This window comes from Streptomyces sp. WAC04114 (assembly GCF_019733245.1).
In the GTDB taxonomy this organism is placed as follows: domain Bacteria; phylum Actinomycetota; class Actinomycetes; order Streptomycetales; family Streptomycetaceae; genus Streptomyces; species Streptomyces massasporeus_A.
In genome coordinates this window covers 1-57,671 of sequence record NZ_JAIGQA010000012.1, presented here as the reverse complement: position 1 = coordinate 57,671, position 57,671 = coordinate 1, and the positions used below count along the sequence as shown (strand labels likewise).

General features: G+C 70.8%; 45 protein-coding genes, 2 tRNA genes and 1 pseudogene (1 of these 48 running past the window's edge). 6 read left to right on the top strand and 42 right to left on the bottom strand.

The window, feature by feature from the left end; translation table 11 throughout:
• Positions 1 to 441 carry the 5' portion of a hypothetical protein gene (locus tag K4G64_RS06145; RefSeq protein ID WP_221754993.1) on the bottom strand. The gene continues 387 nt to the left of window position 1, outside the view, so the window shows 441 of its 828 coding nt (coding positions 1-441); its start codon is at positions 439 to 441; the stop codon falls past the left edge of the window.
• 197 nt (positions 442 to 638) lie between these two features.
• Positions 639 to 3,518 carry a leucine--tRNA ligase gene (gene leuS / locus K4G64_RS06140; protein ID WP_221754992.1) on the bottom strand — a complete coding sequence of 960 codons (2,880 nt, stop codon included), beginning with the start codon at positions 3,516 to 3,518 and terminating at the stop codon, positions 639 to 641.
• A 468-nt stretch (positions 3,519 to 3,986) separates the two neighbouring features.
• On the opposite strand from leuS, the gene K4G64_RS06135 reads away from it, so the two are divergent.
• Positions 3,987 to 5,255, top strand: coding sequence for a ferric reductase-like transmembrane domain-containing protein (locus K4G64_RS06135; protein WP_221754991.1), 1,269 nt, complete (start codon positions 3,987 to 3,989; stop codon positions 5,253 to 5,255).
• Positions 5,252 to 6,862 (top strand): NADH-quinone oxidoreductase subunit NuoF family protein, encoded by a 1,611-nt coding sequence (locus tag K4G64_RS06130; protein ID WP_221754990.1) that lies wholly within the window; start codon positions 5,252 to 5,254, stop codon positions 6,860 to 6,862. Before K4G64_RS06135 ends, K4G64_RS06130 begins: the two co-directional genes overlap by 4 nt.
• A gap of 129 nt (positions 6,863 to 6,991) precedes the next feature.
• On the opposite strand, the gene K4G64_RS06125 is transcribed toward K4G64_RS06130, so the two are convergent.
• The 10 genes from K4G64_RS06125 to K4G64_RS06080 form a co-directional block, all read right to left on the bottom strand.
• Positions 6,992 to 7,064: transfer RNA gene (locus K4G64_RS06125), tRNA-Ala, on the bottom strand.
• Between the two features lie 97 nt (positions 7,065 to 7,161).
• Positions 7,162 to 7,395, bottom strand: a complete 234-nt coding sequence (locus tag K4G64_RS06120; RefSeq protein WP_006136074.1) for a hypothetical protein — start codon at positions 7,393 to 7,395, stop codon at positions 7,162 to 7,164.
• 3 nt (positions 7,396 to 7,398) lie between these two features.
• Positions 7,399 to 7,572 carry a hypothetical protein gene (locus tag K4G64_RS06115; protein ID WP_221754989.1) on the bottom strand — a complete coding sequence of 58 codons (174 nt, stop codon included), beginning with the start codon at positions 7,570 to 7,572 and terminating at the stop codon, positions 7,399 to 7,401.
• Between the two features lie 200 nt (positions 7,573 to 7,772).
• Positions 7,773 to 7,845: transfer RNA gene (locus K4G64_RS06110), tRNA-Ala, on the bottom strand.
• A gap of 98 nt (positions 7,846 to 7,943) precedes the next feature.
• Positions 7,944 to 8,618, bottom strand: coding sequence for a histidine phosphatase family protein (locus K4G64_RS06105; RefSeq protein ID WP_221755008.1), 675 nt, complete (start codon positions 8,616 to 8,618; stop codon positions 7,944 to 7,946).
• Complete coding sequence (gene rsfS, locus K4G64_RS06100) at positions 8,609 to 9,055, bottom strand: ribosome silencing factor (protein WP_031108827.1); 447 nt, start codon at positions 9,053 to 9,055, stop codon at positions 8,609 to 8,611. Before rsfS ends, K4G64_RS06105 begins: the two co-directional genes overlap by 10 nt.
• A 104-nt stretch (positions 9,056 to 9,159) precedes the next feature.
• Positions 9,160 to 10,878, bottom strand: coding sequence for an LCP family protein (locus K4G64_RS06095; RefSeq protein ID WP_221754988.1), 1,719 nt, complete (start codon positions 10,876 to 10,878; stop codon positions 9,160 to 9,162).
• Between the two features lie 16 nt (positions 10,879 to 10,894).
• Complete coding sequence (gene nadD, locus K4G64_RS06090) at positions 10,895 to 11,638, bottom strand: nicotinate-nucleotide adenylyltransferase (RefSeq protein WP_221754987.1); 744 nt, start codon at positions 11,636 to 11,638, stop codon at positions 10,895 to 10,897.
• Between the two features lie 85 nt (positions 11,639 to 11,723).
• The gene (locus K4G64_RS06085; RefSeq protein ID WP_003990192.1) at positions 11,724 to 11,888 is read right to left on the bottom strand and encodes a hypothetical protein; all 165 of its coding nucleotides are present in this window, start codon (positions 11,886 to 11,888) and stop codon (positions 11,724 to 11,726) included.
• Positions 11,889 to 12,076: 188 nt separating this feature from the next.
• Positions 12,077 to 12,235 (bottom strand): hypothetical protein, encoded by a 159-nt coding sequence (locus tag K4G64_RS06080; protein WP_221754986.1) that lies wholly within the window; start codon positions 12,233 to 12,235, stop codon positions 12,077 to 12,079.
• Positions 12,236 to 12,357: 122 nt separating this feature from the next.
• Between K4G64_RS06080 and K4G64_RS06075 the strand changes: the two genes are divergently transcribed.
• A complete protein-coding gene (locus K4G64_RS06075; protein WP_221754985.1) occupies positions 12,358 to 13,479 on the top strand; it encodes a M48 family metallopeptidase in 1,122 nt (373 codons plus the stop codon).
• A gap of 78 nt (positions 13,480 to 13,557) precedes the next feature.
• Here the strand turns inward: K4G64_RS06075 and K4G64_RS06070 are convergent, their stop codons facing one another.
• The 5 genes from K4G64_RS06070 to proB form a co-directional block, all read right to left on the bottom strand.
• Positions 13,558 to 14,634: a hypothetical protein gene (locus K4G64_RS06070; protein WP_221754984.1), complete on the bottom strand. Its 1,077-nt coding sequence runs from the start codon at positions 14,632 to 14,634 to the stop codon at positions 13,558 to 13,560.
• An 89-nt stretch (positions 14,635 to 14,723) separates the two neighbouring features.
• On the bottom strand, positions 14,724 to 15,326 hold the full coding sequence (locus tag K4G64_RS06065) for a hypothetical protein (protein ID WP_221754983.1): 603 nt from the start codon (positions 15,324 to 15,326) through the stop codon (positions 14,724 to 14,726).
• 165 nt (positions 15,327 to 15,491) lie between these two features.
• A complete protein-coding gene (locus tag K4G64_RS06060) occupies positions 15,492 to 16,778 on the bottom strand; it encodes a glutamate-5-semialdehyde dehydrogenase (protein WP_221754982.1) in 1,287 nt (428 codons plus the stop codon).
• Between the two features lie 72 nt (positions 16,779 to 16,850).
• Positions 16,851 to 17,318 (bottom strand): hypothetical protein, encoded by a 468-nt coding sequence (locus tag K4G64_RS06055; protein WP_221754981.1) that lies wholly within the window; start codon positions 17,316 to 17,318, stop codon positions 16,851 to 16,853.
• A gap of 123 nt (positions 17,319 to 17,441) precedes the next feature.
• Entirely contained in the window at positions 17,442 to 18,602 is a 1,161-nt protein-coding gene (proB, locus tag K4G64_RS06050; protein ID WP_221755007.1) for a glutamate 5-kinase, read from the bottom strand.
• A gap of 507 nt (positions 18,603 to 19,109) precedes the next feature.
• On the opposite strand from proB, the gene K4G64_RS06045 reads away from it, so the two are divergent.
• Positions 19,110 to 21,143: a hypothetical protein gene (locus K4G64_RS06045; RefSeq protein WP_221754980.1), complete on the top strand. Its 2,034-nt coding sequence runs from the start codon at positions 19,110 to 19,112 to the stop codon at positions 21,141 to 21,143.
• 93 nt (positions 21,144 to 21,236) lie between these two features.
• Here K4G64_RS06045 and K4G64_RS06040 read toward each other — a convergent pair whose 3' ends face one another.
• The 13 genes from K4G64_RS06040 to K4G64_RS05980 all read right to left on the bottom strand — a co-directional run bounded on the left by K4G64_RS06040 (position 21,237) and on the right by K4G64_RS05980 (position 40,136).
• Positions 21,237 to 22,394 (bottom strand): glycosyltransferase family A protein, encoded by a 1,158-nt coding sequence (locus tag K4G64_RS06040; RefSeq protein WP_260460080.1) that lies wholly within the window; start codon positions 22,392 to 22,394, stop codon positions 21,237 to 21,239.
• 250 nt (positions 22,395 to 22,644) lie between these two features.
• Positions 22,645 to 24,759, bottom strand: a complete 2,115-nt coding sequence (locus K4G64_RS06035; protein WP_308122252.1) for a hypothetical protein — start codon at positions 24,757 to 24,759, stop codon at positions 22,645 to 22,647.
• Between the two features lie 176 nt (positions 24,760 to 24,935).
• Positions 24,936 to 26,432, bottom strand: coding sequence for a bifunctional cytidylyltransferase/SDR family oxidoreductase (locus K4G64_RS06030; protein ID WP_221754979.1), 1,497 nt, complete (start codon positions 26,430 to 26,432; stop codon positions 24,936 to 24,938).
• Between the two features lie 577 nt (positions 26,433 to 27,009).
• On the bottom strand, positions 27,010 to 28,560 hold the full coding sequence (locus K4G64_RS06025) for an alkaline phosphatase (RefSeq protein WP_221754978.1): 1,551 nt from the start codon (positions 28,558 to 28,560) through the stop codon (positions 27,010 to 27,012).
• Between the two features lie 179 nt (positions 28,561 to 28,739).
• The gene (locus tag K4G64_RS40965) at positions 28,740 to 30,230 is read right to left on the bottom strand and encodes an FG-GAP-like repeat-containing protein (RefSeq protein ID WP_221754977.1); all 1,491 of its coding nucleotides are present in this window, start codon (positions 30,228 to 30,230) and stop codon (positions 28,740 to 28,742) included.
• 132 nt (positions 30,231 to 30,362) lie between these two features.
• The gene (gene obgE / locus K4G64_RS06015) at positions 30,363 to 31,799 is read right to left on the bottom strand and encodes a GTPase ObgE (RefSeq protein ID WP_221754976.1); all 1,437 of its coding nucleotides are present in this window, start codon (positions 31,797 to 31,799) and stop codon (positions 30,363 to 30,365) included.
• A gap of 124 nt (positions 31,800 to 31,923) precedes the next feature.
• Positions 31,924 to 32,178 carry a 50S ribosomal protein L27 gene (gene rpmA, locus K4G64_RS06010; protein WP_031107501.1) on the bottom strand — a complete coding sequence of 85 codons (255 nt, stop codon included), beginning with the start codon at positions 32,176 to 32,178 and terminating at the stop codon, positions 31,924 to 31,926.
• Positions 32,179 to 32,192: 14 nt separating this feature from the next.
• A complete protein-coding gene (rplU, locus tag K4G64_RS06005; RefSeq protein ID WP_030836278.1) occupies positions 32,193 to 32,513 on the bottom strand; it encodes a 50S ribosomal protein L21 in 321 nt (106 codons plus the stop codon).
• Positions 32,514 to 32,742: 229 nt separating this feature from the next.
• Complete coding sequence (locus K4G64_RS06000; RefSeq protein ID WP_221754975.1) at positions 32,743 to 36,894, bottom strand: Rne/Rng family ribonuclease; 4,152 nt, start codon at positions 36,892 to 36,894, stop codon at positions 32,743 to 32,745.
• Between the two features lie 260 nt (positions 36,895 to 37,154).
• The gene (locus K4G64_RS05995) at positions 37,155 to 37,937 is read right to left on the bottom strand and encodes a TIGR03936 family radical SAM-associated protein (RefSeq protein ID WP_221754974.1); all 783 of its coding nucleotides are present in this window, start codon (positions 37,935 to 37,937) and stop codon (positions 37,155 to 37,157) included.
• A 48-nt stretch (positions 37,938 to 37,985) separates the two neighbouring features.
• On the bottom strand, positions 37,986 to 39,191 hold the full coding sequence (locus K4G64_RS05990; RefSeq protein ID WP_221754973.1) for a hypothetical protein: 1,206 nt from the start codon (positions 39,189 to 39,191) through the stop codon (positions 37,986 to 37,988).
• A 217-nt stretch (positions 39,192 to 39,408) separates the two neighbouring features.
• Positions 39,409 to 39,639: a helix-turn-helix transcriptional regulator gene (locus K4G64_RS05985; RefSeq protein WP_221754972.1), complete on the bottom strand. Its 231-nt coding sequence runs from the start codon at positions 39,637 to 39,639 to the stop codon at positions 39,409 to 39,411.
• Entirely contained in the window at positions 39,639 to 40,136 is a 498-nt protein-coding gene (locus K4G64_RS05980; protein ID WP_221754971.1) for a DUF2975 domain-containing protein, read from the bottom strand. The genes K4G64_RS05985 and K4G64_RS05980 overlap by 1 nt, the downstream gene beginning before the upstream one ends.
• 224 nt (positions 40,137 to 40,360) lie before the next feature.
• On the opposite strand from K4G64_RS05980, the pseudogene K4G64_RS05975 reads away from it, so the two are divergent.
• Positions 40,361 to 41,021: pseudogene (locus tag K4G64_RS05975) on the top strand (GAF and ANTAR domain-containing protein).
• Between the two features lie 155 nt (positions 41,022 to 41,176).
• Here K4G64_RS05975 and K4G64_RS05970 read toward each other — a convergent pair.
• From K4G64_RS05970 to K4G64_RS05915, 12 genes are all read right to left on the bottom strand, one after another.
• Entirely contained in the window at positions 41,177 to 43,141 is a 1,965-nt protein-coding gene (locus K4G64_RS05970; RefSeq protein ID WP_221754970.1) for a TIGR03960 family B12-binding radical SAM protein, read from the bottom strand.
• An 87-nt stretch (positions 43,142 to 43,228) separates the two neighbouring features.
• The gene (locus K4G64_RS05965; RefSeq protein ID WP_221754969.1) at positions 43,229 to 44,734 is read right to left on the bottom strand and encodes a CYTH and CHAD domain-containing protein; all 1,506 of its coding nucleotides are present in this window, start codon (positions 44,732 to 44,734) and stop codon (positions 43,229 to 43,231) included.
• Between the two features lie 66 nt (positions 44,735 to 44,800).
• Entirely contained in the window at positions 44,801 to 45,409 is a 609-nt protein-coding gene (locus K4G64_RS05960) for a hypothetical protein (protein ID WP_221754968.1), read from the bottom strand.
• A gap of 21 nt (positions 45,410 to 45,430) precedes the next feature.
• The gene (rodA, locus tag K4G64_RS05955) at positions 45,431 to 46,633 is read right to left on the bottom strand and encodes a rod shape-determining protein RodA (RefSeq protein WP_221754967.1); all 1,203 of its coding nucleotides are present in this window, start codon (positions 46,631 to 46,633) and stop codon (positions 45,431 to 45,433) included.
• Positions 46,630 to 48,876, bottom strand: a complete 2,247-nt coding sequence (gene mrdA, locus K4G64_RS05950) for a penicillin-binding protein 2 (RefSeq protein WP_221754966.1) — start codon at positions 48,874 to 48,876, stop codon at positions 46,630 to 46,632. Before mrdA ends, rodA begins: the two co-directional genes overlap by 4 nt.
• Positions 48,877 to 49,024: 148 nt before the next feature.
• Entirely contained in the window at positions 49,025 to 49,699 is a 675-nt protein-coding gene (mreD, locus tag K4G64_RS05945; protein WP_030836251.1) for a rod shape-determining protein MreD, read from the bottom strand.
• Between the two features lie 13 nt (positions 49,700 to 49,712).
• On the bottom strand, positions 49,713 to 50,660 hold the full coding sequence (gene mreC, locus K4G64_RS05940) for a rod shape-determining protein MreC (RefSeq protein ID WP_221754965.1): 948 nt from the start codon (positions 50,658 to 50,660) through the stop codon (positions 49,713 to 49,715).
• A gap of 144 nt (positions 50,661 to 50,804) precedes the next feature.
• Complete coding sequence (locus tag K4G64_RS05935; protein WP_004001297.1) at positions 50,805 to 51,824, bottom strand: rod shape-determining protein; 1,020 nt, start codon at positions 51,822 to 51,824, stop codon at positions 50,805 to 50,807.
• Positions 51,825 to 52,099: 275 nt separating this feature from the next.
• Positions 52,100 to 52,513, bottom strand: coding sequence for a nucleoside-diphosphate kinase (gene ndk / locus K4G64_RS05930; RefSeq protein WP_030836243.1), 414 nt, complete (start codon positions 52,511 to 52,513; stop codon positions 52,100 to 52,102).
• A gap of 65 nt (positions 52,514 to 52,578) precedes the next feature.
• Entirely contained in the window at positions 52,579 to 52,935 is a 357-nt protein-coding gene (locus K4G64_RS05925) for a DUF4233 domain-containing protein (RefSeq protein ID WP_221754964.1), read from the bottom strand.
• A 5-nt stretch (positions 52,936 to 52,940) separates the two neighbouring features.
• A complete protein-coding gene (locus tag K4G64_RS05920) occupies positions 52,941 to 54,464 on the bottom strand; it encodes a folylpolyglutamate synthase/dihydrofolate synthase family protein (RefSeq protein ID WP_221754963.1) in 1,524 nt (507 codons plus the stop codon).
• Between the two features lie 203 nt (positions 54,465 to 54,667).
• Positions 54,668 to 57,292, bottom strand: coding sequence for a valine--tRNA ligase (locus tag K4G64_RS05915; protein ID WP_221754962.1), 2,625 nt, complete (start codon positions 57,290 to 57,292; stop codon positions 54,668 to 54,670).
• A 138-nt stretch (positions 57,293 to 57,430) separates the two neighbouring features.
• Here K4G64_RS05915 and K4G64_RS05910 point away from each other — a divergent pair.
• A partial coding sequence (locus K4G64_RS05910; RefSeq protein WP_221754961.1) for a hypothetical protein occupies positions 57,431 to 57,671 on the top strand: 241 nt, incomplete at its 3' end.

The window sequence follows — 57,671 nt, the reverse complement described above, 5'->3', positions numbered from 1 at the left end:
GCGCAGCGAATCCGCCGAGTGCGTGATCTGTTCGGTGCGCTCGCGCAGCCCGGGCAGCCGCTCGCGGAGCGCGGTGCGGTCCGGCTCGGACTCCAGGCGCCTCAGCTCGCCGTCCAGCTCGTGCCCGTGCGCACTGAGCCGCTCGAAGAGGCCGAGGGACTCCTTCAGGGACTCGTCCTCGGCGACGGCCGCCTGCAGCGCGTCCTGCGTGGCCCGCATCGAGGTGCGCAGCTTCAGCCGGAGCTGGGCGAGTTCGCCCGCGGCGCCGGGCTGGGCGAAGGACTTGGCGCGCAGTGTGTGGTCCTCGACCGTGCGGCGGGCCTGGGTGATGCCGCGGTCCACGCCGCGCTTGGCGGCGCCGACCACCTTCACCGTGGCGTACGCCCCGAGCCCGAGAATGAGCACGAAGAGCAGGGCGAAGACTGCGATCACTGCTTCCACAAGGGCTCCTCCTCAGGACGTCGCGGCGCCTTGCGTCGCTCTTCAACGGTAAACGCAACGGGCAGGTCCGGAGTTCCAGAAAAACCCCGAACCTGCCCGTAGGGGACCACCCCGAGAGGGATCCGGCCCCCGAGCGGAACCGAGAACGGTCCAGCCCATGGGCGGCCCACCCCCGAGAGCGGCCGTACGCCCGGCGGCTACGCCGGAACGATGTTCACCAGCTTCGGCGCGCGCACGATCACCTTCCGGATCCCGGCACCGCCCAGCGCGGCCACGACCTTCTCGTCGGCCAGCGCGACCTTCTCCAGCTCGTCGTCGGAGATCGACGGCGAGACCTCCAGCCGCGCCTTGACCTTGCCCTTGACCTGCACGACACAGGTCACGGTCTCGTCGACGACGTACGCCGGGTCGGCCACCGGGAAGTCCTGGTGGACCACCGAGTCGGTGTGGCCCAGCTTGCGCCACAGCTCCTCGGCGATGTGCGGGGCCAGCGGCGCGGCCATCAGCACCAGGGCCTCGGCGACCGGCCGGGTCACGGCCCCGCCCACCTTGGTCAGGTGGTTGTTCAGCTCGGTGACCTTGGCGATGGCGGTGTTGAACCGCATGCCCTCCAGATCGCCGCGGACCCCGTCGATCGCCTTGTGCAGGGCGCGCAGCGTCTCTTCGTCGGTCTCGGCGTCGACGACGGTCGGTTCGCCGGTCGCCTCGTCGACGATGTTGCGCCACAGCCGCTGCAGCAGCCGGAACTGCCCCACCACCGCGCGCGTGTCCCACGGCCGGGAGACGTCCAGCGGGCCCATCGCCATCTCGTACAGGCGCAGTGTGTCGGCCCCGTACTCGGCGCAGATCTCGTCCGGAGTGACCGCGTTCTTCAGGGACTTGCCCATCTTGCCCAGCAGCCGGGAGACCTTCTCGCCCTGGTAGTAGTACGCGCCGTCGCGCTCCTCCACCTCGGCGGCCGGCACCGCGATGCCGCGGCTGTCGCGGTAGACGTAGGCCTGGATCATGCCCTGGTTGAACAGCTTGTGGAACGGCTCGGCGGACGAGATGTGTCCCAGGTCGTACAGGACCTTGGACCAGAACCGCGCGTACAGCAGGTGCAGCACGGCGTGCTCGGCGCCGCCGACGTACAGGTCGACGCCGCCGTGCGGCTGTCCCTCGCGCGGGCCCATCCAGTACTGCTCGATCTCCGGGTCGACCAGCTTCTCGGAGTTGTGCGGGTCCAGGTAGCGCAGCTCGTACCAGCAGGAACCGGCCCAGTTGGGCATGGTGTTGGTCTCGCGGCGGTACGGGCGCGGGCCACGTCCGTCGCCCAGGTCCAGCGTGACGTTGACCCAGTCCTCGTTGCGTGACAGCGGCGTCTCGGGCTGCGTGTCGGCGTCGTCCGGGTCGAAGGTGCGCGGCGAGTAGTCCTCGACCTCGGGCAGTTCCAGGGGCAGCATCGACTCGGGCAGGGCGTGCGCGATGCCGTCCTCGTCGTAGACGATCGGGAAGGGCTCGCCCCAGTAGCGCTGGCGGCTGAACAGCCAGTCGCGCAGCCGGAAGTTGACGGTGCCCTCGCCGACGCCGGACCGCTCCAGCCACTCGGTGATGCGGGCCTTGGCCTCGGCGACGTCCAGGCCGTCCAGGCTCACCTCGTCGTTCGAGGAGTTGATGATCTTCGCGTCGTACGACGAGAAGGCGTTCTCCCAGGTCGAGGTGTCCGTGCCGCGGCCGTCGGTCGGCTCGACGATGCAGTGGATCGGCAGCTCGAAGGCGCGGGCGAACTCGAAGTCGCGCTGGTCGCCGGCCGGGACGGCCATGATCGCGCCGGTGCCGTAGCCCATCAGGACGTAGTCGGCGATGAAGACCGGGACCTGCTCGCCGTTGACCGGGTTGGTGGCGTACGCGCCGATGAAGACGCCGGTCTTGTCCTTGGCCTCGGCCTGGCGCTCCACGTCGGACTTCGAGGCGGCCTGGGCGCGGTAGGCGGCGACGGCCTCGCCGGGGGTCGCGTGGCCGCCGGTCCACACCTCGTGGGTGCCCTCCGGCCAGGCGGCCGGGGTGAACTTCTCGACCAGCGGGTGCTCGGGCGCCAGCACCATGTAGGTGGCGCCGAACAGGGTGTCGGGGCGGGTGGTGAAGACCGTGATGCGCTCGCCGTCGATGGGGAAGTCGACGCGGGCGCCCTCGGAGCGGCCGATCCAGTTGCGCTGCTGCAGCTTGATGGCCTCGGGCCAGTCCAGCTCGGTCAGGTCGTCCAGCAGGCGGTCGGCGTAGGCCGTGATGCGCATGTTCCACTGGCGCAGCTTGGCCTTGAAGACGGGGAAGTTGCCGCGCTCGGAGCGGCCCTCGGCGGTGACCTCCTCGTTGGCCAGCACGGTGCCCAGTCCGGGGCACCAGTTGACCGGCGCGTCGGAGGCGTAGGCCAGCCGGAACTCGCCCAGGACGTCGGCCTTCTCGGCGGCGCTCAGCTCGCTCCACGCGCGCGTGTGGCCCGGTACGGGACGCTCACCGGACTCGAACTCGGCGACCAGCTCGGCGATCGGGCGGGCCCGGCGGGCGTCGTGGTCGTACCAGGAGTTGAAGATCTGCAGGAAGATCCACTGGGTCCACTTGTAGTAGTCCGGGTCGATCGTGGCGAACGACCGGCGCTTGTCGTGGCCCAGGCCCAGCCGGCGCAGCTGGGACTTCATGTTCTCCATGTTGGCTTCGGTGGACACGCGCGGGTGCGTGCCGGTCTGCACCGCGTACTGCTCGGCGGGCAGGCCGAAGGCGTCGAAGCCCAGGGTGTGCAGGACGTTGTGGCCGGTCATCCGCTGGAAGCGCGCGAAGACGTCCGTGGCGATGTAGCCCAGGGGGTGGCCGACGTGCAGGCCCGCACCGGAGGGGTACGGGAACATGTCCATGATGTACTTCTTGGGCCGGGCGGCGATCTCCGGGTCACCGGCCAGGTCGCCCTTGGGGTTGGGTGCGGCGTAGGTGCCGTCGGCGTCCCAGAAGTCCTGCCAGCGTGCCTCGATCTCGGCAGCCATGGCGGCCGTGTAGCGGTGCGGCGCCGCCACCTCGGAGGTGACGGCGGGGTTCGTCTCGCTCATGATCCTCAAAGCTCCATCGATCGTCTCTGCCTGCGGCTGTCTGGTTCGAGAAACGAAAAATCCCCTCACACAGGAGGGGACGCCGCGCCGATGCCGGCCACTCGACTCGTCCGGTGGCCGGGACTGATCAGCGCGGCCCGCTAAGCAGAAGGCGTACGGCACGCATGGCGCTAGGGTACCGCAGGCCCTCAGCGCACCGCGACGCGCTTCCTGGGCCCGCCCCGGAGCCCGAAAACCTGAACCAAGGTCAAGAGTTACTTCGCGTAACAGCCAGTAAGGGACATCACACCAAGCACATTGTCCTTTGATAACAGCGCAATAACTCAAAGCTCGTACTGATCGGTATGGCTCCGCTTAGAGTTCGGCAGCGGGACCGCTGCTTTCCCGAACCGCTCGGAGTGCCCCCATGAACCCTCATCGCAGTAACACCTCCCTACACCGGGTCGCCGGGATGTGCGGAGGCTTGTCGTGAACCCCTACGACTCCACGGCAGACGACTCGTTCGCCGAGTTCCTCAACTTCGGTGCGGGCGTGCTGTCCCTCGTGTGTCTGACGTGCTCGGTGATCTGGGGCCTGATCGCCCAGGACCGGGTCCTCCTCGACACGCGTCGACGCATCCTGGCGCAGGCCGTGCACCGGACCACGGCCGTCGCCTCGATCGTCTTCCTGCTGGTGCACATCGGCGTGAAGCTGGCACTGGCCCACACCTCGTGGATCGCCGCGGTGATCCCCTTCGGGCTGGCGTTCACCGACGAGGAGCTGGTCGGGGGCAGGTCGTTCCTGATCGGCCTGGGGACTCTGGCAGGCATGCTCATGATCTTCGTGGGCATCACCGGTGTGCTGCGCAACCGCTTCGCGTCCCCCGCACCCGTCGCGGCCCGCTGGCGGGCCATGCACATGCTGGCCTACCCGGCCTGGTGCGCCGCCCTGGTCCACGGCCTCTACGCGGGTCGCTCGGCCAAGCCGATCTTCGTCATCCTGTACTGCCTGTCTCTGGTCGGAGTGGCCGGCGCCCTCGCCCTGCGCGCGGCTCCGCGCCCGGTCAAGCGCAAGTTCGCCGACAAGATCGCCTCCCTGATCGGCCCCGGTGAGGGCCAGGGCCGCAGGGACCTGGAGGAGAGCCGCGCCCGGGCGGCGGGCGGGTTCGCGCTCGGCGACCAGGGGGGCGGCCGGGGAGCGTCCGCACGCGCCGCGGCGTCCCCCTCCGGGCCGCTGTACGAGAAGGCGGAACGCGCCGCGGCCAAAGAACCGGCGAACGGCTTCGCCGCCGCCTACCGGGCCGTCTCGGCCCCTCCCCAGGGCGGGCAGGCCTTCGCACCCGGGCCGACCACCAGCATGCAACTGCCGCTGGACATGCAGCCCACTGAGACCATGCCGACCGTGGACGGCCCGTCCAGCACCTCGGGCAGCTGGCCGATCCCGTCCCCGCCACCGGTCGGCGAGGCCCCGCCGTCGGCCTACGACCCGCTCCAGGACACAGGCTTCAACATCCCGCCCTACGACCCCATTCAGGACACCGGACAAAGCATCCCGGCCTATGGCAATCCAGGCGCCGCCGGCTACGGATCGAGTGACGTGTACGACACGGGTGAGACGAATGCGGTCTACGACACGTACTACCCGAACGACACGTACAACAGCGGTCCCGCCAATGAAACAAACCCCGGTGCGTCCTACGACTTCGACGCACCGGGATCGGGCGAACCTTGGAACACGCCTTCCGGAGGCTTTAAGTGAACGAGGCCCTGCCCGACGTACCCGAAGTCCGCGTGGTCGGTCTTCCCCAGCTCACGTCGGGCTTCGACCTTGTCGATCGGCTCGATCTGCCCATGCACCTCAAGGTGCACGGGCCGCTCGAGCCGATGGGCGGTGAGCAGCTCGCGCAACTCGCCGAACGCATCAACCTGAAGGGCCGCGGCGGCGCGGGCTTCCCCTTCCACAAGAAGCTGCGCTCGGTCGCCGACGCGGCGATCAAGCGCGGCGTCCGGCCGGTCGTCGTCGTGAACGGCAGTGAGGACGAACCGGCCTGCCGCAAGGACACGGTGCTGATCAACCGTGCCCCGCATCTGATCCTGGACGGCGCACTGCTGTGCGCCGAGGCCCTGGGTGCCCGCACGCTCGTGGTGGGGGTCACCCGTGAGTCGACTCAGCGCTCCATGGAGGCCGCCCTCGCCGAACGCGGCCTCAGCAACGGCCGCCGGTCGGCGCTTCGCGCGCGTGTCCAGCGCAACCCGGTCCGCATGGTCACCGGTGCCGCCGCGTCGCTGATCCGCTCGATCGACGGCGGCCCGGCCGTCCCGCCCGGCCGCAAGGTCAGCGCCTCGCAGAACGGCGTCGGCGGCGCACCCACGCTGCTGTCCAACGCCGAGACCTTCGCCCAGCTCGCGATCGCCGCCCGCATCGGCCCGGAGCGCTACGGCAACACCGGCCTGTACGACGAGCCGGGCACCGTCATGCTCACGGTCTCCGGCGCGGTCGCCCGTCCCATGGTGATCGAGGTCCCGACGGGCGTGCCGCTGCGCTACGTCCTGCAGCTCGCCGGCGCGCCGCCGGTGCCGCAGGGCGTGCTCACCGGCGGCTACCACGGCAAGTGGATCGACGCGGCGACGGTCAACGAGGCGGTCGTCTCCCGCAACTCCCTGGACGCCGTGGGCGGCGCGCTCGGCGCCGGCGCGATTCTGCCGATCACTCAGGACACCTGCCCGCTGGGCGAGTCGCTGCGGGTGGCGCAGTGGCTGGCCGAGGAGAGCGCGGGCCAGTGCGGCCCCTGCTACCTCGGTCTGCCGGCCGCCGCGCGCGGCCTGGAGGACATCCTCAACGGCGGCGGGCCGGCCGCCCTGGAGGCCCTCAAGCAGGTCGCCAAGAACGTGAAGCGGCGCGGCGCGTGCTCGCACCCGGACGGCTCCGCGATGTTCATCGAGTCGACCATCAAGGCCTTCACGGACGATCTGGCCGCCCATGTCCTCGGCAACGGCTGCGGACGGCCCGTGGAGGGCGTTCTGCCGCTCTTCGAGGGGGGCAGGGCCCCCACGGGCATCCCGGGCGGCGGAGAGTCCGAGGAGAACGGCCCCAGCCGCCAGAAGATCTACGTGGACTGGACGCTGTGCCGGGGCCACGGGCTGTGCGCGGACATCCTCCCCGAGGTGTTCCAGCTCGGCGCCGACGGCTTCCCGACCGTGGCGCAGGCGCAGGTCCCGCGGTACGCCGAGGCCAAGGCTCTACGCGCGGTGCGTCGCTGCCCGGCACTGGCGCTGCGCATCGAGGAGGCGAGCGAGCGGGGAGCGCCGTCCCGCAACCTCCCGGTCCTCTCCCAGGGCCGCGGACGCCGCGCTCTGGGCCGCTGAGCACGGACACGGCGGGCCCCGACGGGCCCGCCGTGAGCACACCCGGGCGCACCCGGGCTACGCGCACAGGACCACGCACACGAAGAAGGCGGGCCATCCGAATCGGATGGCCCGCCTTCTCATCTGCTGTGGAGCTAAGGAGAATTGAACTCCTGACCTCCTGCATGCCATGCAGGCGCTCTACCAACTGAGCTATAGCCCCTTGCCAGTGCTCCTCCGGGTTCCCCCGGCGGCGACGCCAACATTACTGGCCCATCAGGCCCAACACCAAATCGGTTTCGCTTTGCCCGAAATGCCCGTTATGCCGTGACGAACGAGTAGAACCGCTTGAGCGTGCAGTGCTCCTCCAGAAGCCGGCCGTAGATCGGCTCGCCCTCCAACTCGCGGTACGTCTCGATCGGGTCGCCTTTTATGATCAGCGCCCGCGCGCATTCCTCGCACCAGTACTGGTAGTCGGGATTGATCGGCTCCATGTCGCGGACGATCGGAGTCCCGCTGCCGCACCAGTCGCACTTCCGCCTGTGTGCACCCATCGATCAGCTCCAGCTGTGGCCGCAGGCCGTGCACACGTAGGAAATCCCGCCGTTGTCGCCGAGCATCTGGGCCACGTGCGCGGAACCGCAGGAAGGGCAGCTGAGGCGGGTGGACATCTCCCGTGTGAACGCTGCGTCGAGGAGGTGGTCGACCTCCTCGCGGATGCTCGCAGGCATCGCTACTCCTCCCGTCGGGCCGCGCCCCCTTCCGGCCGTTTGATTCTGCCACGGCCGGGCCAATACGGTCAGCGACGCCTCAGTACCAGTCCGGACACGGCACCCGGCGGGGCCGTAGAGGTATACGCCTCAGCGAGCCCGAGTGACTCAAGCCGGGGCACGAAAAATCCCGCCCCCTGAGTGGGAACGGGATCTTGACGTGGAGCTAAGGAGAATTGAACTCCTGACCTCCTGCATGCCATGCAGGCGCTCTACCAACTGAGCTATAGCCCCTTGTGCCACGCGGCGGAACCGCATGATGTCTCGCCCCGCTCGGCGGGGCGAACAAGAAGAACTTTAGCCTGCGACCTGCCGGAAAGTGAAATCCGGGGTCAGTCGTCGTCGCCGAGCACCGGTTCCGGCAGGGTGCCGGCGTTGTGCTCCAGCAGCCGCCAGCCGCGGGCGCCTTCGCCGAGCACGGACCAGCAGCAGTTGGAGAGTCCGCCGAGGCTCTCCCAGTGATGGGGATCGAGACCCAGCAGGCGGCCGATGGTGGTGCGGATCGTGCCGCCGTGGCTGACCACCACGAGGGTGCCGTCCTCCGGGAGCTTCTCGGCGTGCCGGAGCACCACGGGGGCGGCGCGGTCGGCGACCTCGGTCTCCAGTTCGCCGCCGCCGCGGCGGACGGGCTCGCCGCGCTTCCACGCGGCGTACTCCTCGCCGTACCGGGCGATGATCTCCTCGTGCGTCAGGCCCTGCCAGACGCCCGCGTAGGTCTCGCGCAGCGCCTCGTCGTGGATGACGTCGAGACCGGTCAGCGTGGCCAGCTCGGCGGCCGTGGCCGCGGCGCGCCGGAGATCGGAGGCGACCATCGCGTCCGGCTTCAGGGAGGCGAGCAGCCGGGCGGCGCGGCGGGCCTGACCGAGACCGGTCTCGGTCAGCTCGACGTCGGTGGTGCCCTGGAAACGGCGCTCCACGTTCCACGAGGTCTGGCCGTGCCGCCACAGAATGATGCGACGGCCACGGCCCTTCCGGGCGGACGCCTCACTGAAGGAGGTCACCGCCAGTCACCGTCCAGCTCCGCCGCCTCCTCGGCCGCCCGCAGCTTGGCGTGCTCCTCGGCCTTCCCGCGGGTGGCCTTGGCCTCCTCGGGGAGCTCGACCTCGGGGCAGTCCTTCCACAGCCGCTCCAGGGCGTAGAAGACGCGCTCCTCGCTGTGCTGGACGTGGACGACGATGTCGACGTAGTCGAGCAGGACCCAGCGGGCCTCGCGGTCGCCCTCGCGGCGCACCGGCTTGGCGCCGAGTTCCTTGGAGAGGCGCTCCTCGATCTCGTCGACGATCGCCTTGACCTGACGGTCGTTGGGCGCCGAGGCCAGCAGGAAGGCGTCCGTGATGGACAGCACGTCACTGACGTCGTAGGCGACGATGTCGTGGGCCAGCTTGTCGGCGGCCGCCTGGGCGGCGGTGTTGATCAGCTCGTGAGAGCGGTCGGTCACGGTCACTGCATGGCTTTCGGTCGGCGGACACTTGACACCAAGGGTCTCACGGACCGCCGCCCGCTCCCCACGCGATTACGGGGATCACGTGGGGAGCGGGCTGATGCCGACTAGCCGGCGGACGGCTCGTAGTCCTGGCCGAGGACCACGGAGACGTCCGAGCTCCCCGAGGTCTTGCCCTTGGTGACGGAGCCCGCCGGCAGCCCGAGGGTCTTGGCGACCTCGGCGGCGTTCGCCTTGTCGGCGGCGTCGGCGTAGACGACCCGGGAGGTGGCCAGGGCGGTGCCGGTGCCGCCCTCCAGGAAGGTGAAGCCGCCGTTGAGGAGCACGACGCGGGCCTTCTCGGTGTTGTCCTTGACGCCGGTGGCGTTCTGCACCGAGACGCTGACGGCGGCGTCCTTGTCGGGGCTCTTGGCGGTGCCGCCGAGGACGTTCTTGACGACCCGGGCGCTCGCCTGGGCGCTGAGCGTGCCGTCGTTCTGCACGGGCAGCAGGTCGGTCTTGACGTCGCCGCCCTTGGCGAGGTCGGAGAGCCCGGCGAGGAAGGTGCCGAGATCCTTGTCGGTGAGGGACGGGTCGAGGATCTGCGCGAGGGTCTGGATGGTCGTCGTCGCGGCCTGCGGATCGGAGGACATCTTGCGCAGGACACCCTGCATGACCTGCCCGAAGCGCTCCAGCTGGACGTTCTGGGCCTCGCCGGGGGCGCGGTAGGTGGCGTAGGCGACCGCCATCTTGCCGCTCAGGGTCTGGTCCCGGCCCTTGTTGACCAGCGGGGCCTCGCCCTTCTTCTTGGCGGCGGGGTCGGGCACCTCGGCGTTCGTGTCGACGTCGATGTTGCCGACGAGGTCGACGAGGTTCTGCAGGTAGGGGGTGTCCAGACGCCAGGTGCCCTCGATGTCGGTGCCGAGGACCGTGTCGAGCGCGTCGCGGGTGCCGTCGGAGCCGTCGTCGTCGACCGACTTGGCGAGCGTCGTCGTGGTGCCGTCGTCGCTGGTCAGGGCGAGGGAGTTGGGCACCAGGACGGTGGTGCCCCGCTCGGTGGTGGTGTTGTCGACGAGGAGGGCGGTGGAGGTGCCGCCGCCCTTGGTGTCGTGCAGGTGGACGACGATCACGTCGCGCTTCTGGGCCCCGGCGGCCGTCGCCGTGCCCGCCTTGGAGTCCTCCGAGGACAGACCGGGCAGCTTCCCCGCGTACCAGAGGTAGCCGACGCCGCCGGCCACGACGAGGGCGAGGACGACCGCCAGGGCCACGATCCGGCCGCGGGCCCGGCGCCGGGCCTCCTCGCGGCGTTCGGTGCGGTTCTCGGTGAACTTCAGCCAGTCGATGACGTCTTCGGAGTTGGCGTCCGGTTCCTCGACGAAGGCGAACTGCTCGGTGTGGTACTCCCGATGCGGCTCGGCGCGGTCCTGCCGGTCGTGGTCGGGGCCGGCCTGCTGCGGGATGTGGGCGGTCTGCGGGGCGGTCTGTTCGGCGGTCCGGGGCTGCCGGCCGGTGGTGCCGGCGGCGGTCCGGCCGTAGGGGTCGTGCGGGGCGCCCTGCGCGCCGCCCTGGTGCGTGGCGGTGCCGTACGGGTCGTAGGAGCCGTAGTCGGGGGCGGGCTGCCCGCCGGTGCCGTAGTCGTAGGCGGGCGGGGACTGCTGCCCCTGCTGCGCGTACGGGTCGTAGCCGTAGCCCTGCTGGTGCTGCTGGGTGTACGGGTCGTAGGTCTGCTGCTGGGTCTGCTGCGTCGGGACCTGCCGGTAGACAGGCCGGCCGTACTCGTCGTAGCCGACGAGCTCGTACTGGTCGGCGCCGTATCCCGCGGACCCCGCGTCGTATCGGTCGTTCACCGGTGCCCCTCTCGGCTCACTCGCCGCGGTACAGCTCGCGCTTGTCGATATAGCGCACGACGCCGTCCGGCACCAGGTACCAGATGGGATCGCCCTTGGCGACTCTCGCACGGCAGTCCGTGGAGGAGATGGACAGAGCCGGAACCTCCACGAGAGACACACCGCCTTCCGGGAGTCCGGAGTCGTCCAGGTCGTGGCCCGGCCGGGTGGCCCCGATGAAGTGCGCCAGGGAGAACAGCTCCTCGTTGTCCCGCCAGGTCAGGATCTGGGCGAGCGCGTCGGCGCCGGTGATGAAGAACAGGTCCGTGTCCGGGTTGAGCGCCCGCAGGTCGCGCAGGGTGTCCACGGTGTAGGTGGGGCCGCCGCGGTCGATGTCGATGCGGCTCACGGAGAACTGCGGGTTCTCGGCGGTCGCGATGACCGTCATCAGGTAGCGGTCCTCGGCCGGGGAGACGCTGCGGTGGGTCTTCTGCCAGGGCTGGCCCGTCGGCACGAAGACCACCTCGTCGAGGTGGAACGCCGCGGCGACCTCACTGGCCGCCACCAGGTGCCCGTGGTGGATCGGGTCGAAGGTGCCGCCCATGACGCCGAGGCGGCGCTTGCCCGGTCGCGACGGGCTCTTTGCGGGGCCGGCGGTCCGGCCGGCCACCGCGGAGGCACGGCGGGGCTCCGAGTGTCGCTCGGTTCCGCTCGCCGTGTCCCGTGCCGGGTCGTGCGGCGTCTCGTTCGCCGGACCGGTAGGCATGTCCTGCTCTCCCATGCGTGCAGACCCTACCGGCCCTGCCTGAGGGCTCCGGCCGCCCCCGTGGTCCCCCGGGCATCCTCGGCGGGATGCCCCGCCGGTCTCAGCGGTCGCGGTTGAAGCGGGTGGTGATCCACAGCAGGAGCAGCAGGATGAAGAGGGCGCCACCACCGGTGAGGTAGGGGCTGAGGCTCTCGTGGTTTCCGCCGTGCTCTTCGCCCTCGGCGGCGAGGGTGACCAACTGGGCAGCGGTGCTGTGGAAGCTCATCTTCGGCAGGACCTATCGCGTGAGGGCGGGTTAAAGACGTCGGCTCATCGTAAGCGGGCGCCCGTTCCGCGATCACCCCGACTCCGCTTGTTCGTGCCCCGGGCGGCCACCCGTGCCGCCGCCTGGACCGGCCCCGGGGACCCGGCGAGGTACCTTCGCGGGACCCGGCGGGGAACCTTCGGGTGGCCTCAGTCGTCCTTCCGTCCGTAACCACGCAGCAGGAACCACGCGGTCAGCGCACAGCCCAGGATCATCACGATCAGCACGATCCGCAGCAGCCCCGGCCCTTGTCCCCCGGCGGCGTTCGCGGCCCCGGCGAGCCAGGCGGATGCGGGATGGTGCTCCATGACGGTGGTCTCCTTCGCTGCACTGCCCGACCACCGTAACTCCGCCTAGGCTGGGCTCTGCCTCGGGGAAGCAAAAGGCCGCACAAGGGGCCGCAAAGGTCACACAGACGCTGGGGGAAGACATGTCCGACGGCCACGAGCACAACGGGCACGAGCACGTGCCGAGCAGGCAGCGCAGGCGCTTCCCCGGGATCTCCTCGCGCACCTACGAGCACCCGGCCGACCGCTCCGCCCTGGTGGCGCTGCGCAGGCTGAGCGGGTTCGACACGGTGTTCAAGGCGCTCAGCGGCCTGCTGCCCGAGCGCAGTCTGCGGCTGCTGTTCCTGTCCGACTCGGTGCGGGTCTCGGACCAGCAGTTCGCCCATCTGAACGTGATGCTGCGGGACGCCTGCTACATCCTGGACCTGGAGAAGGTCCCGCCGATGTACGTGAACCAGGACCCGCAGCCCAACGCCATGTGCATCGGAATGGACGAGCCGATCATCGTCGTCACGACGGGCCTCGTGGAGCTCCTCGACGAGGAGGAGATGCGGGCGGTCGTCGGGCACGAGGTGGGGCACGCGCTGTCCGGTCACTCGGTCTACCGGACGATCCTGCTGTTCCTGACCAGCCTCGCCGTCCGGGTCGCCTGGATCCCCCTGGGCAACCTCGCGATCATGGCGATCGTGACCGGCCTGCGGGAGTGGTTCCGCAAGTCGGAGCTCTCCGCGGACCGCGCGGGGCTGCTGGTCGGGCAGGATCTGCAGGCCTCCATGCGGGGTCTGATGAAGATCGCGGGCGGCAACCACCTGCACGAGATGAACGTGGACGCCTTCCTCGCACAGGCCGAGGAGTACGAGGCGGGCGGTGATCTGCGCGACTCGGTGCTGAAGATCCTGAACGTGCTGCCCCGCTCCCACCCCTTCACCACCGTGCGCGCGGCCGAGCTGAAGAAGTGGGCCGAGTCGCGGGACTACCAGCGGATCATGGACGGTCACTACCCGCGGCGCGACGAGGACAAGGACACCTCGGTCCGGGACTCCTGGCGCGAGTCGGCGAACCACTACAGCACCCATGTGAAGAGCTCCAAGGACCCGCTGATGAAGCTGGTCACCGACCTCGCGGGCGGCGCCGGCGATCTGGGCGACCGGGTGCGCCGCGGTTTCGGTGGCTTCACGAACGCCTCCCCGAAGCCGCCCCAGGGGTCGGAGCGGGGGCCGTCGGACTCCTCCGGGGACGACCGGCCGCCGCGCGACGACAGCTAGACCCTCCGGACCTGAGGCCTCATTCCGGACCTGAGGCCTCACTCCGGACCTGAGGCCTCTCTCCAGGCCTACGGCCCCTTAGACCTTCGGCTGCGCGCTCGTCGCCAGCGTGCCGCACAACGCCGTCGCGCTGCCCGTGGCGTAGGGGTCGGTGCCCGCGGGGCCGCCCTCCTTGGCCGTCTGGCCGGCCAGGAGGGGTCTGAGATGGTTCGTGGAGTCCTCGGCGCAGGAGAGCGGGCCGGCCTGGACGTAGGAGACGACGAGCTGGGCCTGGTGCAGCCGCAGGTCGTCGCGGTCGAAGCGGAAGTGCAGCTCACGCCGGAGGGTGAACAGGGACACCTCGTCCTCGCCACCGGAGCCGGACCCGGTCGCCCGCAGCGCGTACACGAACGTGTGGTCGGCCGTGACCTCGAGCGTGGACGCGCCGGCCTCGGCGGCCTGCAGCGTGCCCTGGACCCGGACCTTGTTGTCGGCGAGCTCGGCGCGCGAGGGGTCGAAGCGGACCAGCCAGCCGGTGGGCGCGTGGCGGCCGTCGGCGGTGGGGCGGGTGAAGCTCTGGTCGAACTGGTCCAGTTGGTCGGGGTCGAGCAGCACGCGGACGGCCCTGACCTCTCCGCCCGTGAGCACCTCCGGGTCGAGGGCCGACCGCACGATGTAGTCCTTGGCGGTGCTCAGGGCGCTCACGACCTGGCTGTCCGAGAAGTGCGCGGTGCGCCGCGAGGCGGGCAACGGCACGCCCTCCGCTCCGGTGCGGAACTGTGCGGCGGGGCTGTGCTCGTACAGGTTCGCCAGGTCGGCCGTGCCGGGCACCTTGCCCTCGGGGACGAGCGGGATGACCGTCATCCGCAGGGGCTCGATGGGCTCCCGGGCGGCGGGGGTCTGGTAGGGGTGCCGTACGCCCATGTAGATCGCGGTGCCGAAGGCGACGGCGATCAGCAGGACCAGGACCAGGGCCTGCCGGGACAGGCCCCGGCGCAGCGGCGGCCGACGTCGCACGGCGGGCGCGTGGTCGGCGATGCGCTCCTGCGCGGAGAACTCCTGGAGGCGGGCAGCACGGACGAACGACTCGTCGAAGACGACGGATCGGTACTCGTCCTCTCCACCTCCGGGGGCGCCCTCGGGACTCCCCTCAGGTGGGTTTCCAGGCCCGCCCATATCTTCAGGGTAGGTCTCCGGAAGCTCGGGTAAACGCCGGGCTGCTCCACAAGTTCTGACAGGTTCTCACCAAGATGGGCGGGTTCCGGTCAGGGGCTGCGGGGGATCACCGAGACGGCCGGCTGGGAGTAGTCGGCGGAAGCCGAAGGGGCGGCTCCGCTGCCCTGTTCCAGGCCGGTGGAGGCGGGTGGTGGCGCGGGCTCGTCCCGGTTGGAGGACGCGCCCCGGTAGACGGCCGTGAAGGCCAGGGCGACCATGCCGATGCCTATCACGAGGGCGAGCAGCCAGGCGACGGGGCGGTGCCAGCGGACCTGTTTGGAGTACGGCCCGGTGCTGCCGTAGTGGCCCTCGACGACATCGGCGTCGTCGAACTCGTCGAAGTCGGGATCATGGCGGAAATCTCCGCGACCGTCCGGACCGTACCGGTCGTCGAAGCGCTCGCCTCTGGTGTGGGCGCGGCGCGACTCCGCCTCGGAGGCCTCGGCTCTCGCCTGTGCCGCGGCCAGGAGGCGCTCCACCGCTGTCGGCTCGTGCACCACGGCCGCGCGTACGAAGGCCTCGTCGAAGACCACGGAGGCGAACTCTTCGTCCGACACCCCGCGGTCGTGGTCGTCGTCGGGCTCCCGGCCGTCCGGAAACGGCGTGCCCCCCACGTCCTCCGGCACGAATCCAGAGTAGACCTGGGGGGTCAATTTGGGCAGACGGTACGGAAATTCATCCGCCGGTTGAGACGGCTCGCGCGGGGCCCCGGACGGCGCGCGCCCGCCCGGGCACTCCGGTCGCGCGCGTCTGCGCCATCCGGGTGACCCGCACGGTCATACGGCGGCCCGCATACCGCGCATGCCGGGAGGCGCGGGTCAGCGCCGTACGTGCCCGTCGCCGGTGACGATGTACTTCGTGCTGGTCAGCTCCGGCAGGCCCATGGGGCCGCGGGCGTGCAGCTTCTGCGTGGAGATGCCGATCTCGGCGCCGAAGCCGAACTGGCCGCCGTCGGTGAAACGGGTGGAGGCGTTGACGGCGACGGTGGTGGAGTCGACCAGCTGGGTGAAGCGGCGGGCGGCCTGCTGGGAGGTCGTGACGATGGCCTCGGTGTGGCCGGAGGTCCACAGCCGGATGTGCTCGACGGCCTTGTCCAGGGAGTCCACGACCGCGGCGGCGATGTCGTACGACAGGTACTCGGTCTCCCAGTCCTCGGCCGTCGCCTCGACGACGGTGGCCTTGGAGTCCGCGGCGTAGGCCTGCACGCGCTCGTCGGCGTGCACGGTGACCCCGGCCTCCGCGAGGGCGTCCAGGGCGCGGGGCAGGAACGCGGCGGCGATGTCCTGGTGGACCAGCAGGGTCTCGGCCGCGTTGCAGACACCGACCCGCTGGGCCTTGGAGTTGATCAGGATCTCGACGGCCATGTCGAGGTCGGCCTGCGCGTCGACGTAGACGTGGCAGTTGCCGGTGCCGGTCTCGATGACCGGGACGACGGACTCCTGGACGACCGTGTTGATCAGGGAGGCGCCGCCGCGCGGGATCAGCACGTCGACCAGGCCGCGGGCGCGCATCAGCTCGCGCACGCTGTCGCGGCTCTCGCCGGGGACGAGCTGGATGGCGTCGGCGGGCAGTCCGGCCCCGCCGACCGCGTCGCGCAGGACGCGCACCAGGGCGGTGTTCGACTGGTACGCCGAGGAGGAGCCGCGCAGCAGGACCGCGTTGCCGGACTTCAGGCAGAGGGCGGCGGCGTCGACGGTGACGTTCGGGCGGCCCTCGTAGATGATGCCGACGACGCCGAGCGGCACACGGACCTGGCGCAGGTCGATGCCGTTGGGCAGCGTGGAGCCGCGGACGACCTCGCCGACCGGGTCGGGCAGGGCGGCGACGTCGCGCACGTCGGAGGCGATGGCGCGGATCCGCTCGGGGGTGAGCGTGAGCCGGTCGATCATGCCCTCGCTGATGCCGGCCTCGCGGGCCTTGGCGACGTCCTTGGCGTTGGCCTCGACGATCTCGCTCGCACGGACCTCCAGCGCGTCCGCGATGGCGAGCAGCGCGTCGTCCTTCTCGGCCCGGGGCAGCGGCGCGAGGGTCGCGGCGGCGGCCTTGGCCCGGTAGGCGGCCTCGGTGACCGGGGACATGGAGTCGTACGGAGAGAGCGTGGTCATGAGGGAAGCGTAGTGCGCCGGGCGGCTCGGTTCATCGTTCGTTCCACAGCGCGAGACACTTCGTGGAACGGGTCAAAACGGATGAACGCCGACCGGGGACGCCGGCGGCGGACCGTATCCCTCGGCGATCCGCTGGTGGTAAGTGGCCCGGTCGATGACCTCCAGGCCGACGATCTCCCAGGGCGGCAGGCCGGCGGTCTGCCGGTGCTCGCCCCACAGGCGCAGGGCGACGGCGGCCGCGTCGTGCAGGTCGCGGGCCTCCTCCCAGTAGCGGATCTCCGCGTGGTCGACCGCGTACCGGCTGGTCAGGAAGAAGGGATGGTCGTGGGCGAGCTGCTCCAGGGCGCGCCGGACCTCCGGGAGCGGGGCCTCCTTGCCGGAGACGCTGAGGGTGACGTGCCACAGGCGCGGGGTGTCGCCGGGTTCCTCGCCCTCGAACCGGTCCCCGGCCGCCACGCTCGTCAGGGCGCGCTCCTCACCGGCCGCACGGGAGCCGGCACCACCGCGGGACACCTGAGTCCCAGGGCGCACTCGCCTCACGACGGCCTCCTTTGCACATGGCGCTGCTGCGGATATGTCCCTGAGACAAAGTTGAGCAGGCCGCAAGGGATCGCGTGGTGGTTTTGCGGAACGTCCACCACCGGGGGCGGACGTTTCGACCCATCACGGGTGCAGGACCACCAGGTCGTCCCTGTGTACGACCTCGCGTTCGTACGCGGGTCCGAGTTCGCGGGCCAGCTCCCGGGTGGAGCGGCCGATGAGCCGGGGGATCTCCTTGGCATCGAAATTGACCAGCCCGCGGGCCACCGCGCGCCCCGCGCCGTCCCGCAGCTCGACCGGGTCTCCGGCGCTGAACTCGCCCTCCACGGCGGCGATCCCGGCCGGCAGCAGCGACTTGCGGCGGTCCACGACGGCCTGTACGGCGCCGTCGTCCAGGGTCAGCGCGCCCTGCGGGGTGGACGCGTGCTGGAGCCACAGCAGCCGGTCGGCGGAGCGCTTGCCGGTGGGGTGGAAGAAGGTGCCGGTGTCCTGGCCGGTCAGCGCGTCGGCCGCGTGGACGGCGCTGGTGAGGACGACGGGGACGCCGGCCGCGGCCGCGATCCGGGCGGCCTCGACCTTGGTGACCATGCCGCCGGTGCCGACACCGGCCTTGCCCGCGCTGCCGATTTCGACGTGGGCGAGGTCGGAGGGGTCGCGCACCTCGCCGATGCGGGAGGTGCCGGGCTTCGCGGGGTCCCCGTCGTAGACGCCGTCCACGTCGGACAGCAGGACCAGCAGGTCGGCGTGGACGAGGTGGGCGACCAGGGCGGCGAGGCGGTCGTTGTCGCCGAAGCGGATCTCGTCCGTGGCGACGGTGTCGTTCTCGTTGACGATCGGGAAGGCACCCATGGCGAGCAGCTTGTCGAGGGTGCGCGAGGCGTTGCGGTGGTGCGAGCGGCGGCTCATATCGTCGGAGGTCAGCAGAACCTGCCCGACGCGGACGCCGTAGCGGGCGAACGAGGCGGTGTAGCGGGCGACCAGCAGGCCCTGGCCGACGCTGGCGGCGGCCTGCTGCCGGGCGAGATCCTTGGGGCGGCGGCGCAGGCCCAGCGGGGCGAGGCCGGCGGCGATGGCGCCCGAGGAGACCAGAACGATCTCGCGCTCCCCGCCGCCCTCCCGTCTCCCGCCACCACCCTCAACCGAGGCCCTGCGGGCCGCCCCCTGGTTTCGGACCTTCGCGAGGACGTCGACCAGCGCGTCCACCCGGTCCGCGTCCAGGCCGCCCGAGGCGGTGGTCAGCGAGGAGGACCCGACCTTGACGACGATCCTGCGGGCCTCGCCCACGGCCTGCCTTGCCCCTGCCACGTCGCCGTCCGTCCCCTCGCGTCGATTCGGTCGCTCACCAGGAAATCTACGGGACGACCGGACCGGGTGCGGCGCCGGTCCACGCTACGGACGGTGCCGCCCGTGTCACAGGAGCGCGGCGCCCTTCGCCGTCGCGCAACGGGAGCGCAGCCGCCCTTCGCCGTCCGCTTCACGGAGCGCAGCCGCCCTCCCTTCGGCGGCTCGGTCCCGCCATGGCCGGAAGCCGCCCCCTCCGCGTTCCTCGACCCCCGGCAGGGAACCGATCACCCTCCCTCTGGGCCCGGCCTTGGGCACGGCCGGAAACCGACCTTCTGCCCCTTCCGGGCCCACCCCACGACAGGAACGGGATCATCCGCTACCGTCCGACGACACGCCTTACGGCCCCCGCCCCCACACCCCGACGACACGCGCGTGTCGTCGGGGTGTGGCCACGCGTTAACCCGGACGGCCGACCTGCGCCGACCCGACGCTCCTGGAGTGACCGCAGTGCCCGTACCTCTCCCCCGCCCTCAGGCCCTCTTCAAGGGGCTGGTCACCGTCGTCCTGGCCGCCGCGTTCGCCGCACAGGCGGTCGCGGCGCTGCTGCCCCACGTCCCGCTGCTGATCGCCGCGACGGCCGTCTCCCTGGCCACCGAGGGCGTGCTGTACCGATGGCAGCGCGGGGTGCTGTCGCTGTTCGCCAAGGCACACGCGGACATCACCGTGCGGCACGTCCTGCGGGACCTGCTGCTGGTCGTGGCGCTGTTGCGGCTCGGCGAGCAGGACCGGGAGACGGTGTACGCCCCGCTGGTGGCCGGGCTGCTCGTCTTCTACGTGCTGCACTGCGCGATCCAGGCCGTCTCCGTGCTGGTCCGCCGCACCCGCACGCTGCCCGTCGTGACCCGGAACATCGACGCCTCGGCGCTGCGGCTGTCCCCGGCCCCGTCCGTGCTGCTGCGCCGCCCCGGCCACCGGCTGCTGGTGTTCGGCCTGCCGGCGACGGCCGGGCTGCTGGCCAGCGCGGCGGGCGACCGGCCGGTCTGCGCGGCGGTGGGCATCGCGCTCTCCCTCGCCCTCGGGCTGATCGGCCTCGGCGTGCTGCTCCTGCGTCTCCTGCCGGGCCGCCGCCCCGCGGACGAGCAGGAGGTGCTCGAGTGGTTCGACGCCTGGCTGGCCGAGTACCGGCCGACCGCGGGCCTGTACTTCTCCGGCGGTGCCGCCTCGGCCTACCAGGCGAACATGTGGCTGGCGCCGCTCGCCGGGCTGGACGGCAGGCCGGTCATCATCCTGCGCGAGCGGTTCATGGTGCAGAAGATCGCGGCGACGGACATCCCGATCGTGTGCCTGCCGAAGGTGTCGACGCTGATGCGCCTGGAGCACTCCACGCTCCAGGTCCTCATCCACCCGTCGAACTCCGGCAAGACCTCCCAGGTGCTGCGCATCCCCACGATCAAGCACACCTTCGTCAACCACGGCGAGAGCGACAAGCTGTCGTCCTGCAACCCGTACGCGAAGGCGTACGACGAGGTGTGGGTGGCCGGGCCCGCCGCGCGCGAGCGCTACGCCCTGGCCGAGGTCGGGGTCGAGGACAAGGACGTCGTGGAGACGGGGCGCCCCCAGCTCGACGGCATACTGCCCTACGCGGGCCCGCCGACCGGGCCATGGACGACCGTGCTGTACGCGCCGACCTGGGAGGGCTGGGACGGCAACCCCGGCAACACCTCGGTGATCGCGGCAGGCGAGAACCTGGTGCGGGCGCTGCTCGCGGACCCGGGCGTGCGGCTGCTGTACAAGCCGCATCCGCTGACGGGCTCGGTGGACCCCCGTGCGGGCGCGGCCGATCTGCGGATCCGGGAGCTGATCCGGGCGGCCAACCGGGAGCGGACGGGGGCGCGCCCCTCGGACAGCGCCGAACTCACCCTCCGCACCGCCGAGCTGGACCGGCTCACCACGTCGGTGTTCCGGGCCGGGGCCGACACCGTGGAGCGGATGCTGGTGCAGTCGGCGCCGGAGCCGGGCCGCGCGGCGGCGGTGGCGCGGGCGACGGCCGCGTGGGAGGAGGCGTACTGGGCCTCGCTGCCGGAGGGTGAGCACCAGATCATCACGGACGCCCGGCCCACCCTGTACTCCTGCTTCAACGTGTCCGACCTGCTGATCAGCGATGTGTCGAGCGTGATCAGCGACTTCCTCGCGAGTGCGAAGCCGTACGCCGTGGCCAACACCAGCGGGCTGTCCGAGGACGCCTTCCGGGTGGCGTTCCCGACGGTGGTGGCGGCGACGGTGCTGACGCCGGACGCCGCCGGAGTGCCGGATCTGCTGGACGCCGTCCGGCACCCGGAGCGCGACGAACTGGCCGAGGCGCGAGCCGAGCTGAAGCTGCGCCTGCTCGGCCCGGCGGAGCCGTCGTCCCAGGAGCGTTTCAACGACGCCGTACGGGCGCTGTGCGGGGTGGCCCGGGACCACAGGGCACGGGTGGCGGAGCGACTGGCCGCGGTGCCCGGTCAGCGCACCGCGACCGAGGTCCCGACCGCACCGCGCTGAGCTGCACCGCGTGTCGAGGTCCCGACCGCACCGCCTCGAGCGGCACCGCGAGCGAGACCCCGACCGCACCTCGTCGAGCGGCGGCACGCGTGGTCACGCCGCGTGCCGCACCTCGCGGGACGTCAGCACCCGCCGCGCCTTGCGCACCGCCCGGCGCATGAGGGTGTCGACGCCGCCCTCGCGGTAGCCGGGAAAGGCCCGGGCCTCCCGGGGCTCGGCGAGGTAGACCGCGTCGGGGACGCCCGCGGCGCGGTCCCGGAAGTGCGGGTAGACCAGGTACACACGGCGGCCCTTCCGCTCCAGGAGGGCCGCCGCCTGCTTCTTGTCCTTGACGAACTTCACGACGTCCGGCAGCAGTTCCGGACGCTGCTCGGCGACCAGGTGCAGCCGCAGCCGCTCGTGGACCTTGAGGCGCTGGGCGACTCCCTCGGTCCAGTAGGTGTCCATCAGCGGCTTGGCGAGCTCGAACTTGTGCCGCCGGATCTCCTCGCTGTCCGTCAGGTACTTGGGCCCGAACTGCGGCAGCAGCGTGACGAGGAAGGGCCGCACCATCAGCTGGTCGCGCCGGCCGCCCGCGGGGACGAGCTCGGCGATGAGCTGCATCAGGGCCCGCGCGGAGTCGAAGCGCAGCGTGTAACTGCCGCTCTTGGTCACGTGCTTGCCGTCGTCGCGGCCGACCAGGTAGTAGCAGGTGTGGTCGGCGACCACGGAGACGCCGTCCGCCCGCAGATACGCCTCCATGGTGAACAGCGCGTCCTCGCCGGTGAACAGCGACTCGTCGAAGCGCATGCCGTGCCGGTCCAGCAGGGCGCGGCGGAACAGCTTCTGCGCGCTGAGCGTGAACTTGATGTTGGAGGAGAAGACGTCCGTCCGCTCCACCGTCCTGCCCCACATGGACTTCGGTGCCGAGCGGTTGACGCCCTCGACCTTGCCGAGCACCACGTCCGTGCCGGCCCGGTCGGCCATGTCGACCATGCGCTCCAGGGCCTCGGGGCCCAGCCGGTCGTCCGCGTCGAGGAAGAACACGTAGCGCCCGGTGGCCTTGCCCAGGCCCACGTTGCGCGGGCCGCTGGGGCCGCCGGAGTTCTCCTGCCGGATCACCAGCACGTGCATGGGAGCCCGCTCGGCGAACTCCTCCAGGTACTCCCCCGTCCCGTCCGTCGAACCGTCGTCCACCGCGATGACCTCGACGCGCGTCGGATCGATGGTCTGTGCCTCGACGGACGAGAGGCACTCGATCAGATACGGCATCGCTTCGTACGCCCCGATGATCACACTCACATCAGGCTGCGCGGCCACGTTTCCCCCTAGTCAATGGGATATTCCCCCCGTATCGCCTCATTCGCTACTTGATAGACGGGTGATCGAGACAAGCGGTTGCCTCAGACACATGTGTTAGTGGTTCAGGTCACAAAGTGAACGAACAGGAAACCGGGAAACGAAAGGGTTCGGCCCCGAGGAGAACTCCTCGGGGCCGAACCCTGTGTGATGCGGGGGCAGTTCAGCCCGTGCCGACTCCGTCCGTGTCTCCGGCGGAGGACACCCGCTGCCCGGGCACGGCGTTCGCCAGCTCGGCCTCGGTCTCCGCGAGGGCGGCCATGTCCCGGGACTGCTGGCCGACGTTGCGCGTCTCGGCCTTGACCGCGAGGTTCGCGACGGCGGTGTTGAACTGCTCGAGGGAGGTCGGCTCGTCCGGGCCCAGCAGGTACTGCTTGAGCTCCTTGCGATCCTCGGCCAGCGGGTCGGCCTCCGGGGCACGGACCGCGCCGAGCAGCTCGCCCAGCTCGGCCGCGCTGTTGGAGAGGATCACCGCGGCACGCACCGCCGTGTTGTTCCGCTTGAACTCCTCGACGCCCACCTCGGCGGAATCGGTGACCGCGTAGGGCTTGCCGCTCGCGATGAAGTCGGACACCACGCTGGAGATGTCGGAGACCATCGCGTCGGAGACGTTGAAGCAGTCGTAAAGCCGCGGCTCGGCGCCGGTGATGACGCGGTGCTCCCAGGACGGGAAGGAACGCCAGTAGGCGTCGTTCCACTCGGCGCGCAGCCGGGCGGCCTCCTCGTGCCGGGCGACGTCGATCAGGCCGTCACGGGTGGCCACGGCCTCGTCGCCGCGATCGCCGCCGGAGCCGGACAGCTGCGCGAGCCGGGCCTCGATCCGCTCCAGCTCGGCCTTGGCCTGCGCCTGGGCGGCGGTGTCGGCGATGAAGCGCGTGTTGATGGCGCGCTCCGCGGCGGCCTTCTGCACCAGGGCGGTGATCCGCTGGTGCGCGGCGCCGGCCTCCTTGCTGACGTTGCCGGTGAACGGGTGCGGCTTGTACAGGACGCGGACCGGCGGGTCGGCCTGCACCAGCTGCCGCACGATGTTCTCGCCGGCCAGTACGACCGAGGTGTTGCCCGGGTTGCCGTCCCAGCCCTCCCAGGTGGGGGCGTACAGCACGGTCGGGATGCGGCCCTCGGGCACGCCCTGCCAGGTCTGGATCGGGGCGAGCTGCGGGCGGCCGACCTCAACGATGTCGTCGTCGCGGACACCGACGTCGGCGATGGCGTAGCGGTCGCGGCCCGCGCGGCCGGCCGTCCACACCTCGTCGTAGACCTTGCTGTACGGGTTGACGCTGGCGAGCTTGTCGCTGTCGCCGTGGCCGATGAAGACGTGCTTGATGGTGGGCACGCGCAGCAGGTGGATGTTCTTGCCGACGTTGGCCGCGTAGAGCGCGACGCGCACCGTGGAGAGGTCCAGGTTCATCAGGTGCACCCCTCCGGGCACGCAGATGACGGGGACCGTGGTGGGCGCCAGATTGTTCAGGATGGCCCGCTCACGCAGGATGATCAGCGGCTTGGAGTCCAGCTTCTCCATGGTGTCCAGCCACATGTTGACCTGGTACGCGGAGTCCTTGGACCCGGAGAAGTACAGCACCGTCTCCGGCTTGTACTCGCCCAGCCAGTCGTCCACGGCCGCCAGGACCGTCTCCGCCCTCGGCGGGATCTTCCGGGCGCGCACGTACGGCACCAGCGCCAGGACGTACAGGGTGGCCAGGGCCACCGTGATGCCGATGCCGATGAAGCCGATCAGGGACGACTTCAGCTGGGCGGCGAGCAGGATGCCGACGACCGCCGCGAGGTCGAGGTGCAGCATCTTCTCGGCGGAGCGGTGCAGCAGCCTCCGCGGCGGGGCGTCCGGGATGCGGATGCGCGAGGCCAGGTCGACGTTGCGGGTGGCGACCGGCATGCGGCGGCGGTTGCGGATCAGCTGGACCAGTGCGCCGTGCGGGGCCTGGAGACCGTAGAAGGCGATGAAGCAGGCGATCGCCCCGTAGTAGATCAGGTTGTCCGCGAGGGACAGCCGCGCCAGCAGCAGGACGAGCAGCAGCTGCCTTATCAGGAAGCGGATCGACAGGCCGGCCCGCACCTTGCCGAGGCGGTTGATCAGGTAGCTGCCCTTGCGGTGCAGATAGTGGTCCGCCAGGTACGTCACGGCGGCCGCTGCCGCGAAGGCGGGAACGCTCGGGACGAGCGCGGCCAGCATGAGGGCGGGGAAGCCCGCCACCATGAGGATCGCCGCGGCCAGCTCGGCCGCGCTGCCCACCCGGGCGACGCGAATAGCGGTGGATATCACGGAGAAACCTGCTCTTGGGAGGGGTGTGCCGGTGTTGGTTCTAGAATGCGGCTGGTCTGTGAATATTCGCGAGACTGTATGGATTCAGGCCCCTGCGAACACTCCGGTCAACGACAAAAGCCGTGAACAGAAGAGCGCAGAGGCCTGAATTACTGAAGTCTATTTGGCGCCAATTATTACACGCCGTCCTGACGGTCCAGCACCGTGGCCAGGGCCTGCTCGAAGCCGGAGGCCCGGGCCGCGCCGGCCGTCGGGTCCTGCTGGCGGACGTCGATGACGTGGCCGGTGAGCTCGGAGAGCAGCACGTCGAGCGAGGTGCGGGCCACGGCCTCGGACGACAGCAGGGAACCCGAGGGCTCCTGGCCGAAGGCCTTGGTGCGCATGGGGGTGGCGGTGCGCTCGGGGTTGATGCAGTTGACGCGGACGCCGTCGCCGGCCCACTCGTCGGACAGGGCCTGGGTGAGGTTCACCATGGCGGCCTTGGTGGAGGAGTACAGGCTGTACTCGGCGCGGCCCCGGGTGTAGCTGCTGGAGGTGTAGAGCAGCAGCTGGCCCTTGGTCTCGGACAGGTACTTGTACGACGACCGGGCGATCTGCACCGGGGCCAGGTAGTTGACCTTCAGCGCCTCCTCGATGGTGGCGTTGTCGGTCTCGGCGAGCTTGCCTATGCGCAGCACGCCGGCGGTGTTGACCACGTAGTCGATGCGGCCGGTCTCGGCGTACGCCTTGGACAGGGCGTCGTCGACCTCCTCCGGGTTCTCCACGTGGGTGCCGGTGGTGGAGCGGCCCAGCGCGTAGACCTTGGCGCCGTAGGACTCGGCGAGCTCGGCGATGTCCTTGCCGATGCCGTAGCTGCCGCCGAAGACGACCATGGTCTTGCCGGTGAGCAGCTCGCGGTAGGCCTCCTCGGTGACCTGCTCGGGCGCGGCGGTGGAGGCCAGCTGGAAGAGCTTGTCGGCGATGAAGACGTCGACGGGCTGGGTGACCTTCATGTTGTACTCGTCACCCGCGACGACGTGGATCGGCACGTCCGGCAGGTACTTGAGCACGACGGAGCAGTCGTCGGTCGCCTGGAAGTTGGGGTCACCGGCGGCGACCTCGTAGGCCCGCTTGATCGTGGACAGCTTGAAGGCCTGCGGCGTCTGGCCGCGGCGCAGCCGGGAGCGGTCCGGGATCTCGGTGATGAACTCGCCGTCCTCGCCGTGCGTGCGCGTGACGATGATGGTGTCCGCGGACGGGATGGCCACGTCGACGGCCTGGTAGCGCTCCAGCGCGACGACGCAGTCGTCGATGACGCGCTGCGAGAGCAGGGGGCGCACGGCGTCGTGGAAGAGGACGTTGGCGTCCTCGCCCTCGGCCAGGCCCTCGCCCAGGGCGGCGATGGCGCGCTCGGTGGTCTCGTTCCGCGTGGAGCCGCCCTCGATGACCTTCGAGACCTTCTTGAATCCGGCCTTCGCGACGATCTTCTCGATGTCGGGCACGTAACCCGGCGCCATCAGCACGATGATGTCGTCGATCGAGTCGGCGTTCTCGAAGGTGGTCAGCGTGTGCTCGATGACTGCCTTGCCGGCGATCTTCAGCAGCTGCTTGGGGATCGACAGACCCACGCGCTGACCGGTGCCACCGGCCAGGATCACTGCGGTGGTACGGGGCTTGGCTATGTGCTGGGACACAGGTGACCTACCTTGGGGCGACAGGGAACTTGGAAATGGTCCCACTTGTGGTTACCGCGATGCAAGGTGAGCGCCCTGCACCGCATATGTGCGCGCAACCTCTCATTCACCTGTCGACGCCGGTGATTGCGAGACGGTTGCGCGAACCCCGATAAATGCGCTGTGAGTAACTGCACAGAAGCTCAGCGACAGCGGAGCCCCGCGGGGCGACGGTGACCGAGGACCCGCACGGGCTCCTTGGGACGATGTCCTGTGCACGGTACGCGCTTTGAGGACGCCCCGTGCACCACGGCAGCCGCTCGCCTGGGCTGTCGCGAAGGCCGCGGTGTGCGGATCCGCACTTCCCGGGACGCGCGGCGGGACGCGTTCTTCATGCGGGCCCGACCGCAAATACCGCTCTTACGGCAGCTCATTGCCGCGGAATTCCTGGTCGCGGTTGCGCGGCATTTCGGTCTCGGCGAGAGCAATACCACCGCAGGGCCGGGTCGGACTTCTCACACACCTCACACGTCCCGTACGACGAAGAGCCCGGGACTCCGAGGAGTCCCGGGCTCACGCGCCTCGCGGGCGGGGGGGGTCAGACGACCTCGACGCCCGGGCGGCCCGCCTCGACCCGCAGGTTCGCCAGCGTGCTCGGCGTCGCGGTCGGCTGCCGGACGGTGTCGACCACCCTCACCTGGGCGTCGATGCCGTCACGGCGGACGTCGAAGAGGTGGTAGCCGCGGTGGGCGTCGAGCAGCTTCCAGTGCGGGTTGTCCGGGCGCCGCGGGTCCCACTCCCTGCGGAAGGCGGCCTGGTCCTGGTCGCCGTTGCTGGAGATGGAGGTGCCGACGAACTCGGCGCCGACGACCTCGGAGTCCGGGTCGGCGTAGTCCTCCTTGAGGTCGCTGATCATCGTCAGGTGCCGGTCCCCGGAGAGCACCACGGGGTTGCGGACCTGCCGGAACTCCTCCAGGAACGCGTTGCGTTCGGCCTGGTAGCCGTCCCAGGCGTCGTAGAACCAGAGCTTGCCCTCGCCGACCTTGAGGTCCGTCTCGGCCATCATGATCTGGGAGGCGATGAGGTTCCAGCGGGCGGGCGAGTTCTGCAGCCCGTTCAGCAGCCACCGCTTCTGCCGGGCGCCGAGCATGGTCAGCGACGGGTCCTGGGCGCCCTCCTGGCTGGTGGCCTGGTCGCTGCGGTACTGGCGGGTGTCCAGGACGTTGAGCCGGGCCAGGCGGCCGAACTCCAGGCGGCGGTACATCCGGATGTGCGGGCCGTCCGGGACGGCGGTGGCACGGACCGGCATGTGCTCGTAGAAGGCCTGGTAGGCCGCGGCCAGCCGGGCGACGAACGCGTCGTGCGGCTGCTTGTCCGGGTCCTGCGGGATCTCGCCGGCGAAGTCGTTGTCCACCTCGTGGTCGTCGAAGGTCACCACGAAGGGCGCGTGTCCGTGCATCGCCGCGAGGTCCGGGTCGGTGCGGTACTGCGCGTAGCGGTTGCGGTACTGGACGAGGCTGAAGGGCTCACCGGTGCCCTCGTGCCGCCGCAGGGCCGTCGCCGAGGGCGTGGACTCGTAGATGTAGTCGCCGACGAACACCACGACGTCGGGGTCCTGATCCAGCATGTCCGCGTATGGCGTGAAGTAGCCGTGCTGCCAGTTCTGGCAGGAGGCGAGGGCCATGCGCAGGGAGCCACCGGAGCTGTGGGGGTGGGGCGCGGTACGGGTGCGGCCGACGGGCGAGAGCTGCCCGCTGGTGCGGAAGCGGTACCAGTACGTACGGTCCGCGCGCAGCCCGCGTACGTCCACGTGAACGCTGTGCCCGTACTCGGGCCGGGCCTGCGCGGTGCCCTGTCGGGCGAGCTTTCTGAACCGCGGGTCCTCGGCGAGCTGCCACTCCACCGGCACCGGCCGGTCGGGCATGCCGCCACCGTTCAGCGGGTCCGGGGCGAGTCTGGTCCACAGCACGATGCCGTCCGGCAGCGGGTCGCCCGACGCCACACCGAGGCTGAACACACCGTCGGGCAAGGGCGTCTCGGCCGCTCGGGCGGCGGCCGGGAGCCACAGCTGGGCGGAGGCCGCGGCACCGAGTACTGCGGCGCCCGCGGTGAGAAAGCGGCGTCGGTCGGGGGATACTGCTCCGGTCATCGGCTGACTCCCTTACCTCGCTGGCCACTTGGACACTGGGAAGCTTCACGCTCGCGGGCGGTCCGCCCGCTGAACGCCGGGGTTCACGTACATGACAACTAAGCAGACAAAGAGAGACTCGCCGCCAGCGTCGGAACAAGCCGTTGCCGGGGCGAGTCTGAGAGGTAATCAGTTACGGGTCAGCGTGCGAAACCCCTGCCGAGGGAGGAGCCGCTCTTGACCGTGCCGAGGGTGCCCGCGCCGAAGCTGACCGAGCCGGTCGCGGTGGGAGTGTTCACCGGGTTGGAAAACGCCCAGACTGCGCCGTCCCGGTTCTCACCGGTGGCGCCGGCGAACAACTCGGCCCGTCCGTCGCCATTGACATCGAGCAGGTTGGTGTCGGCGCCGAAGAAGTCGTTCGGCTCCGCGGTGCCCGGGACGTTCCTGGTGTTCTGGCCGATGCTGTAGGCGCCGTCCCCGGTGAGCCCCTTCTTGCCGCCGCGCAGGACGGTGACCTGGCCGGCCGCGTACACCTCGCCGAGGTCCTCGCTCGCGCTGCCGGTGGAGACGTCCGCGTACCCGTCGGCGTTGACGTCACCCACGGAGATGCCCCCGCCGAAGCCGTCGGACCACTCCGAGCTTCCCGGCACCCCCGGGGTCTCCTGCGTGATGATCGTCGTACGGGAGGTGTCGGGGCCCTTCGCCGAGCCGTGCACCACGCCGAGCTGGCCGCCCTTCAGCAGCGGGTCGTCGAGGTCGACCTCGCCGAAGCCGTCGTTCGGGCGGCCGATGACGAGGTCGGCGAACCCGTCCTTGTCCACATCGCCGACACCGAGGCTCTCGCCGCCGCGCACGCGCGTGCCGTCGGGGTTGTTCACCGGGGCGGGGGCGCTCAGGCCGCCGGGGGTGCCCCGCAGGACGACCGCGCGCCGGTGCCGGTAGTCGGGGTCGTGCATGTCGTCGTCGCTGACGTCGTGGATGAGCGCGACCAGGTCCGTGATGCCGTCGTGGTCGACGTCCCCGGCCGCCATGTCGTCCGTGACGTACGCGGGCTCGATGGCCAGGGTCCGGCTCTTCGCGGCGCCCGTGGTGCGGTCGAACGGCCCGGACAGCAGGCGGTTGCCGGTGGCGAGGTCCAGATGGCCGTCGCCGTCGAAGTCGCCGAGCGCCGGGGTCTCGGGGTCGACCCGATCCTCCTCGGTGCCGGTGGCCACGGCCGTGCCGCCGGACAGGCCCTGCTTCCCGCCCCACAGCACGGCGAGCGTGCCGGCCGCTCGGACGTCTCCGACGCTCTCGCCCGGGGCACCCACGACCAGGTCGGCGTAGCCGTCGCCGTCCAGGTCACCGGCGGCGAGACCGTCGCCGTAGTCGTCGTTGGTCTCTGCGGCACCGGGTATGCCCGGGGTGTTCTGGCTGAGGACCTGCTTGTGGGTGAGGTCGAGGCCCTTGGGCGAGCCGTACACGACGGCCACGTACCCGGCCTGGGCCTGACCGTCGACCTTTCCGCGCGGGGCGGCGACCGCCAGGTCCTGGTAGCCGTCGCCGTTGAAGTCGTCCCGGAGCTTGTCCGCGACGGCCGGGGCGGCCGGGGCGGCGTGCGCGGCGGCCACCGGGGTGGTCACGGCCGCGACGACGGCGATCGCCGTGGCGACCGCTCGGCCGACCCTGCGCTTGGCTATGGACTGAGGCACGTCAACTCCGTTGATCCGCCGGGCAGTTACGGCGCGGCGGGGAACAAGATCCCCACCGGCGCCACCCTGTACGACTCACCGAAGAACGACTTGGTTGCACCCAAGTCCGTTGCGCATGTGCTGCTTGTTGACTCAGAACGGCTCGAAGTCGTCGAACTCCTGCTGCGCCTCGTCCCGCTCGGCCTGCCGGTCCTTGCGGCGCTGCGCGGCGGGCCGCTCCCCCTCGAGGCGGTGGTCCTCACCGCGCCGGCCGAGCATCTCGGCCCCGGCCGTCATGGACGGCTCCCAGTCGAAGACGACCGCGTTGTCCTCGGGGCCGATGGCGACGCCGTCGCCGCCCCGGGCGCCCGCCTTCATCAGCTCCTGCTCGACACCGAGCCGGTTGAGCCGATCGGCGAGGTAGCCGACGGCCTCGTCGTTGTTGAAGTCGGTCTGGCGCACCCAGCGTTCGGGCTTCTCGCCCCGCACCCGGAACAGGCCGTCGGCCTCCTGCGTCACGGTGAAGCCGGTGTCGTCCACGGCCTTGGGCCGGATCACGATCCGGGTCGCCTCTTCCTTCGGCTTCGCGGCCCGCGACTGCGCCACGAGCTCGGCGAGCGCGAAGGACAACTCCTTCAGACCCATGTGTGCCACGGCCGAGACCTCGAACACGCGGTAGCCGCGCGCCTCCAGGTCGGGTCGCACCATCTCGGCCAGATCCTTGCCGTCCGGTACGTCGATCTTGTTCAGCACGACCATGCGCGGCCGGTTGTCCAGCCCGCCGTACTGCCGCAGCTCCTCCTCGATGATGTCGAGGTCGGAGACCGGGTCACGCTCGGACTCCAGCGTCGCGGTGTCGAGGACGTGCACGAGCACACTGCACCGCTCCACGTGCCGCAGGAACTCGAGCCCCAGACCCTTGCCCTGGCTGGCCCCGGGGATCAGCCCGGGCACGTCGGCGATCGTGTACACGGTGGAACCGGCCGTGACGACACCGAGGTTCGGCACGAGCGTGGTGAAGGGGTAGTCGGCGATCTTCGGCTTGGCGGCGCTCAGCACCGAGATCAGCGACGACTTGCCGGCGCTCGGGTACCCGACGAGTGCCACATCGGCGACGGTCTTCAGCTCCAGGACGACGTCCCGCAGGTCTCCCGGCTCGCCGAGCAGCGCGAACCCGGGCGCCTTGCGCCGCGCGGAGGCCAGCGCCGCGTTGCCGAGCCCGCCCCGGCCGCCCTGTGCGGCGACGTACGACGTGCCGTGCCCGACCAGGTCGGCGAGGACGTTGCCCGCCTTGTCCAGCACGACCGTGCCGTCCGGCACCGGCAGGACGAGGTCCTGACCGTCCTTGCCGGAGCGGTTGCCGCCCTCGCCGGGCTTGCCGTTGGTGGCCTTGCGGTGCGGGGAGTGGTGATAGTCGAGCAGCGTGGTGATCGACTGGTCGACGGTGAGGATCACGTCGCCGCCGCGCCCGCCGTTGCCGCCGTCCGGCCCGCCGAGGGGCTTGAACTTCTCACGGTGGACGGAGGCACAGCCGTGGCCTCCGTTACCCGCGGCGACGTGCAGCTCGACGCGGTCCACGAAGGTGGTCATGGTGTGTGCCTCCAGGTGCGTACGTATGTGTACGAGGTTGTACGGGGTTGTTCTCTGCGTAACACGCGAAAGGCGGACCCGCTTCCCGTGAGGGAAGTGAGGTCCGCCTCGCGAAAGCTTCCGATCAGGCGACCGGAACGATGTTCACGACCTTGCGGCCACGGTGGGTGCCGAACTGCACCGAACCGGCCTCGAGGGCGAACAGCGTGTCGTCGCCGCCACGGCCGACGCCGGAGCCCGGGTGGAAGTGGGTGCCACGCTGACGGACCAGGATCTCACCCGCGTTGACGACCTGACCGCCGAAGCGCTTCACGCCGAGCCGCTGGGCATTGGAGTCGCGACCGTTCCGGGTGGACGATGCGCCCTTCTTGTGTGCCATTTCTCCTCAGTCCCTTACTTCGCAGCCGTGGGGATCTCAGTGACCTTGATCGCCGTGTACTGCTGGCGGTGGCCCTGGCGACGGCGGTAACCGGTCTTGTTCTTGTAGCGCAGAATGTCGATCTTCTGGCCCTTGTGGTGGTCCACGACCTCGGCCTGGACCTTGATGCCGGCCAGCACCCACGGGTCGCTGGTCACGGCGTCGCCGTCGACAACGAGCAGGGTCGAGAGCTCGACCGAGTCGCCAACCTTGGCAGTGGAAATCTTGTCAACCTCAACGATGTCGCCGACAGCAACCTTGTGCTGGCGACCACCGCTGCGCACGATGGCGTACACGCGGATCTCACTCTCTCGCTCGGGAAACGGCACCCCCGCAGGCCAGCCGCCCGACTCAGCGAGCAGCCTCTCCTGGCGCCCGGCGCCCGGAGGATGAGGTTTACGGGGATGTAGACGCGTCAGTCGACACGCCGACGGTCAAGGGTACGAGCCCGCGGCCGAAGGGGTCAAACCGAGCCGGGCCCGCCACCTGTGCGACCGGTCACGCCGGTCGCACAGGCAGTGGATCTCAGCCCTCGTCGGTGGAGGCCGACACGGAGGACGCGGACGGTGCCGACTGCTCCGCCGCCACCGTCTTCTTCGACGCGGTCTTCTTGGCGGCGGTCTTGGTGGTCTTCGCCGCCTTCTTGGCCGTCGTCTTCTTGGCGGCGGTCTTCTTCGCCGCCGTCTTCTTGGTGGTGGCGGCCTTCTTCGCCGTGGCCTTCTTGGCCGTCTTGCGGGCCGTCTTCTTGGCGGGCGCCGACTCCTCGGCGGCCTCCTCGGTGACGGCCGCCGCCGGGGAGGTCTCCTCCGCCGCGGTCTCCACCGTGGCGGCCTCCACCGTGGCGGTCTCCTCGGACGCGGCCGACGGGACGACCACGACGGCCGTCTCCTCGGACGCCGTGGACACCGTGGGCTTGCGCACGGCGCGGCGGCGCGGACGGGCCGGGGCGGCGCTCTCCGAGGCGGGCGCCTCGGCGACCGCCTCGGCGGCCTCGGCCTGCTCAGGCGCCTCCGTGGCCGCGGGCGCGGTCTCGGCGACCGTCACCACGGCCGCCTCGGCCCCCGCCGGGGAACCGGCCGGAGCGGACACCTTGCGGGTGGCCCGCCGCCGGGTACGGCCCTTGGGCGCGGCCTCCTCGGCCGGAGCGGCCTGCGCGGCCTCGACCACCGGGTCCTCCACTGCCATCGGCTCGGCCTGGGCCTCGGCGGCCGACTCCGGCTGCACCGGACGGGCGACCTCCTGCTCGGCGGTCACGTCCTGAGCCGTCGGCGCCTCGGCCTCGGCCTGCTCGGCCCGGCCCCTGCCGCGCCGGGCCTTGTCCCGGCCCTGCTCGGCGGCCTCACCGCGCGGGGAGCCCGCCGGAGCCGACGCCCGCCGGCTCGCCCGGCGACGCGACCGCCCCCGGCCGGCCGCGGCCTCCGCCTCGGCGGCGCTGCTGTACAGCTCCTCGTCGGGCTCGAAGGACGGCTCGGGCAGCGCGATCGGCTCGGCGGCCTCGGCTCCGACCTCGGCCTCGGTCTCGGCCTCCTGCTCGGCGGTCTCGACGGCCGCCTCGTGCACGTGCGGCAGCTCGGCGGCGCCGGCCCGCGCGCGCTTCTTGCGCTTGCCACCGCCCCCGGCGGCCGTCGGCTGCTCCATGTGCACGATGACACCGCGTCCGTTGCAGTGGACGCAGGTCTCGGAGAAGGACTCCAGCAGGCCCTGCCCGACCCGCTTGCGGGTCATCTGCACGAGCCCCAGCGAGGTCACTTCCGCGACCTGGTGCTTCGTACGGTCCCGGCCCAGGCACTCCAGCAGGCGCCGCAGCACCAGGTCCCGGTTGGATTCCAGCACCATGTCGATGAAGTCGATGACGATGATGCCGCCGAGGTCGCGCAGCCGCAGCTGGCGGACGATCTCCTCGGCCGCCTCCAGGTTGTTCCTGGTGACGGTCTCCTCGAGGTTGCCGCCCTGGCCGGTGAACTTGCCGGTGTTGACGTCGACGACGACCATCGCCTCGGTCCGGTCGATCACCAGCGAACCGCCGCTGGGCAGCCACACCTTGCGGTCGAGGGCCTTGGCGAGCTGCTCGTCGATCCGGTACGTGGCGAAGACGTCGACCTCGGAGGTCCACTTCGACAGCCGCTCGGCGAGGTCCGGCGCGACGTGCGAGACGTACCCGTGGATGGTCGACCACGCCTCGTCACCGCTGACGACGACCTTGGAGAAGTCCTCGTTGAAGATGTCGCGCACGACCCGGACGGTCATGTCCGGCTCGCCGTACAGCAGCGTCGGAGCGTTGCCGCTCTTGGCTTTCTTCTGGATGTCCTCCCACTGCTGCTGCAGCCGCTCGACGTCCCGGCGCAGCTCGTCTTCGCTCGCGCCCTCGGCGGCGGTGCGCACGATGACGCCCGCGTCCTCGGGGACGATCTTCTTGAGGATGGTCTTCAGCCGGGCCCGCTCGGTGTCGGGCAGCTTGCGGCTGATGCCGGTCATGGAGCCCTCGGGCACGTACACGAGGTAGCGGCCCGGCAGGGAGACCTGGCTGGTCAGACGGGCGCCCTTGTGACCGATGGGGTCCTTCGTCACCTGGACGAGCACGGACTGGCCGGACTTCAGGGCGGACTCGATGCGCCGCGGCCCGTGGGCCATGCCGAGCGCCTCGAAGTTGACCTCACCGGCGTACAGCACGGCGTTGCGGCCCTTGCCGATGTCGATGAAGGCGGCCTCCATCGACGGCAGCACGTTCTGCACCTTGCCGAGGTAGACGTTGCCGACGTACGAGGTCGCCTGCTCCTTGTTGACGTAGTGCTCGACGAGCACGTCGTCCTCGAGGACGCCGATCTGCGTGCGGTCGCCGTGCTGGCGGACGACCATGACCCGCTCGACGGCCTCGCGGCGGGCCAGGAACTCGGCCTCGGTGATGATCGGCACGCGCCGGCGGCCCTGCTCGCGGCCTTCGCGGCGGCGCTGCTTCTTGGCCTCCAGACGGGTCGAGCCCTTGATGGACTGCACCTCGTCGGACGGCTCGGCCTTGGGGCGGGGCTCGCGGACCTTGACGACCGTGCGCTCGGGGTCGTCGTCGGAGGGCTCGGCCTCGGTGCCGGAGTCACCGGCACGGCGACGGCGGCGACGGCGCCGGCGGCTGCTGCTGGAGCCGCCTCCGCCGGACTCGTCGCGGTCGGTGGCCTCGTCGGAGTCCTCGTCGTCCTCCTCGGCGGAGTCCTCGGTGTCGGCGGTGGTCTGCTCGGACTCGGCGTCCGAGCCCTCGCCGCCCTCGTCGGAGTCGGCGGACTCGCCACGCCGGCGGCGGCGACCGCCCCGGCGACGGCGGCGGCGCGAGCCGCTGCCCTCGGACTCGTCCTGGTCGTCGCCGTCGGCCTGGTCCTCGGCGGACTCGTCGGCCTCCTCCGCCTCGTCGGCGGAGGTGTCGGCGGCGGTCTCGGGGGCCTGGGTCTCGGGCTCGTCGCCGGCACCCCGGCGACGGCGACGCCGACGCGAGCCGCCGGTCTGCTCCTCGCGCTGGGCCTCGGCCGGCGCGGACTCCTCGGCCTCCTGCGGCTCCTCCGCCCCGGCCGCCTCGGCGGCGGCCGCGGCGGCGGCCCGCTCCGGCGTCTGGAACTGGGGCTCGGTGAAGACGGGGGCCTGGAACAGCGCGACGGCGGGCCGCCTCGGGCGCGACGCCGACTCGCTCTCGCCGTCGTCCGCACCCGCGGTCGTCCGGGCGGCGGCCTTCGAGGCCCTCGCGCCCTTGGCGGGCTGGGCGGGCTCGGCGAAGCCACTGGCGGCCCGGCGCACCACGCGGCGGCGGCGACGCGGTCCGGCCTCTTCGGCCGACTCGGCGGCTTCGTCGGCCGCGGTCTCGGCGGGGGCGCGGGCGGGCTCGGCGGCAGCGGGCTCGGAGGCGGTCACCTCGGACGCGCGGGCGGGCTCGGCGGGGTTCTCGGTCACAGGTGCCTTCGCCTCCTCGGCGTTGCCCTCCACCGCGTCCGCGGCGGAAGGCGCCCCGGCGGGCGCGGACGCCCGCCGCGAGGCACGCCGGCGAGTCCGACGCGGAGCAGCCTCTTCAGCGGCCTCGGCACCTTCGGCGGCGCCCTCGGGCACGGCCGCAGTCTCCGGGGCGTCGGCCACGGCCGGGGCGGCGACGGTCCCGGCCGCCTGCGCCGGAGCGGCGACGGTCTCGGCGGTCTCCGCCGGAGCGGCGGCGGGCGAGGTCACGGTGCGGGTGGCGCGACGCCGGGTGCGCTTGGGAGCGGCGTCCTCGGTCGCGTCGGCGGACGCGGCGGGCGTGACGGCCTCGGCCGGCTCGGCGGCGGGGGTGTCGGCGGTCGCCGTGACCACGCTCTCGGCGGCCTCGGCCGACTCCGGAGCCCCGGCGGGCGCGGAGGCACGGCGCACGGCGCGACGCCGCTTGGGCGGGGCGGACACGGCAGCCTCATCGCTCACGACGGCCTCGGGAGCCTTGTCCGCCTCGGCGGTGACTTCCTCGACCTCGGCGGCCTCCACGACGTCGGCCGCGAGATCCTCGGCCTCGGCGGCCGGTACGGCCGGCGCGACGGTCTCCACCGGCGCGTCGGAGGAGGCGCCGGTGGGCGGACCCGCCGGGCGCGACGCGGCACGCCGCCGCCGGCGGGGCGGCAGGGTGTCGCTGGGGGTGTTCTGTTCGGAACCCTCTGTGGGTTCGGTCGGTTCGAGCATGCGGGCTTGTCTCCCGTCAGGCTCCCGGGCGCCGCGCCTGGTCCGGCGATGCCGGTGACGTCCGCGGCGCGCGCTGTGCGCGTTCGCCGCCGTCCGGGGCGCGGGCGCCGCACGGGAGCTCTCTGTGTCCTGTCTCGCCGGTTCCGTACGCCGAATGCGTACGGCCTGGCGAAAGTCTTCTGGTCGGTGCGCTGCCCGACCCAGGTGGCTCCCGAGTCCGAGGGCGGCGCTACGACGTCCGTCCCTACGCGGGACCTTCCTTACGCCGACGCCGTCGCGGTGGCAGTCGTTTCGGCCGTTGAGTGGGCCTCGACTGCCTCGCGGTCGGGCGCGAGCGGGTCGGTCACCGTGCCGGTCTCTTCATCGAACAGCCCCTGCGCCAGCCTGGTCACCGCAGCGGGGACCGGCGGCGCCAGGTCGGCCACGGCGCGGAGACCGGACAGGACGTCGTCGGGTCGTACGGCAGGCGTCACGTGCCGAACAACCAGCCGCAGTATCGCACAGGGCTGGTCGGTCGGCCTATCAGCCTGCGAACTGTGCGTTTCCTCCGGACCGCGGACCTCCAGGCTCGCGACCGCGGAACGGGCGTCGAACGTACGGACGCCGTTCTTGGCAAGGCGTTGGACCTCGACGGTCTCGGCCGCGTTGAAGGCGTCCGCCGCGCGGCGGGCCTCCTCGACCGGCACCCCGTCCAGCCGGAGCTCCCAGACGGAAGCCGTCAGCCGGTCGGCGAGTCCCGAGGTGCGGGCCTCGACCGCCTCGGTGATGTCTAGCCCGGTGGGCAGCGACTCGTCCAGGAGGGCCCTGAGCTGCTCCGGGTCGCGCGGCGCGGTGAGCGCGATCTCCAGGTACTCCGCCTCACTGCCCGTGCCGGTGGGTGCGGCATTGGCGTACGACACCTTCGGGTGCGGTGTGAAGCCTGCCGAGTAGGCCATCGGCACCTCGGCACGGCGCAACGCACGCTCGAAGGCGCGCTGGAAGTCACGGTGGCTGGTGAACCGGAGGCGGCCGCGCTTGGTGTAGCGCAGTCGGATGCGCTGCACCGCGGGTGCGGGCGGCGGGCCTTCGGGCTGTCGCTTGCCCAGTGTCGTTCAGTCCTTCGTGAGAGCGGTCGTACTGCTACCAAGAGTACGTGCCTCGCGCCCCGATGGTTCCCTCCGGCCGACCGGCTGCGGCTGCCGCGGCTCGCCGAAGAGCATCCGCCGGAAGTCGGCGCGGGCCTGACGTACGGACTCACGGGCGGCGGCGAGCGCCTGCCGGGTGGCCCGCCCCACGCTCCGGGCGGCCTCGGCGGCGGGCCGCAGGAGGGTGTCCCGCACGGCGTGCCCGACGGGCGTCAGCACGCTGCGGTACACCCACCGCACCGGTTCGACGAAGATCCACCGCAGGAGGGTGCCGAGGAAGCGCCCGACGGTGAGCGAGATGTGCCCGGCGACGCGCCAGGCGTGGCCCAGGGCGTCCCACGCCTCCCGGCCGATGACGGCGAGGACGCGTCCGACCGGCGTGAGGATCCAGCGCCAGAGGGCAAGTGCGGGCAGGACGAGCAGGATGCGGGCGATCCAGTAGAGGGCCATGCCGATGCCGGTGACGATCGTGCTCACCAGCCACACGAGCCCCTTGCCGCACCGGACGACCGCGCGGCCGACGGGCGCGAGCACCCAGGTGTACAGCCAGAGGGCCGGTACGACGACCAGGTACCTGGCGAGCCAGGCCACGACCGTCCAGACGCCGATGCCGAGCGCGGCGAGCCCGGCGCCGACCCCCTTCAGGACCCATCCCACCGCGTGCCCGACGGGCGTGAGCAGGTGGGCGTACACCCAGCCGAGCGCGGCTCCGACGCCCCTTCCGAGCCAGGCGGCGGCCGCCCCGATGCCCCGGGCGACCCATGCGAGCCCGTGCCCCACCGGTGTCAGGACCCAGCGGTACAGCCAGACCAGCGGCACGACGAGGAGGACGTTCCCGAGCCATCCGAGGGCCTTGCCCACCGGGACGACGACATACCGCCACAGCCCCACGAACGGCCAGACGAACACCGCCCGTCCGAGCCACAGCAGCGCCCGGCCGAGCGGCCGCAGCAGTGCGTCGTTCAGGAACCGGCCGGTGACGACGAGCCCGTCCCACAGCATCCGCACGGGGACGACGAGGACGAGCACGATGATCCGCACGGGAATCCGGATCGCGACGGCGAGACACCCCTCGACCGCCTCCGGCTCACGCCGGACCTGCGGCTCGGTCGGCCGTTTACCCAGATCGACCCGCGCCTCAAGGCTCTCGCGGGGATGCTTCTCCAGATCCATACCGTCGTAGACGCCTTCAGGGGCCCGTCCGGATCCAGCACCGCACAACCCCGCCCCGTTCTCCCGCGTTTCCTCCACTCGGCCGCAAGATCATATGGCTCACGCGGGGGTGATCCGCACCTGCAGCAGCCGGGGGGCTCCTCGAAACCGCTGCGGGCGTAGGCGGGGATGGCCGCGAGTTCGGCAGGGCGGGCGGGGCGGATGCCGAGGTTCTCCATCAGAGCGTGGTGGGGTCCGCTGCCCCGTCCGTCTCCCAGCGCAGCAGATCTCCCGGCTGGCACTCCAGCACCTCGCACAGCGCGGCGAGGGTGGAGAAGCGGACCGCCTTGGCGCGGCCGTTCTTGAGGACGGCCAGGTTGGCGGGGGTGATGCCGACGCGTTCCGCCAGTTCACCCACGGACATCTTGCGTTTGGCCAGCATCACGTCGATGTCGACGGCGATCGGCATCAGATGACCTCTTCCAGCTCGGCCCGCATACGGGCCGCCTCGATGTCGCGTGCGACGGCCTGTGCGAGCAGCATCCGCAGCACGAGCACGACCAGCGCGACGCCCAGCACGGCCATCACGACCCCGCACAGCAGAAGGACCACCCCGGGAGCGACGGCCTCGCCCGGCGCGAGGACGACCGCGAGCGCGAAGACCAGCAGGGCGGCCGCCACGAACGCGCCGATCACGATGTGCACGTAGCGGAACGCGGCGCTGGAGAACACCGTCCCGCGACGCACCATCGTCACCAGCCGCCACACGCAGACCACGACGACCTGGGCCGTCACGATACCCAGGATCGTGATCACGAGGATCGGGGTGCGCAGATACGCGTACTCGGGCCTGAGCCCGTTCATGTCGACGGCCAGCAGCGGCACCATCACCGCCTGCACGAAAAGCGACCCGGCGAGCAACACCACGAGCACCCCGCGCAACGCCGCCACGGCCAGCTTCCCCATCACCACTCCCTCGATCGATCCACGATGGAAATCTATCGAGATTCGATATGTGGCGCAAGGAGTCCGGCCCCTCACCGCCCCCCTCACCGCTCCGCCTTCCACGACGAACACGGCGAGCATCTGCCCACAGGTGTGTGCGACACGTGACACCGTGGCAGGAGACGTGCATGCCCGGCACTCGGGTCGAGGAGGACGCAGTGGATTGGCGCGTGTTCGCACGGTAGATGGCCTCCATGGCGCGTGACCTGCTCGCCCAGGACTCCGTCGGCGCCACACTCGAGCACATCACCAAGGCGGCCACGCAGTGCGTGGCGGGGTGCGACGCGGCCGGCATCCTCCTCCTGCACGGCAGGCAGGTGGAGACGCTCGCGCCCACCCACGACCTGGTCGTCGAGAGCGACCAGTTCCAGGACACCTTCAGGACGGCCCCTGCTTCGACGCGGCCCGCATCAGCAGCGGGAGCGCGTGTTCCGCATCGCCGACTTCACCGCCGAGCAGCCCCGATGGCCCGCCTACGCCGTACAGGCCCGCAAGCTGGGCGTGGGCAGCATGCTGGGCTTCCTGCTCTACACCGAAGACGAGGACCTCGGCGCGCTCGACCTCTACTCGCACCACCCGGGGTCCTTCACGGACGACAGCGAGACCGCCGGCTGGCTGCTGGCCTCGCACGCGGCCGTGGCCTTCTCCAGCGCCCGCAGTTACGCCCAGATGGAACAGGCCATGGCCACGCGCCACGTCATCGGCGAGGCCATGGGCATCCTCATGGGCAGCCACCACCTCACCGAGGAGCAGGCCTTCGACCTGCTGCGCCGCTACTCGCAGGAGAAGAACATCAAGCTCCGCGAGGTCGCCCGGCGGGTCTGCGAGAAGGGCCGCCTGGCATGACGGCTCCCCCAGCACACATTCTGAACTGGGGGAACCTGCCCGAGTCGGCCCCCCAGGGGAGCGTCACCAACCCGGCCTGCTGAGCGGGTCCCCCGGATGACGGACCTCTCACCTACCGGGGTCCGGCAGGCTCAGAAGACGGGGGCGTCACTCACTCAGTGCGAATGACCGCTGGGCGCCGGTGCCGCGTTCTTGACCGTCAGGGGCAGCAGTTTCTTGCCCGTCGGGCCGATCTGGATCTGAGTGTCCATCTGCGGGCACACCCCGCAGTCGAAGCACGGCGTCCAGCGGCAGTCCTCGACCTCGGTCTCGTCGAGGGAGTCCTGCCAGTCCTCCCAGAGCCAGTCCTTGTCCAGGCCGGAGTCGAGGTGGTCCCAGGGGAGGACCTCCTCGTAGGTGCGCTCGCGGGTGGTGTACCAGTCGACGTCGACGCCGAACGGGGCGAGGGCCTTGTCCGCGCAGGCCATCCAGCGGTCGTACGAGAAGTGCTCGCGCCAGCCGTCGAAGCGGCCGCCGTCGTCGTAGACCGCGCGGATGACCGCGCCGATGCGGCGGTCGCCGCGGGACAGGAGGCCCTCGACGATGCCGGGCTTGCCGTCGTGGTAGCGGAAGCCGATGGAACGGCCGTACTTCTTGTCACCGCGGATCTTGTCGCGCAGCTTCTGCAGACGGGCGTCCGTCTCCTCGGCCGAGAGCTGCGGGGCCCACTGGAAGGGCGTGTGCGGCTTGGGGACGAAGCCGCCGATCGAGACCGTGCAGCGGATGTCGTTGGAGCGGGAGACCTCGCGGCCCTTGGCGATGACCTTCGTCGCCATGTCGGCGATCTGCAGGACGTCGTCGTCAGTCTCGGTCGGCAGGCCGCACATGAAGTACAGCTTCACCTGGCGCCAGCCGTTGCCGTACGCCGTCGAGACCGTGCGGATCAGGTCCTCTTCCGAGACCATCTTGTTGATGACCTTGCGGATGCGCTCCGAGCCGCCTTCGGGGGCGAAGGTGAGGCCGGAGCGGCGGCCGTTCCTGGTGAGCTCGTTCGCCAGGTCGATGTTGAAGGCGTCCACCCGGGTCGAGGGGAGCGACAGACCGATCTTGTCGTCCTCGTAGCGGTCGGCGAGGCCCTTGGCGATGTCGCCGATCTCCGTGTGGTCGGCGGAGGACAGGGACAGCAGGCCGACCTCCTCGAAGCCCGTCGCCTTCAGGCCCTGCTCGACCATGTCGCCGATGCCCGTGATGGAACGCTCGCGCACCGGGCGCGTGATCATGCCGGCCTGGCAGAAGCGGCAGCCGCGGGTGCAGCCGCGGAAGATCTCCACCGACATGCGCTCGTGGACCGTCTCGGCCAGCGGGACCAGCGGCTGCTTGGGGTACGGCCACTCGTCCAGGTCCATGACGGTGTGCTTGGAGACGCGCCACGGCACCCCGCTGCGCTTCGGCACGACACGGGCGATCCGGCCGTCCGGCAGGTACTCGACGTCGTAGAAGCCGGGGACGTACACCCCGCCCGTCCGCGCCAGGCGGAAGAGGAGCTCCTCGCGGCCGCCGGGGCAGCCCTCGGCCTTCCAGGCGCGGACGATCGCGGTGATCTCCAGGACGGCCTGCTCGCCGTCGCCGATCACGGCGCAGTCGATGAAGTCGGCGATCGGCTCGGGGTTGAACGCCGCGTGGCCGCCGGCCAGGACGATCGGGTCGTCCAGACCGCGGTCCTTGGACTCCAGCGGGATGCCGGCCAGGTCGAGCGCGGCGAGCATGTTCGTGTAGCCCAGCTCCGTGGAGAAGGACAGGCCGAACACGTCGAAGGCCTTCACGGGCCGGTGGCTGTCCACCGTGAACTGCGGGACGTGGTGCTCCCGCATGAGCTCCTCGAGGTCCGGCCACACGCTGTAGGTGCGCTCGGCGAGGACGCCCTGCTGCTCGTTGAGCACCTCGTAGAGGATCATGACGCCCTGGTTGGGCAGACCGACCTCGTAGGCGTCCGGGTACATGAGCGCCCAGCGGACGTCACAGGAGTCCCAGTCCTTGACCGTGGAGTTGAGCTCTCCGCCGACGTACTGGATCGGCTTCTGCACATGCGGGAGCAGAGCTTCGAGCTGCGGGAAAACCGACGCAGCGACTTCGGCAGGCATGTCGCGCACCTTCGTGAGCTGGACTGAACTGACAGGGGTGACCATCCAGACTAACGCGGCCGCGGGGTACCTCCGTACGCCGGAAGATCAGAGGGCCGCCGCACCGTCCTTGATCCCGGCCCAGAACCCGGGCAGTTCCGCCTCCACGCGCAGCGCCCGCTGCTCCTCGCGTTCATGGAGGAGGCCGTAGGTGAAGGCGTTCTCCCCCGCCGCGTGGGCGACCGCGGACAGCTCGCGCAGGGCCTTGCGGGCCATGACGCTGTCCTGGTGCTCGCCGAGCAGGTTCTGCAGCGCCTTCATGGACTTGACCATGGTCTTGGCGGGCTTGCCGAGGACGGGCTGGGCCGCCTCCGCCGCGTAGCGGGTGCGCTTGGCCTTCCTGCGGGCGTCGTGCAACGCGAGGTCCCGCTCGGTGCCGGGTTCCAGCTCCGCCGCCCGGTCGACCAGCTTCGACACCTTGCGGAAGTCCTTGCGCACGGCCTTGGCGATCGGCTTGCGCGGCTCCTTGCCGGCCGCCTTGAGCAGCGGGGGGTCGGCGATCAGCGCGTCCAGGGTGTCGAGCAGGGACAGGTAGCGGCGGGAGTCCAGGACCCCGAGGAGGCGGCCGCGGGCCCCGCCGTGCTCGGCGCTGGACCAGGAGTGCAGGCGTTCGACGACCGGGCCGCGGACCAGGTCGTCGGGCACCTCGTCGACGGCCGCGGTCAGCCGCTCGGTCAGCACCTCGCGGTCCCGGTCCCGGCCCAGCTCGCCGGCGAGCCACTTCAGCTCGGCGGCGACGGGGTCGGTGACGGCCCGGTCGAGGATCGCGCCGAACGACTTGAAGGTGCTGCGCATCCGGCGGGTGGCCACGCGCATGCTGTGCACGGAGTCCTCGGCGTCCCGGCGGACGGCGGGGTCGAGCTCGACGATCGCGTCCCGCTGGGTGCGCAGGTAGGCCAGCACATGGTCGCCGGCGGTCACCGGTCGCCGCACGTGCGGGGACTTGCGCCGCTTGCCCGGTGCGGTCTCCTCCAGGGCGCGGGCCAGCTTCGACGACGACGCCGAGGGCCGTACGCCCGCCTTGCGCAGCCGCTTCTCCACCTTGTCGAGCAGGGCCGGGTCTCCCCCGTCGGCGAGTTCCACCTCGACCTCGGTCCACTGTGCCTCGCCTCCGCGTCCCGTGAGCCGCTCGGCGTGCACGGTGTCCACGCTCACCTCGGCCAGCAGCCGGCCGTCGGCGTCGAGCAGGTGGCGTACGTCGCGGGCGGAGCGCAGCCGGACCACCGGGAGCAGCTCCCTGTCGCGGACGCGGGAGCGGACCAGCGCGGCGAGGTCGTCGGGGAGGGTGTCGGAGAGCGGGGCGTGGATCTCGTCACGGACGTCCGGCGCGATCGGGAACTTGAGGTGCCAGCCGGCGTCGGAGCCGCCGGTGCGGCGGCGCAGGGTGACCGAGGACGCGGCGAGGCGCTCGTCTCCGGTGTCGTAGTAGGTGGCGTCGAGGTGGGCCACGCCCTTGTCGACCACGGCGGCGATCCCGCCGGCGCCGGTCAGGTCGGGAAGGCCGCTCTCGCCGGATTCGTACTTGCGCTCGATCTCGCGTTTCGTCTCCGCCATGGATCAAATCTAGTGGCTGATCGGCCGGGACAGCAGTGGTGCGCACCCCCGGGAGGGGCGACACGGTCAGGTCGTCAGCAGGGCCCGCATCTCCTCGCCGTCCGGGAACGGCGCGTCCTTCACCGTCCGGGAGACGAGGTACACGTGGGCGTCCTCGAACTGGTGGTACGACAGCGGCTCCGGGCCCTGCCCGACGAGCAGCACGTTGTGCTCCAGACGCCAGCTGACGTACCGGGTGTTGTACCTGGGCTGCCGGACGTCGTGGTCCGGCAGGCCCAGCCGCTCGGTGAACTGCCGCACCACGGCGGCGAAGTGGGCGTCGAACTCCGGCCGCCAGGCGCCCTCCTCGCTGGTCCAGCCGGGCAGCGGACCCCAGCAGTCCTCGTCGAGCAGACCGCCGTCGACGGAGTAGAGGTAGGCGAACGGCAGGTGGAGCGAGCCGTCGCCGTCGCAGGTGACGAAGTGGCCCTGCGGTGTGAGGTGGGTGGCGTCGGGGACATCGGGTGCGTCCTGGTACGCCGGTCCCCGCACCGTCTGCGCCCAGTCGGGCCAGGCGGCGTCCCGCATTCGCGCCTCGACGGCGTCGTCGTCGGTGAGGTCCAGCTCCGCCAGTGCGAGGAGCCGGCTCACCAGCTCCTCGGTCACCGGACACAGGGCGACGTGCTCCCCGGACATTCCACTCCCCCGTTGGGGCCGCTAGGCCGACATCGGCCGCTGCAACCGGATCGACTGCAACAACCCCACCGCTATCCACACGGCGAACATCGATGATCCTCCGTAGGACACGAACGGCAGCGGCAGGCCCGTGACGGGCATGATGCCGAGTGTCATGCCGACGTTCTCGAACGTCTGGAAGGCGAACCAGGCGACGATGCCCGCGGCCACGATCGTGCCGTACAGGTCCGTGGTCTCCCGGGCGATGCGGCAGGCCCGCCACAGGACGATGCCGAGGAGCACGATGATCAGGCCGCCGCCGAGGAAGCCCAGCTCCTCCCCCGCCACGGTGAAGACGAAGTCCGTCTGCTGCTCGGGCACGAACTGGCCGGTGGTCTGCGAGCCGTGGAAGAGGCCGGAGCCGGTCAGGCCGCCCGAACCGATGGCGATACGGGCCTGGTTGGTGTTGTAGCCGACGCCGGCCGGGTCGAGCTCGGGGTTGGCGAAGGCGGCGAAGCGGTTGATCTGGTACTCGTCGAGGATCCCGATCTGCCAGACGGTGACCGCGCCCAGGGTGCCCGCGCCGAGCAGGCCGAACACCCACCGGTTGGACGCCCCGGAGGCCAGCAGCACGCCGAGCACGATGATGACCATCACCATGACCGACCCGAGGTCGGGCATCAGCATCACGATCAGCATCGGCACGGCGGCCAGGCCGAGCGCCTGCACGACCGTGCGGTGGTCGGGGTACTGCTTGTCGCCCGCGTCGACCCGCGCCGCCAGCAGCATCGCCATGCCCAGGATGATCGTGACCTTGACGAACTCCGAGGGCTGGAGCGAGAAGCCGCCGGGCAGCTTGATCCAGGAGTGGGCGCCGTTGATCGTGGAGCCCAGCGGGGTGAGCACCAGCAGGATCAGCAGCAGCGAGAAGCCGTACAGGACCGGGACGGCGGTGCGCAGGGCGCGGTGGCCGAGCCAGATCGTGCCGGCCATCAGGGCGAGGCCGATGCCGGTGTTCAGCAGGTGCCGGACGAGGAAGTAGTACGGGTCGCCCTGGTTGAGTTCCGTGCGGTTGCGGGTCGCCGAGTAGACCAGGAGCGTGCCGAGCAGGGACAGGGCCACCGCCGACAGCAGGATGGGCCAGTCGAGCCGCCGCGCCACCGAGTCACGGGCGAGCATTCGGGTCCAGCCGGATCGCTCGGGCCCGTAGCCGGAGACCTGGAAGCTGTTCACTCCGCCGGTCATGCCGGGCACCTCCGGCTTCCCGGGCGGCGCCGGCGCCTTCGGGTGTCACGGTTCTCGGGTGACGGCGGGGCCGACGTGACCGGCTGGAGCGGGTCCGCCGGGGCGTTCGGGTCCTGCTTGTCGGCCTTCTGGTCCTTGGCCGGGTCCTTCGGGACCTTCGGGGAGGCGATGGTGCCGTCCGTCTTGACCTTCGGCAGGGTCTTCTGCGGGGTGGGCAGCAGGGCCTTCTTCCGGTCGATGGCGCCGTCCTCGGACACGCCGTACAGCGCGTTGTAGATGTTGCGGACGGCGGGGCCCGAGGCGCCGGAACCCGTACCACCCTGGGAGATCGTCATGACGATCGAGTATTCCTTGGTGTACGTGGCGAACCAGGAGGTCGTCTGCTTGCCGTAGACCTCCGCCGTACCCGTCTTGGCGTGCATCGGGATCTTGTCCTGCGGCCAGCCGCCGAACCTCCAGGCGGCCGTACCGCGGGTGGCGACTCCCGCGAGGGCTTCGTCTATCTCGTCGCGCGTCTTCTGCGTCATGGGCAGCTTGCCGTGCGACTCGGGCTTGATCGGCGTGACCGTCTTGCCGTCGGCGCTGATGACGGCCTTGCCCACGGAGGGGGTGAAGAGGGTGCCGCCGTTGGAGATGGCCGAGTAGATGGTGGCCATCTGGATGGGCGTGACGAGCGTGTCGCCCTGGCCGATGGAGTAGTTGACGGAGTCACCGGCGCGCAGGCGATTGCCTTCGAGGCAGTTCTCGTAGGCGATCTTCTCGGCGTAGCTGCCGTTGCGCTTGCCGGTGCGGCACCAGGCGTCCTTGTTGGCCTTCCAGTAGTTCAGCTTCCACTGGCGGTCGGGGACGCGGCCGGTGACCTCGTTGGGGAGGTCGATGCCGGTCTCCTTGCCGAGGCCGAACTGGTGGGCGGTCTTGTAGAACCAGTCGTTGGCGTTCTTCTTCGGCTTGGTGCCGCCGTCGCGCTTCCACTCCTCGTGGGAGAGGGCGTAGAAGACGGTGTCGCAGGACACCTCCAGGGCGCGGCCGAGGCTGATGGCGCCGTGGCTCTGGGATTCGAAGTTCTTGAAGACCTGGCCGCCGATCGAGTATGAGCTGGAGCAGTTGTAGGGGCCGTTGAAGGAGTACCCGGCGTTGACCGCGGCGGCCGTCGGGATGACCTTGAAGATGGAGCCGGGGGCCGACTGGCCCTGGATGGCGCGGTTGAGCAGCGGGTAGTTGGAGTTCTTGCCGGTGAGGCGTGTGTAGTCCTTGGCGGAGATGCCGCCCACCCAGGCGTTCGGGTCGTAGCTGGGGTTCGAGGCCATGGCGACGACGCGGCCGGTCTTGGCCTCCATCACCACGACGGCGCCGGAGTCGGCCTTGTAGTTGGTGCCGGTGTTGCGGTCGTGCTGCTTGCGGGCTTCCTTCATCGCCTCGTTCAGCTGGTACTCGGCGATGCGCTGGACCCGGGAGTCGATGCTGGTGACGAGGTTGTCGCCGGGGTGGGCCGGGTCGGCCTCGGCCTGGCCGATGACCCGGCCGAGGTTGTCGACCTCGTAGCGGGTGACGCCGGCCTTGCCGCGCAGCGCCTTGTCGTACTGGCGCTCCAGGCCCGAGCGGCCGACCTGGTCGGAGCGCAGATACGGCGAGTTGGTGTTCTGCGCCTTCTTGATCTCCTCGTCGGTGACCGGGGAGAGGTAGCCGAGGACCTGGGCGGTGTTGGCCTTGCCCGGGCTCGGGTAGCGGCGCACGGCCTGCGGCTCGGCGGTGATGCCGGGGAAGTCCTCGGCGCGCTCGCGGATCTGCAGGGCCTGCTTGGCGGTGGCCTCGTCGGTGATGGGGATGGGCTGGTAGGGCGAGCCGTTCCAGCAGGGCTGTGGCGTCTTGGCGTCGCACAGCCGGACCTTCATCTGGACGTCCTTGGGCGTCATGCCCAGGACGCCGGCGAGCTTGGTGAGGACTTCCTTGCCGTCGTCCTTCATCTTCAGCAGGTCGGTGCGGGAGGCGGAGACCACCAGCCGTGTCTCGTTGTCCGCGATCGCCACACCCCGCGCGTCCAGGATCGAGCCGCGGACGGCCGGCTGGACGACCTGCTGGACGTGGTTGCCCGAGGCCTCCTTGGCGTACGCGGCGCCCTCCCGGATCTGGAGGTACCACAGGCGTCCGCCGAGGGTGAGCAGGAGGGAGAGGACGAGGACCTGGATGACGACGAGCCGGATCTGGACCCGTGAGTTCCTGCCGGTCTCGGGAATGTTGGTCACTGCGGCTGCCTCCCCCTCTCGGTGCGCGTACGGGTGTGCGGGTGCGACCGTGCGTCCTGGCACGGATGTGCGGATACGAGTGATGAACGACGGGCCCACGAGCCGGCGTTCCTACTGGACCGACCCGTTCGGGTGAACTTCTTTGCGGTCACAGCCGCTTGACCCCCTTGATGCGCCCGGCGCGCGCCATGCGGGCCCGGGCCGCCTTCACCCGCAGCCCGTTGCGCTGGCTGCCGATCTTCAGTCCGGTGCCGCCGGAGAGCCAGCCGGAGGAGATGTCCGTGGCCTTCGCCGCGGCCGAGGTCGACTCGGCGAGCGGATCGTTCTCGGCGCGCCTGGCCAGGGCCATGATCCCCGGCACGACGAACGGGGCGAGCAGGAGGTCGTACAGGGCGGCGGTGAACAGCAGGCTGCCGAGGCCGACGTGGCGGGCGGCGGTGTCGCCGACGAGGGCTCCGACCCCGGCGTACAGCAGGGTGGAGCCGACCGCGGCGGCGACCACCACGACCATGGGGCCGGTGGCGGACTTGAGCTGGCCCGTCTCGGGTTTCACCAGGCCCGCGAGGTAGCCGATGACGCACAGCACGAGGGCGTAGCGCCCGGCGGCGTGGTCGGCGGGCGGGGCCAGGTCGGCGAGCAGGCCCGCGCCGAACCCGACGAGGGCACCGCCCACGTGCCCGTACACCAGCGCGAGACCGAGCACGGTGAGCAGCAGCAGGTCGGGCACGGCGCCCGGCAGATGGAGGCGGGCGAGGACGCTCACCTGGATCACCAGGGCGACGACGACCAGGGCGGAGGAGAGCAGGATCCGGTTGACGCGCATGGGGTGACAGCTCCTACTGCTCTTGCTGGTTCTGGCCGTCCACGGGTGCCTCGGCCGACGGCGTCACGGTCACCGTCACCGTCGGCCGGGGGGTCGGCTTGGGCTTGGGCGGGAGGACCGTGTCACGCGGGTCCTTCTTCGGGGCCTCGACGACGACTCCGACGATGTCGAGCTTGGTGAAGCCGACGTACGGCGTGACGTAGAGCGTGCGGGTCAGGCCGCCGCCGGAGGGGTCGACGCGGGAGACCACGCCGACGGGCACGCCGGGCACGAACGGCCGGTCGGCCTGCGAGCCGAAGGTGACCAGACGGTCGCCCTTCTTCACCTCGGCCTTGCCGTTGAGGAGCTCGACGCGCAGCGGGCGGTCGCCCTGCCCGGAGGCGAAGCCGAGCTCGTCGCCGGACTCCATCCGGGTGCCGACGGTGAAGTCGGGGTCGCTGGCGAGCAGGACGGTTGCGGTGTTGGGGCCGACGGTGGTGACCCGGCCGACGAGCCCCTCCCCGTTCAGGACGGTCATGTCGCGCTTGATGCCGTCCTTGGCGCCGACGTCGATGGTGATGGTCCAGGAGAAGCCCTGCGCGGCTCCGATGGCGATGACCTCGGCGCCCTTGATGCCGTACTGGCCCTGGCCGGCGATCTTCAGCATCTTGTCGAGCTGCTTGAGGCGGCTGCGGCTGCGGTCGTCGCTGCCAAGGCGCGCCTTCAGGGCCGCGTTCTCCTTCTCCAGCGCGGCGAGCCGGTCGTGCCGTTCACCGGAGTCGCGGATGGCGGAGACCGCGTTGCCGACCGGGTCGACCGCGGCCGAGACGCCGCTCTCGATCGGGCCGAAGACCGTCGCCGCGCCCTGCCGGGCACCGTCGACGGGCGAGTCCTCCCCGCCGCGGATGTCCACCGTGATCAACGCGAACGCGATGGCGATCAGCAGCACCAGGAGCAGCCGGCTCTCTCGTGTGTCCCTCACGTGCGGCGGCCGTGCCCTTCCTCATAGGAATTCGGGAAGCCCCAGGGAAACCCGAGGGGCTGCTTTGTGGGAGCTTATGCCTCTATATCAACGATCCGCCGTACGAGAGGAGATCGTCCCGTACGGCGGAATCGAAGAGTTATGTCATCTGCGCGGCTGGGCGTCCAGCACCTGCTGGAGCGCCTCGAACTCCTCGACGCACTTTCCGGATCCGAGCGCCACGCTGTCCAGCGGGTCCTCGGCGATGTGGATCGGCATGCCGGTCTCCCGGCGCAGCCGCTCGTCGAGACCGCGCAGCAGCGCCCCGCCGCCGGTCAGAACGATTCCTCGGTCCATGATGTCGCCGGACAGCTCCGGCGGGCACTTGTCGAGGGTCGTCTTGACGGCGTCGACGATCGCGTTGACCGGCTCCTCGATCGCCTTGCGGACTTCGGCGGCGGAGATGACGACGGTCTTCGGCAGCCCGGAGACGAGGTCCCGGCCGCGGATTTCGGTGTGCTCGTCGGAGTCGAGGTCGTACGCCGAACCGATCGTGATCTTGATCTGCTCGGCCGTGCGCTCACCCAGCAGGAGGGAGTACTCCTTCTTGATGTGCTGGATGATCGCGTTGTCCAGTTCGTCGCCCGCGACACGGATGGACTGGGCGGTGACGATGCCGCCGAGGGAGATGACCGCGACCTCCGTGGTGCCGCCGCCGATGTCGACCACCATGTTGCCCGTGGCCTCGTGGACCGGCAGGCCGGAACCGATGGCCGCGGCCATGGGCTCCTCGATGATGTGCACCTGACGGGCGCCGGCCTGGGACGACGCCTCGATGACGGCGCGGCGCTCGACGCCCGTGATGCCCGAGGGCACACAGACGACGACCCGCGGACGAGCCAGATACCGCCGCTTGTGGATCTTCAGGATGAAGTAGCGGAGCATCCGCTCGGTGATCTCGAAGTCGGCGATCACGCCGTCCTTCAGCGGCCGCACGGCAACGATGTTGCCGGGCGTGCGCCCGATCATCTTCTTCGCTTCGGCACCGACCGCGAGGATGCCACCGGTGTTGGTGTTGATCGCGACGACGGACGGCTCGTTGAGTACGATCCCGCGACCCCTGACGTACACCAGCGTGTTGGCGGTCCCGAGGTCGACAGCCATGTCACGGCCGATGAACGACATTGAGTTCCCCATCAGGATTCGTCTGGCCTTCCCACTAGCTTTTGAGGGCTTTTCAGGTAGGCAAAGGTGGGTGCTGTGACGTGAAGGCTTCCATCGTAGACGCGCCTTCGCGAACACTGCGGGAGGGTCTCCGCCATTGTCAGCAGATGCCGTCCGCATTCGCTTCTGGAGACGGGCGTTCGGGGACCATCGTTCCCTCGATCGCCACGCATATGCCGCAAAGTCCGGGGGCTACGGCCCCCGGACCTGCCGTATGTGCTGGTGGGGTGCGGACGCTACGCCCGGCCGGGGAAGAAAATCTTCACCTCGCGCTCGGCGGACTCCTCGGAGTCGGAGGCGTGGATCAGGTTCTCCCGGACGATGACGCCGTAGTCGCCGCGGATGGAGCCCGGCGCCGCGGCGATCGGGTCGGTCGGGCCGGCGAGCGCGCGTACGCCCTCGATGACCCGCTCACCCTCGACGATCAGCGCCACGACCGGACCGGAGGCCATGAAGTCCACCAGCGGCTCGTAGAAGGGCTTGCCCTTGTGCTCGCCGTAGTGCTGCTCCAGGGTGTCCTGGTCCAGGGTGCGCAGCTCCAGCGCGGTGATCGTCCAGCCCGCCTTGCGCTCGATGCGGCTGATGATCTCGCCGGTCAGGCCTCGACGGACGGCGTCGGGCTTGAGGAGGACGAGGGTGCGCTGGCTCACTACGGGCTCCTAGTACGTGAAGGTTGAGCGGTGGGACGAGATTACCCGGCGTGTCGGGGCGAGCGTCACGCAGCGTCAGGTGTGGAGGAACCGGCCTGGTCCGCGAATCTCGCCTTCGCCTCGTCCACCTTCCGGCCGTAGTGCACCGACGCCCACCACAGGGCCGCGAAGACCGCCCCCAGGAAGTACATGGTCGGCACGATGAACCCCGAGGCGATGAGCGCGATCTGCAGCGCCCAGCCGAGGGCCACCCCGCCCGGGCGCGTCACCAGGCCGCACAGCACCAGGCACAGGAACATCGCGATGCCGCTGACCGTCCACACGGTCGTCATGGACAGGTCGGGGTCTTTCATGGCGACCAGACCGGCGAACCCGATGACGAAGAACTCGCCGATCAGGGTCGAAGAACAGAGCGTGCGCACGGGACTCAGCCTCTCCCCAGGAGCAGTCGGGCCTCGCCGACGGTGATGACGGAACCGGTGACGAGCACACCGCCGCCGGAGAACTCGCCCTCCTCCTCGGCCAGCGTGATGGCGGCCTCCAGGGCGTCGGGCAGCCGCGGCTCGACCTGGACGCGCTCCTCGCCGAACACCTCCACGGCGATCCCGGCGAGCTCGTCGGCGTCCATCGCGCGGTGGGTGGAGTTCTGCGTGACCACGACCTCGGCGAACACCGGCTCGAATGCCTCCAGCAGCCCCCGGACGTTCTTGTCCCCGCTCGCACCGACCACGCCGATGAGACGGCTGAACTGGAACGCCTCCCCGATCGCCTCGGCGGCCGCCCGGGCACCGGCCGGGTTGTGGGCGGCGTCCAGCACGACCGTCGGCGACCGGCGCACGACCTCCAGCCGGCCCGGCGAGGCGACGGCCGCGAAGGCCTTGCGGACCGTGTCCAGATCCAGCGCGTCGGCCCGCTGCGCGCCGACGCCGAAGAACGCCTCCACGGCGGCGAGCGCGACGGCCGCATTGTGCGCCTGGTGCGCGCCGTGCAGCGGCAGATACACCTCGGGGTACTCGCCGCCCAGCCCGCGCAGCGTCACCAGCTGTCCGCCGACGGCCACCTGCCGCTCGACGACACCGAACTCCAGTCCCTCCCGGGCCACCGTCGCGTCCACCTCGACGGCCTTCTTCAGCAGCACCTGCGCCGCGTCGACCGGCTGCTGGGCCATGATGACCGTCGCACCCTGCTTGATGATGCCGGCCTTCTCCGTGGCGATCTCGGCGTGCGTGCCGCCCAGCCGGTCGGTGTGGTCGAGGTCTATGGGCGTGACGACGGCGACGTCCCCGTCGATCACGTTCGTCGCGTCCCAGGAGCCGCCCATGCCGACCTCGACGACGGCCACGTCGGCGGGGGCGTCGGCGAACGCCGCGTACGCCATGCCGGTGAGCACCTCGAAGAAGGACAGCCGGTACTCCTGGGAGGCGTCGACCATCTCCACGTACGGCTTGATGTCCTGGTACGTCTCGATGAACCGCTCGGGCGCGATGGGGGCGCCGTCGAGGCTGATGCGCTCGGTGATCGACTGCACGTGGGGCGAGGTGTAGCGGCCGGTGCGCAGCTCGAAGGCGCCGAGCAGGGCCTCGATCATGCGGGCCGTGGAGGTCTTGCCGTTCGTCCCCGTGATGTGGATCGACGGGTACGACCGCTGCGGCTCCCCCAGCACGTCCATCAGCGCGGCGATACGGCTGACGGAGGGCTCGAGCTTGGTCTCGCCCCACCGGGTGGCGAGCTCGGTCTCGACCTCGCGCAGGGCCTTGTCGACCTCGGGGTCGGCGGGGCGCGCGGGGATGTCGGCGTCGGGCGGGCCGCCCTGGGTGCGCAGGGTTCGGCTGCCGGCTTCGATGACCGCGAGGTCGGGGTCGCGGTCGGTTTCCTCCGCGATGATCTCGTCGAAGGGGTCGAGGGGGTCGGGCTGGTCGTCGGCGTTGTGGTCTGGAGGGAGCTCGCTCACGGGGCCCAGTCTACGGAGACCGGCTGACATTGTTTGCGGTGGCTTGTGGCCGTGAGCGGCTGCGGGCCGGTGGGGGCTTGCCGGCGCCCACGCGGCGGAGCCGCACATCGATACAGCCCCGCGCCCCTGAGTGCGTGCCCCTGAGGCATGTCTGAGGCCCCCGGGCGTGTCGGCTCCGGGGGCCTCGCACACCGTACGGACCCTTAGCCCTGCGGCAGCCTCTCCAGCTGGGACTGGATGCGGGCGATGTCCTCCTCCGCCTTGGCGAGGCGGGTACGGATCTTGTCGACGACGTGGTCCGGGGCCTTGGCCAGGAACGCCTCATTGCCGAGCTTGCCGTTGGCCTGGGACTTCTCCTTCTCCGCCGCGGCGAGGTCCTTGGCCAGGCGCTTGCGCTCCGCCGCCACGTCGATCGTGCCGGACAGGTCGAGGGCGACCTCGGCGCCGGCGACCGGGAGGGTGGCCGTGGCCGTGAAGGCGTCGCCCTCCGGCTGGAGGCGCAGCAGCTGGCGGATGGCCGCCTCGTGGGGCGCGAACCGGGTGCCGTCCAGGGTCAGCCGGGCCGGGACCCGCTGGCCGGGCTGGAGACCCTGGTCGGCGCGGAAGCGGCGGACCTCGGTGATGACCGACTGGAGGGACTCGATCTCGCGCTCGGCGTCGGCGTCCCGGAAGCCACTGTCCTTGGGCCAGTCGGCGATGACGACCGACTCGCCGCCGGTGAGCGTGGTCCACAGGGTCTCGGTGACGAACGGGACCACCGGGTGCAGCAGCTTCAGCGTGACGTCGAGGACCTCGCCGAGGACCCGCTTGGAGACCTCGGCCGCCTCGCCGCCCGCCTGGAACGTCGTCTTGGACAGCTCGACGTACCAGTCGAAGACCTCGTCCCACGCGAAGTGGAACAGGGCGTCGGAGAGCTTGGCGAACTGGTAGTCCTCGTAGAACGCGTCGACCTCGGCGACGACCGTGTTGAGGCGCGAGAGGATCCAGCGGTCGGTCGACGACATCTTCGAGGCGTCGGGCAGCGGACCCTCGATCGTCGCGCCGTTCATCATCGCGAAGCGCGTGGCGTTCCAGATCTTGTTGGCGAAGTTGCGGGACCCCTGGACCCAGTCCTCGCCGATCGGGACGTCGACGCCCGGGTTGGCACCGCGGGCGAGAGTGAAGCGGAGGGCGTCGCTGCCGTACTTGTCCATCCAGTCCAGCGGGTTGACCGCGTTGCCGAAGGACTTCGACATCTTCTTGCCGAACTGGTCGCGGACCATGCCGTGCAGGGCGATGGTGTGGAACGGCGGGGTGCCGTCCATCGCGTACAGGCCGAACATCATCATCCGGGCGACCCAGAAGAAGAGGATGTCGTAGCCGGTGACGAGGACGGAGTTCGGGTAGAACTTCGCGAGCGACTCGGTCTGTTCGGGCCAGCCGAGCGTGGAGAACGGCCACAGGCCGGAGGAGAACCAGGTGTCGAGGACGTCGGTGTCCTGACGCCAGCCCTCACCGCTCGGCGGTTCCTCGTCGGGGCCGACGCAGACGACCTCGCCGTTCGGGCCGTACCAGACCGGGATGCGGTGGCCCCACCACAACTGCCGCGAGATGCACCAGTCGTGGAGGTTGTCGACCCAGTCGAAGTAGCGCTTCTCCATCTCCTGCGGATGGATCTTGACCTTGCCGTCGCGGACGGCGTCGCCGGCGGCCTTCGCGAGCGGGCCGACCTTGACCCACCACTGCAGGGACAGCCGCGGCTCGATGGTGGTCTTGCAGCGCGAGCAGTGGCCGACGGAGTGGACGTAGGGCCGCTTCTCGGCGACGATCCGGCCCTCGGCGCGCAGCGCGGCGACGATCGCCGAGCGGGCCTCCAGCCGGTCCAGGCCCTGGAAGGGGCCGTGGGCGGTGATGACCGCGTGCTCGTCCATGATCGTGATGGCCGGCAGGTCGTGCCGCTGGCCGATCTCGAAGTCGTTCGGGTCGTGGGCCGGGGTGACCTTGACGGCACCCGTGCCGAACTCGGGGTCGACATGGGTGTCGGCGACGACCGGGATCGAGCGGTCGGTCAGCGGCAGCTTGATGAGCTTGCCCACCAGGTGCTTGTAGCGCTCGTCGTCCGGGTGGACGGCGACGGCGGTGTCACCGAGCATCGTCTCGGCACGGGTGGTGGCGACGACGATGGTGTCGTCCCCGTCGCCGTACTTCATGGAGACGAGCTCGCCGTCGTCGTCCTGGTACTCGACCTCGATGTCCGAGATGGCCGTCAGACAGCGGGGGCACCAGTTGATGATGCGCTCGGCGCGGTAGATGAGCTCGTCGTCGTAGAGCCGCTTGAAGATGGTCTGGACGGCCTGGGACAGGCCCTCGTCCATGGTGAAGCGCTCGCGGGACCAGGCGACGCCGTCGCCCAACCGGCGCATCTGGCCGCTGATCTGGCCGCCGGACTCGCCCTTCCACTGCCAGACGCGCTCGACGAACGTCTCACGGCCCAGGTCGTGGCGGGACTTGCCCTCCTTGGCGAGCTCCCGCTCCACGACGTTCTGCGTGGCGATGCCGGCGTGGTCCATGCCGGGCTGCCACAGCGTCTCGTAGCCCTGCATGCGCTTGCGGCGGGTCAGGGCGTCGATGAGCGTGTGCTCGAAGGCGTGCCCCAGGTGGAGCGAGCCCGTGACGTTCGGCGGCGGGATGACGATGGTGTACGGCGGCTTGTCGCTCTTGGCGTCCGCCTCGAAGTAACCCCGCTCTACCCAGCGCTCGTACAGCGGCCCCTCTACGTCGGCCGGCGCGTACTGGGTCGGCAGGTCGGTGCTGGGCGCTGGTGGCTGCTGCTGAGCGTTCTCGGTCACGGGGGTCAGTTTAGAGGTGTCACCGACCGGTCCCGAAACGCGTTTCGTTTGTAACGGTGGGGGCCCCGATGCCATGCACACGGCGGGTCTGCGCCAGGATGTCCGGAACACATAAGCATCTGGAGGGGAACCCAGAACATGAGTTACAACCAGCCGGGCCCGTACGGCGGGCAGCCCCAGCAGCCCGGTCCGTACGGCCAGCCGGGCCCGTACGGCCAGCCGCCGCAGGCGCCCCAGCCCGGCTACGGCTACCCCCAGCAGGCCCCTCCGCCCCAGCCCGGCTACGGCTACCCCCAGCAGCCCCCGCAGGGCGTCCCGCCCCAGCAGGCGCCCTACGGCCAGCCCCCGTACGGCCAGCAGCCGCCCTACGGCCAGGCCC

Coding starts and splice junctions, on each gene's coding strand:
- leuS (WP_221754992.1), bottom strand. CDS start 3,518: ATGAGCGAGACGAACCCCGCCGTCACCTCCGAGGTGGCGGCGCCGCAC.
- K4G64_RS06120 (WP_006136074.1), bottom strand. CDS start 7,395: ATGGGTGCACACAGGCGGAAGTGCGACTGGTGCGGCAGCGGGACTCCG.
- K4G64_RS06115 (WP_221754989.1), bottom strand. CDS start 7,572: ATGCCTGCGAGCATCCGCGAGGAGGTCGACCACCTCCTCGACGCAGCG.
- nadD (WP_221754987.1), bottom strand. CDS start 11,638: ATGGGAGAGCAGGACATGCCTACCGGTCCGGCGAACGAGACGCCGCAC.
- K4G64_RS06085 (WP_003990192.1), bottom strand. CDS start 11,888: ATGAGCTTCCACAGCACCGCTGCCCAGTTGGTCACCCTCGCCGCCGAG.
- K4G64_RS06080 (WP_221754986.1), bottom strand. CDS start 12,235: ATGGAGCACCATCCCGCATCCGCCTGGCTCGCCGGGGCCGCGAACGCC.
- K4G64_RS06075 (WP_221754985.1), top strand. CDS start 12,358: ATGTCCGACGGCCACGAGCACAACGGGCACGAGCACGTGCCGAGCAGG.
- K4G64_RS06070 (WP_221754984.1), bottom strand. CDS start 14,634: ATGGGCGGGCCTGGAAACCCACCTGAGGGGAGTCCCGAGGGCGCCCCC.
- K4G64_RS06060 (WP_221754982.1), bottom strand. CDS start 16,778: ATGACCACGCTCTCTCCGTACGACTCCATGTCCCCGGTCACCGAGGCC.
- K4G64_RS06040 (WP_260460080.1), bottom strand. CDS start 22,394: ATGCCGTATCTGATCGAGTGCCTCTCGTCCGTCGAGGCACAGACCATC.
- K4G64_RS06025 (WP_221754978.1), bottom strand. CDS start 28,560: ATGACCGGAGCAGTATCCCCCGACCGACGCCGCTTTCTCACCGCGGGC.
- obgE (WP_221754976.1), bottom strand. CDS start 31,799: ATGACCACCTTCGTGGACCGCGTCGAGCTGCACGTCGCCGCGGGTAAC.
- rpmA (WP_031107501.1), bottom strand. CDS start 32,178: ATGGCACACAAGAAGGGCGCATCGTCCACCCGGAACGGTCGCGACTCC.
- K4G64_RS06000 (WP_221754975.1), bottom strand. CDS start 36,894: ATGCTCGAACCGACCGAACCCACAGAGGGTTCCGAACAGAACACCCCC.
- K4G64_RS05990 (WP_221754973.1), bottom strand. CDS start 39,191: ATGGATCTGGAGAAGCATCCCCGCGAGAGCCTTGAGGCGCGGGTCGAT.
- K4G64_RS05985 (WP_221754972.1), bottom strand. CDS start 39,639: ATGCCGATCGCCGTCGACATCGACGTGATGCTGGCCAAACGCAAGATG.
- K4G64_RS05980 (WP_221754971.1), bottom strand. CDS start 40,136: ATGGGGAAGCTGGCCGTGGCGGCGTTGCGCGGGGTGCTCGTGGTGTTG.
- K4G64_RS05970 (WP_221754970.1), bottom strand. CDS start 43,141: ATGCCTGCCGAAGTCGCTGCGTCGGTTTTCCCGCAGCTCGAAGCTCTG.
- K4G64_RS05965 (WP_221754969.1), bottom strand. CDS start 44,734: ATGGCGGAGACGAAACGCGAGATCGAGCGCAAGTACGAATCCGGCGAG.
- K4G64_RS05960 (WP_221754968.1), bottom strand. CDS start 45,409: ATGTCCGGGGAGCACGTCGCCCTGTGTCCGGTGACCGAGGAGCTGGTG.
- rodA (WP_221754967.1), bottom strand. CDS start 46,633: ATGACCGGCGGAGTGAACAGCTTCCAGGTCTCCGGCTACGGGCCCGAG.
- mreD (WP_030836251.1), bottom strand. CDS start 49,699: ATGCGCGTCAACCGGATCCTGCTCTCCTCCGCCCTGGTCGTCGTCGCC.
- K4G64_RS05935 (WP_004001297.1), bottom strand. CDS start 51,824: ATGTCGTTCATCGGCCGTGACATGGCTGTCGACCTCGGGACCGCCAAC.